Annotated in this window: 49 protein-coding genes, 1 tRNA gene and 1 pseudogene (1 of these 51 cut by a window edge); 32 read left to right on the top strand and 19 right to left on the bottom strand. The window is 61.9% G+C overall.

Translation table 11 applies throughout. The annotated features are described in order from the left end of the window. Positions 1–143 precede the first annotated feature (143 nt). Entirely contained in the window at positions 144–1,718 is a 1,575-nt protein-coding gene (locus tag VGG51_13520) for an NHL repeat-containing protein (protein HEY1884049.1), read from the top strand. Here VGG51_13520 and VGG51_13515 read toward each other — a convergent pair. Beyond that, positions 1,715–2,026 (bottom strand): hypothetical protein, encoded by a 312-nt coding sequence (locus VGG51_13515; protein ID HEY1884048.1) that lies wholly within the window; start codon positions 2,024–2,026, stop codon positions 1,715–1,717. The two genes, VGG51_13520 and VGG51_13515, sit on opposite strands and share 4 nt — an antisense overlap. Before the next feature lie 596 nt (positions 2,027–2,622). Between VGG51_13515 and VGG51_13510 the strand changes: the two genes are divergently transcribed. The 5 genes from VGG51_13510 to VGG51_13490 all read left to right on the top strand — a co-directional run bounded on the left by VGG51_13510 (position 2,623) and on the right by VGG51_13490 (position 6,327). Beyond that, positions 2,623–2,940 carry a hypothetical protein gene (locus VGG51_13510; GenBank protein ID HEY1884047.1) on the top strand — a complete coding sequence of 106 codons (318 nt, stop codon included), beginning with the start codon at positions 2,623–2,625 and terminating at the stop codon, positions 2,938–2,940. Positions 2,941–2,997: 57 nt separating this feature from the next. Next, a complete protein-coding gene (locus VGG51_13505; GenBank protein HEY1884046.1) occupies positions 2,998–3,618 on the top strand; it encodes a tetratricopeptide repeat protein in 621 nt (206 codons plus the stop codon). Between the two features lie 84 nt (positions 3,619–3,702). Further along, positions 3,703–3,900 (top strand): hypothetical protein, encoded by a 198-nt coding sequence (locus VGG51_13500; protein ID HEY1884045.1) that lies wholly within the window; start codon positions 3,703–3,705, stop codon positions 3,898–3,900. A 220-nt stretch (positions 3,901–4,120) separates the two neighbouring features. Then, positions 4,121–5,362, top strand: coding sequence for an alkaline phosphatase family protein (locus VGG51_13495; GenBank protein HEY1884044.1), 1,242 nt, complete (start codon positions 4,121–4,123; stop codon positions 5,360–5,362). Further along, the gene (locus VGG51_13490; GenBank protein ID HEY1884043.1) at positions 5,359–6,327 is read left to right on the top strand and encodes an NHL repeat-containing protein; all 969 of its coding nucleotides are present in this window, start codon (positions 5,359–5,361) and stop codon (positions 6,325–6,327) included. The genes VGG51_13495 and VGG51_13490 overlap by 4 nt, the downstream gene beginning before the upstream one ends. Positions 6,328–6,346: 19 nt before the next feature. On the opposite strand, the gene VGG51_13485 is transcribed toward VGG51_13490, so the two are convergent. Next, positions 6,347–7,441: a hypothetical protein gene (locus VGG51_13485; GenBank protein ID HEY1884042.1), complete on the bottom strand. Its 1,095-nt coding sequence runs from the start codon at positions 7,439–7,441 to the stop codon at positions 6,347–6,349. Positions 7,442–7,526: 85 nt separating this feature from the next. Between VGG51_13485 and VGG51_13480 the strand changes: the two genes are divergently transcribed. From VGG51_13480 to VGG51_13460, 5 genes are all read left to right on the top strand, one after another. Then, a complete protein-coding gene (locus VGG51_13480) occupies positions 7,527–8,600 on the top strand; it encodes a LysR substrate-binding domain-containing protein (GenBank protein ID HEY1884041.1) in 1,074 nt (357 codons plus the stop codon). Between the two features lie 336 nt (positions 8,601–8,936). Beyond that, positions 8,937–9,311 carry a DUF305 domain-containing protein gene (locus tag VGG51_13475; protein ID HEY1884040.1) on the top strand — a complete coding sequence of 125 codons (375 nt, stop codon included), beginning with the start codon at positions 8,937–8,939 and terminating at the stop codon, positions 9,309–9,311. 18 nt (positions 9,312–9,329) lie between these two features. Then, the gene (locus VGG51_13470) at positions 9,330–10,526 is read left to right on the top strand and encodes a YncE family protein (protein ID HEY1884039.1); all 1,197 of its coding nucleotides are present in this window, start codon (positions 9,330–9,332) and stop codon (positions 10,524–10,526) included. 27 nt (positions 10,527–10,553) lie between these two features. Continuing rightward, a complete protein-coding gene (locus VGG51_13465; GenBank protein HEY1884038.1) occupies positions 10,554–10,796 on the top strand; it encodes a hypothetical protein in 243 nt (80 codons plus the stop codon). 846 nt (positions 10,797–11,642) lie between these two features. After that, positions 11,643–12,149 carry a hypothetical protein gene (locus VGG51_13460; protein HEY1884037.1) on the top strand — a complete coding sequence of 169 codons (507 nt, stop codon included), beginning with the start codon at positions 11,643–11,645 and terminating at the stop codon, positions 12,147–12,149. Positions 12,150–12,321: 172 nt separating this feature from the next. On the opposite strand, the gene VGG51_13455 is transcribed toward VGG51_13460, so the two are convergent. Next, positions 12,322–13,167: a hypothetical protein gene (locus tag VGG51_13455; protein ID HEY1884036.1), complete on the bottom strand. Its 846-nt coding sequence runs from the start codon at positions 13,165–13,167 to the stop codon at positions 12,322–12,324. Between the two features lie 499 nt (positions 13,168–13,666). On the opposite strand from VGG51_13455, the gene VGG51_13450 reads away from it, so the two are divergent. Beyond that, a complete protein-coding gene (locus VGG51_13450) occupies positions 13,667–15,010 on the top strand; it encodes a hypothetical protein (GenBank protein ID HEY1884035.1) in 1,344 nt (447 codons plus the stop codon). 186 nt (positions 15,011–15,196) lie between these two features. Continuing rightward, positions 15,197–15,580 carry a hypothetical protein gene (locus VGG51_13445; protein ID HEY1884034.1) on the top strand — a complete coding sequence of 128 codons (384 nt, stop codon included), beginning with the start codon at positions 15,197–15,199 and terminating at the stop codon, positions 15,578–15,580. Positions 15,581–17,329: 1,749 nt separating this feature from the next. On the opposite strand, the gene VGG51_13440 is transcribed toward VGG51_13445, so the two are convergent. Continuing rightward, on the bottom strand, positions 17,330–17,623 hold the full coding sequence (locus VGG51_13440) for a transposase (GenBank protein ID HEY1884033.1): 294 nt from the start codon (positions 17,621–17,623) through the stop codon (positions 17,330–17,332). A gap of 244 nt (positions 17,624–17,867) precedes the next feature. Here VGG51_13440 and VGG51_13435 point away from each other — a divergent pair, with 244 nt between their 5' ends. The 3 genes from VGG51_13435 to VGG51_13425 all read left to right on the top strand — a co-directional run bounded on the left by VGG51_13435 (position 17,868) and on the right by VGG51_13425 (position 19,497). After that, positions 17,868–18,164, top strand: a complete 297-nt coding sequence (locus VGG51_13435; protein ID HEY1884032.1) for a helix-turn-helix domain-containing protein — start codon at positions 17,868–17,870, stop codon at positions 18,162–18,164. Between the two features lie 9 nt (positions 18,165–18,173). Further along, entirely contained in the window at positions 18,174–19,346 is a 1,173-nt protein-coding gene (locus VGG51_13430; protein HEY1884031.1) for a site-specific integrase, read from the top strand. 63 nt (positions 19,347–19,409) lie between these two features. Beyond that, a tRNA-Ser gene (locus VGG51_13425) sits at positions 19,410–19,497 on the top strand. 107 nt (positions 19,498–19,604) lie between these two features. On the opposite strand, the gene VGG51_13420 is transcribed toward VGG51_13425, so the two are convergent. The 9 genes and pseudogenes from VGG51_13420 to VGG51_13380 all read right to left on the bottom strand — a co-directional run bounded on the left by VGG51_13420 (position 19,605) and on the right by VGG51_13380 (position 28,235). Continuing rightward, complete coding sequence (locus tag VGG51_13420) at positions 19,605–20,516, bottom strand: SMP-30/gluconolactonase/LRE family protein (GenBank protein ID HEY1884030.1); 912 nt, start codon at positions 20,514–20,516, stop codon at positions 19,605–19,607. 185 nt (positions 20,517–20,701) lie between these two features. Further along, the gene (locus tag VGG51_13415; protein HEY1884029.1) at positions 20,702–21,028 is read right to left on the bottom strand and encodes a hypothetical protein; all 327 of its coding nucleotides are present in this window, start codon (positions 21,026–21,028) and stop codon (positions 20,702–20,704) included. A gap of 4 nt (positions 21,029–21,032) precedes the next feature. Then, entirely contained in the window at positions 21,033–21,530 is a 498-nt protein-coding gene (locus VGG51_13410; protein HEY1884028.1) for a hypothetical protein, read from the bottom strand. Positions 21,531–21,543: 13 nt separating this feature from the next. Further along, positions 21,544–22,767 (bottom strand): serine hydrolase domain-containing protein, encoded by a 1,224-nt coding sequence (locus VGG51_13405; protein ID HEY1884027.1) that lies wholly within the window; start codon positions 22,765–22,767, stop codon positions 21,544–21,546. Positions 22,768–22,951: 184 nt separating this feature from the next. Then, complete coding sequence (locus VGG51_13400) at positions 22,952–24,004, bottom strand: HoxN/HupN/NixA family nickel/cobalt transporter (protein HEY1884026.1); 1,053 nt, start codon at positions 24,002–24,004, stop codon at positions 22,952–22,954. A 2-nt stretch (positions 24,005–24,006) separates the two neighbouring features. Then, a complete protein-coding gene (locus VGG51_13395) occupies positions 24,007–25,278 on the bottom strand; it encodes a tetratricopeptide repeat protein (GenBank protein ID HEY1884025.1) in 1,272 nt (423 codons plus the stop codon). 53 nt (positions 25,279–25,331) lie between these two features. Then, positions 25,332–25,919: a DUF4331 family protein gene (locus VGG51_13390; GenBank protein HEY1884024.1), complete on the bottom strand. Its 588-nt coding sequence runs from the start codon at positions 25,917–25,919 to the stop codon at positions 25,332–25,334. Positions 25,920–25,977: 58 nt separating this feature from the next. Next, positions 25,978–26,718: pseudogene (locus VGG51_13385) on the bottom strand (DUF4331 family protein). A 23-nt stretch (positions 26,719–26,741) separates the two neighbouring features. Next, positions 26,742–28,235, bottom strand: coding sequence for a hypothetical protein (locus VGG51_13380; protein HEY1884023.1), 1,494 nt, complete (start codon positions 28,233–28,235; stop codon positions 26,742–26,744). Between the two features lie 186 nt (positions 28,236–28,421). Between VGG51_13380 and VGG51_13375 the strand changes: the two genes are divergently transcribed. The 4 genes from VGG51_13375 (at position 28,422) to VGG51_13360 (ending at position 31,097) form a co-directional block, all read left to right on the top strand. Beyond that, positions 28,422–28,820, top strand: coding sequence for a DUF1203 domain-containing protein (locus VGG51_13375; GenBank protein HEY1884022.1), 399 nt, complete (start codon positions 28,422–28,424; stop codon positions 28,818–28,820). Positions 28,821–28,888: 68 nt separating this feature from the next. Beyond that, positions 28,889–29,326 carry a hypothetical protein gene (locus VGG51_13370; protein HEY1884021.1) on the top strand — a complete coding sequence of 146 codons (438 nt, stop codon included), beginning with the start codon at positions 28,889–28,891 and terminating at the stop codon, positions 29,324–29,326. 11 nt (positions 29,327–29,337) lie between these two features. Next, on the top strand, positions 29,338–30,309 hold the full coding sequence (locus VGG51_13365; protein ID HEY1884020.1) for a threonine/serine dehydratase: 972 nt from the start codon (positions 29,338–29,340) through the stop codon (positions 30,307–30,309). Between the two features lie 38 nt (positions 30,310–30,347). Further along, a complete protein-coding gene (locus VGG51_13360) occupies positions 30,348–31,097 on the top strand; it encodes a hypothetical protein (GenBank protein ID HEY1884019.1) in 750 nt (249 codons plus the stop codon). Here the strand turns inward: VGG51_13360 and dacB are convergent. From dacB to VGG51_13345, 3 genes are read right to left on the bottom strand one after another with little or no spacing between them, the layout of a single operon-like run. After that, complete coding sequence (dacB, locus tag VGG51_13355) at positions 31,094–32,668, bottom strand: D-alanyl-D-alanine carboxypeptidase/D-alanyl-D-alanine-endopeptidase (protein ID HEY1884018.1); 1,575 nt, start codon at positions 32,666–32,668, stop codon at positions 31,094–31,096. The two genes, VGG51_13360 and dacB, sit on opposite strands and share 4 nt — an antisense overlap. After that, positions 32,655–32,951, bottom strand: a complete 297-nt coding sequence (locus VGG51_13350; protein HEY1884017.1) for a DUF962 domain-containing protein — start codon at positions 32,949–32,951, stop codon at positions 32,655–32,657. The genes dacB and VGG51_13350 overlap by 14 nt, the downstream gene beginning before the upstream one ends. Positions 32,952–32,959: 8 nt before the next feature. Next, the gene (locus VGG51_13345; GenBank protein ID HEY1884016.1) at positions 32,960–34,825 is read right to left on the bottom strand and encodes a multicopper oxidase domain-containing protein; all 1,866 of its coding nucleotides are present in this window, start codon (positions 34,823–34,825) and stop codon (positions 32,960–32,962) included. A gap of 830 nt (positions 34,826–35,655) precedes the next feature. On the opposite strand from VGG51_13345, the gene VGG51_13340 reads away from it, so the two are divergent. Both VGG51_13340 and VGG51_13335 read left to right on the top strand, forming a co-directional pair. Continuing rightward, on the top strand, positions 35,656–36,159 hold the full coding sequence (locus VGG51_13340) for a hypothetical protein (GenBank protein ID HEY1884015.1): 504 nt from the start codon (positions 35,656–35,658) through the stop codon (positions 36,157–36,159). Beyond that, a complete protein-coding gene (locus tag VGG51_13335; protein ID HEY1884014.1) occupies positions 36,156–37,373 on the top strand; it encodes an FAD-dependent oxidoreductase in 1,218 nt (405 codons plus the stop codon). The genes VGG51_13340 and VGG51_13335 overlap by 4 nt, the downstream gene beginning before the upstream one ends. Here VGG51_13335 and VGG51_13330 read toward each other — a convergent pair. Next, positions 37,320–37,736 (bottom strand): VOC family protein, encoded by a 417-nt coding sequence (locus VGG51_13330; protein ID HEY1884013.1) that lies wholly within the window; start codon positions 37,734–37,736, stop codon positions 37,320–37,322. The two genes, VGG51_13335 and VGG51_13330, sit on opposite strands and share 54 nt — an antisense overlap. Before the next feature lie 64 nt (positions 37,737–37,800). Between VGG51_13330 and VGG51_13325 the strand changes: the two genes are divergently transcribed. After that, positions 37,801–38,334 (top strand): c-type cytochrome, encoded by a 534-nt coding sequence (locus tag VGG51_13325; protein HEY1884012.1) that lies wholly within the window; start codon positions 37,801–37,803, stop codon positions 38,332–38,334. Here VGG51_13325 and VGG51_13320 read toward each other — a convergent pair. Further along, positions 38,331–38,852, bottom strand: coding sequence for a hypothetical protein (locus VGG51_13320; protein HEY1884011.1), 522 nt, complete (start codon positions 38,850–38,852; stop codon positions 38,331–38,333). The genes VGG51_13325 and VGG51_13320 overlap by 4 nt on opposite strands. 65 nt (positions 38,853–38,917) lie before the next feature. Between VGG51_13320 and VGG51_13315 the strand changes: the two genes are divergently transcribed. Then, positions 38,918–39,856 carry a DUF2249 domain-containing protein gene (locus VGG51_13315; protein HEY1884010.1) on the top strand — a complete coding sequence of 313 codons (939 nt, stop codon included), beginning with the start codon at positions 38,918–38,920 and terminating at the stop codon, positions 39,854–39,856. Here the strand turns inward: VGG51_13315 and serS are convergent. Continuing rightward, positions 39,853–41,151 (bottom strand): serine--tRNA ligase, encoded by a 1,299-nt coding sequence (gene serS / locus VGG51_13310; protein HEY1884009.1) that lies wholly within the window; start codon positions 41,149–41,151, stop codon positions 39,853–39,855. The genes VGG51_13315 and serS overlap by 4 nt on opposite strands. Between serS and glp the strand changes: the two genes are divergently transcribed. The 8 genes in view from glp to ftsH are tightly spaced (at most 17 nt apart) and all read left to right on the top strand, a layout consistent with a single transcriptional unit that may run on beyond the window. Beyond that, positions 41,135–42,403, top strand: coding sequence for a gephyrin-like molybdotransferase Glp (glp, locus tag VGG51_13305; protein HEY1884008.1), 1,269 nt, complete (start codon positions 41,135–41,137; stop codon positions 42,401–42,403). The genes serS and glp overlap by 17 nt on opposite strands. A gap of 4 nt (positions 42,404–42,407) precedes the next feature. Beyond that, positions 42,408–43,511 (top strand): aminotransferase class I/II-fold pyridoxal phosphate-dependent enzyme, encoded by a 1,104-nt coding sequence (locus tag VGG51_13300; GenBank protein HEY1884007.1) that lies wholly within the window; start codon positions 42,408–42,410, stop codon positions 43,509–43,511. After that, a complete protein-coding gene (locus VGG51_13295) occupies positions 43,508–44,233 on the top strand; it encodes a metallophosphoesterase family protein (protein ID HEY1884006.1) in 726 nt (241 codons plus the stop codon). Before VGG51_13300 ends, VGG51_13295 begins: the two co-directional genes overlap by 4 nt. A 17-nt stretch (positions 44,234–44,250) precedes the next feature. Continuing rightward, the gene (locus VGG51_13290) at positions 44,251–44,712 is read left to right on the top strand and encodes a PaaI family thioesterase (protein ID HEY1884005.1); all 462 of its coding nucleotides are present in this window, start codon (positions 44,251–44,253) and stop codon (positions 44,710–44,712) included. After that, positions 44,702–45,139 (top strand): SsrA-binding protein SmpB, encoded by a 438-nt coding sequence (smpB, locus tag VGG51_13285; protein ID HEY1884004.1) that lies wholly within the window; start codon positions 44,702–44,704, stop codon positions 45,137–45,139. The genes VGG51_13290 and smpB overlap by 11 nt, the downstream gene beginning before the upstream one ends. Next, a complete protein-coding gene (gene tilS / locus VGG51_13280; protein HEY1884003.1) occupies positions 45,136–46,026 on the top strand; it encodes a tRNA lysidine(34) synthetase TilS in 891 nt (296 codons plus the stop codon). Before smpB ends, tilS begins: the two co-directional genes overlap by 4 nt. Continuing rightward, positions 46,023–46,592, top strand: a complete 570-nt coding sequence (locus VGG51_13275; protein HEY1884002.1) for a phosphoribosyltransferase family protein — start codon at positions 46,023–46,025, stop codon at positions 46,590–46,592. Before tilS ends, VGG51_13275 begins: the two co-directional genes overlap by 4 nt. 7 nt (positions 46,593–46,599) lie before the next feature. Continuing rightward, positions 46,600–46,869: the 5' portion of an ATP-dependent zinc metalloprotease FtsH gene (gene ftsH / locus VGG51_13270; protein ID HEY1884001.1), read on the top strand. The gene runs 1,656 nt beyond the window's last position; 270 of the gene's 1,926 nt are visible here — the first part of the coding sequence; its start codon is at positions 46,600–46,602; its stop codon lies beyond the right edge, outside the window.

Below are 46,869 nucleotides of genomic sequence, written 5' to 3'. Positions count from 1 at the left end.
GCAACTCGAGCGGGAAATCCCCGCCTACGTCCGACAACGTAACAAGAACCCCAAACCGTTCGTGTGGACCGCTACCGCCGACATGATCCTGGATAAAGTGGTAAAGGTTTGCGAACGAACTTCTAACTCACTACACTAGCGCATTGGCCGTCAACGAGTTCACGACGGTCGCCGACGAGTTCGCTCTCGCGCAGTTCGCCGATTCGTCCGGCGCCGAGGTGGGAGCATCCGGCACCAATCGAGCCGGAATCGACAATGCAGCGCGGATCGCGCTGGCGAATCTGGCGACGACTGCGGGAACGCCGGCCGCTTTTTGGCCCGGGAAACAAACGTGTCGCGCGGGGCCGTCGCAGCCCGGCAACTGCGACGGTCTCGAGCGCTTGAATGCACTGGCGAACGCGCTGGCCGTCTGCACGGCCTCCGGCAGCGCGGCCTCCGATGGCTGCCGTGAGCTCTTCCAACTCACCGGCCGCCGGAGTACGACGCTTGCCGCGATTCATTCGATCGTCCCAAACCCCGCTCGCAGCGTCACGAAACTCTTTGCACTTTCGCGGCGCAACCGCGGCTACGAGCCGGCTATTGCTGCCGCTCCGAGCGCGTGGTTCTTAGCATTAAAGTACGTCGGTAACGGGAAGGAGTTCGATGGCCCCGGGCTTGTCGCGATCGACGCAGCCGGGAATGCCTGGTCAAATAACAACTACGCGTTCAAGAGCGATCACAGCGTTCCGACCTGCGGTGGAAAGCAGTTGCTCGAACTCACTCCAACCGGTAGCGATGCTCCGGGCGCGCCCTTCAGCGGGGGCGGCGTCGACGGCGCCGGCTGGGGCATGGTGGTCGATCCGGCGGCGAACCTCTGGGTCGGAAACTTTGGGTTTTCGGGCAAGGGTTGTAAAAACAAGCCGGCCGCTAACAGCGTGAGCGAGTACGACCCCTCCGGACGCCCGGTTTCGCCAAATCGGACCGGCTTTACGCAGGGCGACATCAGCCGCCCGCAAGCGACGACGTTCGATCAAGCGAGTAATCTTTGGATCGCCAACTACGGCGGAACGAGCGTTACGCAATACCCTGGCGCGGATCCGAGCCGCGCGCGCAGTATCGGGCACGTTGGCCTGAAGAGTCCCTTTGCGATAGCGATCGACGCGCGAGGCGACGCATGGATCACAAGCTCCGGCAACGATTCGGTCGTTGCGCTTCGCCCAGACGGACGGCCCCTGCGGGGTTCGCCGTTTACCTCCGGCGGGATAAAGCGTCCGCTCGGAGACGCGTTGGATAGCCGCGGAAATCTCTGGATCTCCAATAGCACCGGCAACTCCGTAACCGCGCTCGATGCCGAAGGAACGCCGCTCTCGCCCAATGGGTTTACCGGGGGCGGCGTCCGTCACCCGTGGGGCATCGCCGTTGACGGCAACGATAACGTTTGGGTCGCGGACTTCTCCGGCGTTCGGCCCCGGCTCTCCGAACTGTGCGGCGTTCGGCACAAAGGGTGTGCCGCCGGCGCGAGGACGGGCGATCCTCTCTCGCCGCGACAAGGCTTTGCCAGCGGCCTGCTCCAGCGTCAGACTGGCGTTACGATCGACGCTTCGGGCAATGCGTGGGTCTGCAACAATTGGCTGCCGGTTCCGATTCAGACCAACCCAGGGGGCGACGGACTCGTCGTGTTCGTCGGCATCGCGGGGCCGGTCAAAACGCCGATGCTGGGGCTGCCGAAGCTGCCTTAGTTGCCCGTCATCTTGTGCGCTGTTCGCCCGTGTAGACGAGCGAGCTGTTTTGCCGTTGAGAGGGCGAAGGAGCGAAAGGCCGACGGCGCAATCTCGGAGATCGTTCGCCAACGGCCCTGATGCTGCTGCCTTGTCATATCGTTGAGCTCTGACGCGACGTAAATCTCGCCGATGCGCGCAAAGCTAAAGCTAAAGCTGGGATAGCGGACGCTAAAGTACACGAAACCCTCGGTTGCCGCAAATCCGCTCTCGCCGCGCGCGTCGTCGAAAACAAAGGTAACCTTGCCAAAGGCGGGGTGATCGACCACGAATGGTCCTTTGCTAGGCGGCGGCAGCGGCTGGTTCAGCCTCGGGCTCCTCTACCTCCGCGACGCGAACCGGAAACGAAAAGGGGATGGCGAGTTCTCCTAGCTGCAGCCAGCCCTGTTGTTCTCTGAAAAGTGCGCTCATTTCACCTCCAGGTTTATTGCGGCTTCCTCGAGGCGGAGCCGCGGACCCAATCTGCTTTTCTCTAAAGGTGACTAAAGTCATCTTTTCATGAATCCGAAAAGCATCCCGTCTTATCTTCGAGGCTGGACTGTCTTGCGCTCGGTCGCTTATTGTCGCGGCTCCGCGGGACCAGACAGCTGGAAAATGGCCGGGTGGGCGGCAACGTCGACGTCGTGTTCGCGCATTTGCACGATCTTGGATTGAAGCCGATGGCGAGCTGGTCGATCGGGAGTCGCTCGCACAACGTGTCTGGGGCGCCGACGGTGTCACCGATGCGAATCTCACGCAGCACATCTACCTGCTGCGCGAACTCCTTGAGGAAGAACGCGGTTCGGGCAGTTATATCTTGACGATCCCACGTCGCGGATACCGCTTTGGCGCCCCGGGAAGTGTCGTTTCGAGCGAGACGGAGGCATTGCTTCGATCGGCGCCCGCCTCGGGGCGCGTCGAAGCGCAGAGTCCGCAGACACTGCAGCACTACTGCAGCGGAAGTTATTTGCTCGATCGCCGTACGGCGCCGGCACTCCAAGCGGCGGTGTGTTCCTTCGAAGCCGCCCTGCAAATTGAAGACGCTTTTGTGCCCGCGATGGTCGGGCTGGGCCGGGCATGGGCGCTGTTAGCGGAATATTGGCACGTCCCCGCCTCGTCTGCTATGCTGCTGGCGCGCCGAAGCATCGAGCGGGCAATCGAACTCGACCCTCGCTCGCCGCCGGCGCTTGCGGCGCTGTCGTAAATCCAGCTCTTCAGTGACTGGGATTGGCTGAAATCGTGGGCCTCGCTCGATGCCGCCTTGACGTTCGATCCGCGGCTGGCCTACGCGTGCAACAATGCGGCCTGGTACTACCTCTACCGGGGTGAATTCGACAAAGCGGCGCTCCAGGCGCGCGAGGCACTCATGATCGAGCCGGCTTCGCTGCTGCTGCAGCTGCTCGAGGCTCGCGTCGCGCTGCACTCCGGCAAGGTCGCCGAAGCGATCTCGTCTATTTCCAAGATCCTAACGATCGATCCGGATTTCTTCATCGCGCGCCGCTTCCTCGCGCTTGCCTATATTATCGGGGGAGATCCCGATCGCGCAGTCGAGGAGATTTCCACACACGGCGCAGACTCGTCTGAAGACGCCGTCTACCGTTTGCCGATGCTCGTCTGTGCTTACGCGAGGCTAGGCGAAAAGGAGAAGGCCGCTCAAACCTATGCCAAGCTTCAAGCGCTCGGCCAGCGACGCTACATAAGCTCTTGGAACCTTGCATTGGGGGCGGCGAACGGCGGACGCGAGGATGAGGCGCTCTGGCTGCTGCGCGATGCTTATGCACAGCGCGATCCGGCACTCCTGCTGCTGCCGCTCCTACCGCTGTTTTCGTCGATCGAAAGCCGGTCCGACTTCAAAGAGATTCTCTGCGACATCGCTGCGTAGCCTCGGCGCGGCCTGGGTCTCAAGCCCTAATGCGAGGCTGCCCGGTACGTTTTGGTGCGCCGGTTTCCATACAATAGCTCTAAGATGTCGCTTTTTGCTTCACCAGGGAATGGCTATGGCGCCGAGACGCTCATGTTCACGTTAACGGTTGTGGTTCTTGCGCTGCCGGTGGCGCTGTTGTTCGCGGCATCCTTTTTCCAGCAGCATATGCGGCGACGAGCAGGCTCGCGTGCGGGCGCTCCAGAGCCGCTATTGCTGCGCAGCCTCAAGGCGATCAAGTAGACGCGCTTTTCGTCACCGACGCCCGTCGAGCGGGCCGAACCGCTGCCGTGATGCTTCGCGCGCCGAACTGGACCGCGACGGGATTCGCCGTGCATTTTGCCGTAGGGTGGTCTTCAAATTAGATAACGCTATTGGAGCTAGCATGCCGAAGATCGCGAATCCTCGACTCGCAGTGACGGCTTTCCTCGCGCTATCCGCGTTGATATCCTATTCGACCCCAATGAGAGTCACGGCCAATCCGGCGAGTTCCGGCGGGCTATCGAAGATCGATCACATCGTGATCGTCATTCAGGAAAACCGGAGTTTCAACAACTTGTTCGAGGGTTTTCCGAACGCCGCAACCTCGAAAACCGGCGCTTGCGACGGTCAAACGATAACCTTGAGCCAAGTACCGCTGGCAACGGGTTGGGACATCTCGCATGCCTTTCAGGATGCAAAAACGGCCGTCGACTACGGGAAAATGGACGGCTTTTGCCACGAGTCAAGCGCGGGCGGCAAGGATACGCAATACTCGTTCGTTCGCGAGAAAGACGTAGCCCCGTATTGGAAGTTGGCCCAGCAATATGCACTTGGCGATAAAATGTTCGCATCGCAGCTGGACGGGAGTTTCGTTGCGCACCAGTACCTGATCGCCGGACAAGCGGGAGGGGCCTATTACTTACCCAACTACGAGCCGTGGGGCTGCGACGGCAACCCAGACTTCCGCGTCGGTATCATGAATGGCGCCGCGACTTCGCCGCAAGGGGGTCTGCCGGTCGGTGTCGCTTTTCCCTGCTTCACGTACAAATCGATCGCCGACGAGCTGGATGCCGCCGGCCTGTCGTGGCGCTCGTACTCACCCCGGTACTGCCCCAAGGTCCACTGCCTTACTTCATACTCCTGGGACGGTTTCGACGCCATCAAGGATATTCGCGAGGGCCCCGATTGGAAGAAAGACGTCGTTTCGCCCGAGACGCAAATCCTGCGAGACGTAAAGAAAGGAAAGCTGGCCGACGTGACGTGGGTTATTCCGTCGGACAAGCTATCGGATCATGCCGGAAGCGACAGCAAACTCGGACCATCTTGGGTCGCGTCGATCGTCAATACGATTGGTGAGAGCGGGTTCTGGCCGTCTACCGCAATCTTCGTGGTCTGGGACGACTGGGGCGGCTGGTACGACGGCGTGGCCCCCCCGCAACTCGACTGGGACGGCCTCGGGGTTCGGGTGCCGTTGCTCTGCATCTCTCCGTACGCCAAATCGAACTACGTGGACCACACTCAGTACGAGTTCGGCAGCCTCCTGAAAATCATCGAGAGCCGCTTCGATCTGCCCTCCTTGGGTCAGACCGATGCACGCGCCGCCGCGCCGACGAGCTGCTTCGACTTTTCCCGGAAGCCGCGCGCGTTCACGGAGATTCCGGCGCCGTATCCGGCGCAATACCTCATCGCGCACCATGGAACGGGCGAGCCCGACAATCAATGAAGCATTCGATTGTAGCCCTGCTCGCGATCGCGGTATTAATTACCGCTTGCACGCCTCGCGCCGGTGTTTCGCCGCCGTTTCCCGCATCGTCGCAGCGTACCGCGTCGTCGCGGCGCGCAACCTCCTCAAGCACACTCTACGTTTCGGACTCCATTGCGAACAAAGTCGTCGCCTTCCAGCTCTCGGGATCCAACCAACCGCCTATCGCGACGATTACTAACGGCATCGACGTTCCGGCCGGAATGGCCACAGACGCTGCCGGCAACTTGTACGTAGCAAACGCCGGGAACAACACGGTTACGGAGTATCATCCAGGCGGCTCCTCGCCGGTAACGACGTTATCCCAGGGCCTGTCGGGCCCGGTCGACGTGGCGGTGGATTCCAAAGGAACGGTCTACGTCGCCAACTATTACACCTTCGGCGACTCCATCGTGGAATTTCTTGGGGGTGGCAGCAAGCCATCGCTATCGATCCACCAACAGTGTTCGTGCTACCCAACGGCGTTAGCTCTTGACGCTAACGAGAACCTCTATGTTACGTACCAAAACTTCTATTCGAACCCGGCCGTCTATGAATATTCGCCTGGGTCGAAAGACGGAACGGATCTAGACCTTGCATTTGGATCCGGCGGTCACTTTTTTGCGGCGGGGCTGCTCGTCGATAAAGCGGGAAATCTGATCGTCGCCGTCGGATCGATTCCCTCGATTGAAGTCTTCCCGCCCGGTAAAAAATCGCCGTCGCAAAGCTTTGGAGCTACGGGATCGCCGCAGCTCCTGCAGTTTGTGAACGATGAGGGCGACGTCGTCGTAAGCGATACGGCGAATCATGCGATTGAAGAGTACACCTATCCCGGGGGATCGCTTGTCGATACGTTTACGAGCGGGTTGCAGAGCGCGTACGGCGCCGCCGTCGGCGGCTCATCGACCAGTCGAGGAAAAAGGTGCCGTTGCAAGCGGCGCACGTGACCCGATTCGGTCGATCGCGCTAACGCGGTACGGCGAGCGCGGCGAACTGACCCTTCAGGGTGTACGTCCGCATTGGCGTCGAAGCGCCGGCAGCAAAGACGACAATTGTGTTCGTTCCCTTTCTTGGAACGTTTGCGACGTAGAGCCGGCCCAATCCGTCGAACGCGAGCGCCCCTGGATAGACGAACCCGGTGTGAATCGAGCGCCAGAGCGTTGTTTGCCCCTTGCGATAGACCGTAATCGATGCTTTCGTCTTCTTGCTTCCGCCGTTGCCGACGTAAAGGTTGCCGTCGGCGTCGATGGCAAGGGCGCTCACGCTATTAATGCCCGCAATCGTCAGTGACGGAGTGCTCTTTCCGCGTGGATACACCACCACGTTAGAACCGCCGCTGAAGAGCCCGTTGGCGACGACGAGATCGCCGTTTGGAGCGATCGCCAACTGGACCGGGAGGCCGATCCCGTCGTTGATGACGCGCGACGGCACGTGCCGCCCGCGCGGGTAGACGCTCACCCAACCGGGGAACACGTCGAAGTTCCCTACGTAGAGGTGTCCGGATTTGTCGAGTACGGGTGAATGGGCAAAGCCGCTGAGGCCTTTGAGCCGCTGCTTGGGTTTCGTGGCGCCGGCTGCATAGACGGCGCCGCTGCCTTCCAATTGACAACAGCCCGAACGATATTGAGCGACCACGAATAAGCGTCCGGCAGCATCGGCAACGAGCCCGTGCGGAACGCCCACGATGCCGCTTAGAATTCGCTGCGGTTTCACGCTCTTTGGCCCGTACACGCTGACGTCACCCTCGTTTGACGCAAGCGAGTTGCCGACATAGAGATTGCCGGAACCATCGAGAGCTAGCGTTGTGGGGTTTTCGATATCTGCGGTAATCGTCGGGCCGCCTAACATCTGCACCATTCCATTCGGCGACGGGCAGGGAGAGCTCGACGGACACGTCTGCGCGACATAGGCAAACGGTCGTTGTGTTTTGCCCGAAAGCGCGGGCTCGTTCGTCGCGGCGAGATTGGTTGGCGCACCCGCTGGGGCCGGGATGCTGCCGCCGCAGCCGGACACGATCGGAGAAATACCAATCAAGACGGCCGTCAAGAGTATCAATCGCATGGCCACGGCGGTTTCGACCGGGCGAAGGCCCGCGCCCTAGCAAGGACACCGAGCCCCTTCCGGGTCCCGGCCCCCGGCTACCACGATGGAGCTGAGTGGCGGGTACCGAATAGCCTTGCCTTCACCCTTTTGCGTGAGGATCGATCCTACAATCGGAGGTCGCAATTTGGAGAGACATTCCGACGAAGCGCCCCTGTTTAACGTCACGCACCTCATGACGTTATCTGCCCTCGCAAAATATGGAAGTTTCACCCGAGCTGCGGAGGCACTTGGCGTTTCACAGCCTTCGATATCGCAACAAATTCACGAGATCGAGGATGTCGCCGGCTTGCCGATCGTGGATCACAAAGGGCGCTCGATCAGCCTCACGCCGATGGGGCTCAAGCTGGCGGAGATCGGACGCCGTATTGCAGTGGAGCGCTTTCGGGCGGGCCGCGTCGCCCTGCAGCACAAAGCTGGTACCGATGGCCGCCTTACGATCGGCGCCAGCTTGACGACGAGCGTCCATCTCCTTCCTGGTGCCGTAAACCAGTTGCAGCGGGGGCGACCCGACGCGGTGGTCGAGCTGCGCGTCGGCAATACGCACGACGTTGCGCAGATGGTAGCCGACGATCTTGTCGACCTCGGTGTTGTGGAGGGCGACGTCGACCGTCCCGAATTAGTCACCGCGCCGTTTGCCACCGATCGCCTGACCTGCATAGCGCATGCCGCTCACCGCTTGCGCGGCGAGCTCTCGCGGCCCGAGGATGTGAGCGACGAAACGCTGCTCGTGCGAGAGGACGGTTCAGGCACCAGACGTGTCGTTCTTACGGCACTTGCTTCCCAAGACTTCCACTTTAAGCGGACCCTCCTCTTTGGCACGAACGAGACCATAAGAAGTGCGGTCGCGTACGGGATCGGCATCGCATGGCTATCAAGAATTTCGGTCGAGGCCGACCTTGCGGGCGGCGCGATTTGCGAACTGCGCTTCGCAACGCCGGCCATCGAGCGGAAGTTTAGCGTGGTACGCCGCAGGGACACTTCGCCAACGCCGCTGGGCGAAGCGTTCATTACGGCTATTAAAAGCCAGAACATGCCGTTTCATGACTTCGCGTCGGCGAACGCTACGGATGCAACGCTACACGAAGCTGCGTCGGTAGTTGGAAGGACCAAAAAGTGATCGATCGCGACGTTTGGGCTGAACGTGCCGACGTCGACCACATTGGTGGCGTCGTTGAGGGCGAAATGCACCTAGACAAACACCGAACGTCGTGGATACTGATCCCCGATCTCTAGGATCGGTTAAGACTCCGAAGAGCGAGCTGAGCGTTAGCGAGTATAGCCTCACGCCGGAACGAGGTCATCAGCTTCCGGCTTAATCGTTCATAGCTTTCCTTATAGCGAGACCCTGCTTATGGATCCATAAGCCAGACCCAGATGGAGCGGACCATCTGCGGGCTTATAATGGGGGCCGATATGCCGACAACTACTCGTCCTCGTGCAAAGGAGACCGAAAATGAACGACAAGCTGAAAGCCGCGCTGGCGGCGCCGTTACTCTGCGCAGCTGTTCTTAACGTGACGATACCGGTCGCCGCGGCTTCTACGGACTCGCTGTTTCTCGCTCAAGTTGAAAAGTCCATGGCTAGAATGATGGCTGGGATGACTATTAAGCCTTCGGGAAGCGTCGATGACGACTTCGTCGCATCCATGGTGCCGCATCATCAGGGCGCAATAGAAATGGCTGAAGCGGAACTGCGCTACGGGGACAACGATAAACTCCGGCGGATCGCTCAAGAGATCATCGTGACTCAACAACAAGAGATCGCGGCAATGCGCGTCGCGGCCGGAGAACCGTTGCCTCCGTCCGCGCCGGCACCCGATCAGCGCTAGCTATAGGAGGTAAGAAAAATGCGTTTCAATTTGTTTTCCGCAGCCGCGCCGGTCGTCTCGGTTCTGCTCGGTGCAGCGCCCGCACTGGCGGGGCAAGCGCCGTTCCCAAACGCTGGTCCGGATACCCCGGTGAGCCATCGTGACCGCGTCTATTCGGCCGAACAGTTTTCAAATACCATCTCGGTCACGGACCCCGTGGACAATAAGCTCCTCGGCGTGATTCGACTCGGCGATCCGCAGCCGGGGAACTACAGCCCGCTTTACAAGGGGCAGCTGCTCGTGCACGGGATGGGACTCTCGCCCGACCATCGTACGATTGCGGTCGTTTCCATCGGTTCCAACTCCGTCGCATTTATCGACACGGGAACCAATACGGTCAAACACATCACCTACGTGGGCCGCTCGCCGCACGAGCCGTTTTATACTCCCGATGGATCCGAAGTATGGGTAACCGTACGCGGGGAGAATTACGTCTCCGTCCTCGACGCCCAAACCTACAAGGAGAAGCTGCGGATTATCGTTCCGAATGGTCCCGGAATGCCGACCTTCTCACCCGACGGCAAGTATTGCTACGTGTGCTCTTCCTTCAACCCCGAAACCGTAGTCGTTAGCGTTGCCGACCACCGAATCGTTGGCCGCGTTCCTCAAGCGAGCCCGTTTTGTCCAAACATCGCGGCAACTCCCGACGGCAAGCAGGTTTGGTTCACACTCAAGGACACGGGCAAGGTAGAAGTGTTCGATGCGCAGCCGCCGTTTACGGTGCTCAAGACGCTCACGACCGGCCCAATCACGAATCATGTTAATATCGTACGCAACGCGAACGGCCAGTTTGCCTACGTGACGATAGGCGGCCTCAACGAGGTAAAGGTCTTTCGTACGAGCGACTTCACTCAAGTGGCCACCATCCCCGTCGGTAGCTTGCCGCACGGGATCTGGCCGTCCGGCGATGGGACTCGAGTCTACGTTGGACTGGAAAACGGGGATCGAATGACCGCGATCGACACCTTGACGAATAGGGTCATCGCGACAAGCCCTATCGGACAGGCAGCGCAAGCGGTAGTTTATGTGCCGGATGCGGTGCCCAGCGGAACCGGCACGGAAGGCCTCCAGTCCCTTGGGCTTGCCGCGCAAGCGACGCACTTCGCACTGGCCGCACGCGGCAACGGGAGCGCCGTAAACGGGAAGCCGCCGACCAGCGTAGCGCTCTTCGATTAAGGAATCGTCCAGATCCTCGAAGCCGCAGTGACGGGTCTCCAGCCGATGCAGCACTACGTTCTCGCCCTCTCGCGTCAGACCGACGGTGGTGGAACGCTCGAGCCTCTCTCGGCATTCATGACGAACGCAGCCGGTTCCCAGATCGTCAACACGACCGGCCCGATTCGTCAAATCGTGCACGGCGAAGACAAATATCCGCGCCGATATTTTGTGATTGCCCCCGGTACAATGACCAACCTCGGCGCGGCCGTACAGGTTCAAGCGCCATGAACCGATACAGAGAGTCGTCCTTATTACGGGTGCTTCGTCCGGCCTTGGAAGGCAAACCGTCATTCATTTTGCAAACAACGGATGGGGCGTTGTTGCGACGATGCGCAAGCCGGACGCGGGCCTCGACCTAGCGCGAATGCCCGGCGTGTTCGTAGCTCGTCTGGACGTCCAGGAACATAGAAGCATCTCCAGCGCAATCCATGCTGGCATCGAGCACTTCGGGCACGTCGACGCGCTCGTGAACAACGCCGGCGTAGGGCTGTTCGCCGCCCACGAAACCTGCAGAGACGGAACGTTTCGGGCGTTCAAAACCGCCTCATGAGGATTTACGCCGGTGCGGTCGTCGTTGAAGCAATACTGCGGCCAGTTGACGCTCTTGGCGGCGCGCGCCGGCAGCCTCTGCCCGAGCGGTTGAGCGAACGAGAACGATGCGGAGCCGGTTCCCTGGGAGCTCGGCACCGAAGCGACATCGCGGGCCTGACACGCCGTCAGGGCCGCTGCAATTGCAAAAACGGCGAGCGTTCGATGCATAGTGCTGCACTCTAGCAGCGCATTATGAAGAAAGTATTAGGGCGTGACCCCGACCCAACCGTGAAGGAAGCCTAACAGGCCAGCCAAGTCCGCGTCGCAAAGACGCTACTTTCTATCTGCATAAGGAGCAAAGGGATGCACCTACTAGCGATACTTCTAGGCCTGGTGCAGTCACAGGAGACAGCAGCGTCCCCTACGGGTCCTTTGTGGCAAATCGGCGATCCGTCAATCACTGCCAATACTGGGCAATGCGGAGTCGCTACGTACCCGACGGCTGCATCCGCTAATTTTTTGTTGGTCAAGGCTGCCGGTTGCATGCGCAATCAGTTGAATCCCATCGGCAATGGCGGTTCCGGTGTATATTTACTAAACGCAGGTCAAACATATACGTGGAACTTTCAGACCGTTACGCACATGGGAATCGATTCTGGTAAATTCACGCAGCGTTTGGTCTGGCAGATTCATGACTACGCCTGCGGTTTATCGCCGGTTACGGTACTCGGCATTCAAAACTTGGCCGGCGGCGCAAACGGACAAACCTGGTACCTTCAAAGCGGCAACGGAACTGAAACGTTGCCTTACGTCGAAGGCGCAACCGATACGTGGAAGATTACCGCACTGATCTCGTTAACGGGGACCGGAAAGATCCGTGCATGGCATAATGGTGTTCAGTTTGCTAGCGGAAGCGGCAAAACGTTTTCGTGCGGGGCAAAACCGTGGTTCAACTTTGGACCATACATGTGGAACTGGACGAATGGAGCGACATCGACTTTGACACAGGTTGGAATCTTGTTCAAGTACATGCAAATGACGAGTCCATAAGGCCTCGCAGAGCAGCGGCTTCAGACCACTTTACATCTAGGGAGAGATCGCGGTATCCTCGGTCTCGGCGCTTGCCACAGCGCGGCACCACTAGCCAACGTCGGAGCACTGGCATACTCAAATGCCAGTGCTCTTCAATTCTGACGCCGCTGCCCAAAAAAGGGAACGCCGATTATTTCTTTGCTGCCACCACGCCGAGCGGCGTATCGAAAGCGCCGGTAAACGTCGCAATCGGTGAGCCGCCAGCCGGGTACTTGAACACCTCACCGTCGTCGTTACCCGCATCTCCGCAGTACACAAGGCCTGGAACGAGCCACGTCTGGGCGCAGTCGCTGGAACCCGTGAACGGTATCGTGGATTTCAACATCGCCGTTGTTCCGCTGACCTTATACTGATACATCGCATTCGCTACCTGATCGAAGACGGTAAGGTAGGTGCCGTCCCACTGCACTGAGCCGGGGAACTGCACTGCGTTGCTCGTTTTGATCGTCACGAATTTCGTGCTGCCCTTCGGGAGCTCGACGAGCGCAAAGCCTGAGCGGTCGCCGGTAAAGCCGTCGGCGAAGAGATTGCCCTGGCTGTCGTAGCCGTCGAAGAACTCCTCGTCCAGGGGTGTGGAGTAAACCGTACCCGGACCGCCCGCTTTCTTGAAGATGACGACGTCGCCGCCACCGGCACTCGCCGACCCCTCATAGATTCCGACTGCGAGATCGCCGTTGGTATCCATGGCGCAGCTGGTTGGGAAGGAGTCGGGGATAGAGAGCGTCTTGATCAGTTTCTGGGGCACCTTGAATTCCTCGATCTGGTCTTCGCCCGCGACGATCCAGAACGTCTTCTTCCCATAGCCGTAGAGGACGTTCGTACACCCTTGGCCTCCGACGTTATTGATCATACCGATCTCGTGGACGCTCTTCGGATAGTCGAAAATGCTGGCGTAGCTGCCGTAGTCATTGATAATGTATTCGAATGTCTTGGACTTCTTATGCCGGTCAGGAACGAACGTCGCATAGCGAGGCATTGGTCTTGGCGTGATTGCTGCCGTTAGCGGCCTTCCGTTTAGTGAGAGCACGCTACCCGGGGATCCACCATTGAGCGCAGCGGTGGACGGAGCGCCCGCCGAGCCGCCGCTACACGCCGAACATATCGAGAGGGCAACCAAGGCGCTGGTGTACTTGGCGAGACCAGTTGTATTCATTTTAGTCACTCCTTTTCTGAGTAGAAACGGTCGTAAGTTTCAGGTCATATATATTTGCCGCTCGTTTCTTCCACTTTGGCAAGCGGTAGCCTCCGGTGCCGGTGAGCCATGGCGACAATCGGCTGAACTACTCGCGATCGACCGTCTGATACGAAGGTAAAGGAACGCCGGCGATCGCTCAAGACTCTCGCGAGCGTGTACCGTTCGTTCCGCGGATCAAAAGAAAAGCGCTTCGGTACGAGAGCCGGAGTCCTTTTGCCTTAGGCAGCGTTCCTTGACAGCAAGACCGCGCAACATTGTACAATATTTGTGGAAGGGCAAGGTGAGTGTTTCCGTCGCTTTCATCGCACCGAAAAACGCAGATAACCCTCACTCGAATGGCTTGATTTCTATTGATTATGCTGGGAGTTTGTTTTTGATGCGGTCACCGACGGTGCCTATCTTCTTTGCGACGATCGTTTGCTTTACGGCCATCGGGTCATTCCCGTTGATCGCCGGGGCGCGAACCCTCGCTACCTCCGACTGCACGAGCGTCCTTTTTGTTGGCGATAGTCTCACGTACGTAAACAACTTGCCGGCCATATACAGGGCGATTGCCAACAGCAAGGGCGGCTGCGTGACCGTTGCGATGGTCGCCTCGGGTGGCGAATCGTTGAGAGAGCACTGGAAAACTGGCGACGTCGTAAGGCAATTACAGGCGCATCATTGGACCTTCGTAGTGCTTCAAGACCAAACGACCTTCGGCCAAGTATACCTGGTGAACGGCAAGTCTCACGTTCGGGATGCTAGAGAGCTCTTTATTTATGGTCGCAAGCTCGCTGATAGGATACGAGCCGCGCGCTCCGTCCCGGTTCTGTTCCTGCCGTGGACTCCCCGAGATATGAATCCGCGAGACGCGGAGTTTGTGCGGTGGGCCTATCAAAGCTTCGGTCTGAAGCAACAAATTTCGATCGTGCCCGTCGGCTACGCTTGGAGGAGCGCGTCGAAAAATGCCCTATCGCCGGCACTGTATCTCCCCGATGGCAGTCATCCCACCGCCGCTGGGTCCTATTTGGCGGCCGCCGTATTCGTCACGTACTTGAACAAAGTAAATCCGGAGGGTGCCGTCTCCACCGTCCTGGGCAACGCAGTAGACTTCGACTCAGGAGGCGTCAACCGGCAGAGTAACGTGCTGCTTGCCGACATCGAGTCCACATCGGCTCTGCTTCTGCAAAAACTCGCTTGGGACGCGAGGCTGTGGGTTGCCAGTGGCGCCGAGCGCCAACCGCCTCCGGCCGGATTGCCGGTCCTCCTAGCCGGGCGCGTCTTGGACCCTGGAAGCTTGAATGGGGAGTGGGTTGGCCGGAACTCGGTGTATCCGTATCCAGCAACGATGAGGCTCACAATCTGCGAAAAACCTCTTGCGGTTAAGGGCGTTGTGGATTTTGGCGGCAGACCCGACACCATCACATTTGCTGATGCGTCCCCGCATCTCCACCGACGAACGCTAACCTTTATTGACGCACGCGGTCCGAATGGTGGACGTGTGCGATACACAGCGAGATTGCACGGGACGAACCTTGGCGGTATCGGCGAAATCATCGTCGACTCGGCGCCAATTTACGCAATCGGCGAATGGTCTTTGACTCGGCGAAAGCAGGCAGCGCATTGCATAGCGCAGGGGTAACTACCGCCTAACCGCGGTACAGAGCCGCAGCAGCAACGGAACCTCGCGGTACGCCGGCGCAGACTGAGCAGCGGGGCCTTCTAACGCCGATCTCGTTGCAAGCCTTCCAACGTCTCATCTTTTTCGCAGGAAGTTTTAATTGGTACTGACGAGAACTTTCGCCTCAACGGTGCTAGAAATAAAAGCATGATGAAACTTCATAACGCCTTACTGGCATGCGCTCTGGGCGCAGGATGGTTACTCGGCGCGGCGGCGCCGGCATCGGCGGCTCACGTCTCCGGTGGAACCGCGCGAGTGGCCACGACTGCCCGCGTTCTCCCAGGCAACCGTTACTACGGAGGCGGATCCCGCTCCTACGGTTACCGCAATGGCTACGGGTACGCCTATCGCCCCGGCTACGGCTATCCGTACGGCTACGGCGTTAGCGTTGGCGTTGGCTACGGCTACGTTGGCGGAGGCTACGGCTACGCGCCCTATCCGGCCGTATATGGACGCCGCGCATATTGGGCAGGTCGTCCGTATTCGCGCCCTTATCGCCGCGCATATTGGGGACGGCGTTTCGTTCGCTAACGTATCGCGCCCATCGTTTTTGAATAAGGCTCTAGTCGCTCGAGGCTAGAGCCACCACGTCAAGGTGTTCGGCCGGCGTTTACGTCGGCAACCGCGGCAACCGTCCACACATCCTTTACTTGGAGTGTATTTCGGAGTTCAAGGAACCGAAAACCCGAAAGGACCATCGAACGGTGACCTTAGGCTCGTAGGTGATCGCCTAGGCTCAAGAGTCACAAGGCCAAGCTGAACGCTAACGATTCCCTTGAAGGAAGCATACGATAGGAGCCTCGAGTTGTGTTCTACTCTGGCGACGGCAAGCCGCTCAAACCGGACAGCGTATCGAGGTGGTTCGCGGCAGGCGTGAAGCGGGGCGAGATTCCGCAGGTGCGGTTTCACGACCGGCGGCACAGTCACGCGACCCAGCTACTCCGAGCCGGGGTCCGTCCAGAGCCTGTTGTAGTTCTGTTGTTTGTTCCGGGGTCATGTTCTGGGTCTCCATGGCCACATGCGGCCTTAGGCATGGCGATAAAAAGGAACGTAATCTCTCCGACAGAAGGGCGCCCGGAAATGACTTTCCTACCACAGATACCTCCTTTCGAAGTAACACTGCGGCTAAAGCTTATTGCAGACAAGGACGCGCCACTCGACTTCCATCGTGCGCAAGAGGCTCTCTCAATCGAAAAGCCATTTAAAGTCTGGCGCGCCGGTGATCCAGTATCGCCGTCACAGCAGCATCGAGCCGTGAAGCACGACGCAGTCTGCTACACCATCGAGGAAAGCATACAAGATCAGGTGTTACTCCCGCACATAGATGCTCTGCTCAGTTGTTTGGAAAGTCGCGGGCCAGAAGCCTCAGCATTCATGGAGCAGTATTCGTGCGAACTTTCGCTTTCGGTGCGATTATACTGGCGCGGGGAAGATGCGCCCATGGAGTGTCCGTGGTTGCACCTAAGCGCGGAAACGGCTCGGCGCATGTCCGCTCTATCGCTCGACTTGGACCTCGATCTGTACTCGCTCTAGGATATATACGACGGCTTATAGGCGCCGTCGGGGGCCTTCGAACCGGACAAAAAGTTCCAGTCAGGTCTGTATCGGGAACAGGCGACCGGAATGCTCGTTCGGTCTGTATCCGGAGGTGTACTACCCCTCTTCCATTGTGTATCGGGCCATTGGCCCACAGACTTATCGACATTGTGGCCAGTGTGTTTCCATCCTGATCCATCGTCATCGTCAATGGCCATTGCTGCCTGCCTAGTGTACCGTCATTGCACTCTGCATCGTGTCCTCGTTCAAAGGCCAGATCTTCAAAGCACCGGATGACGTCGTGGCTGCCAAACGAAAAGCCAACCTCCAGAGTTAGAAACCCGCGGGTGAAGTCGTCGACGACAGCAGTCGCTCGGACATTTCGACCGTTAGCTAAGCGATCCTGGATAAAATCGATCGACCAACGTTCATCGGGTCGCGAAACGGCCGGAGCAACGTTGCCACGGATATAACGCACCTTGCGCTTCTTGCGCGGACGCACTTGCAGCGCCAGACTCCGGTAGATCCGTCGAAATCGAAACTCGCCGACCTCGATCTCATCGCGCCGAATCATGATCAGCAGCCGGCGCCAACCCCACCGCGGACGCTCCTGTGCCAGCTTCTGCGTTCGCTCAGCGATCGCGCTGTCGTCCTTGGGCTTGCCGCGGTAGCGCAGCGTTCGGCGCGGCTGTCCGACGATCGCGCAGGCTCGCACTTGGGAGAATCCGGACTCTTGCAAGGCCCTCACCGCTTCTTTTCGCCGCGAGGGGTCCAGCCGTTTTTTGCGATCAGCTCCCGGACCGCGTCGACCTCCATCGTCAGTCGTGCGATCACCCGGTCTTTGCGCGCGCTCTCGGCCTCGAGTTGTTTGAGCCGCGCCAGATCGCTGGTCTCCAGGCCGGCGTACTTATCACGCCACAGGCGGATGGTATTGGCATGAATGCCGTGCCGTCGCGCGAGTTCGGTAGCAGCTGTGCCGGCATCGAGCTCCTTGAGTATTCCGACGATTTGCGCCTCGGTGAAGCGACTTTTCTTCACGTGAATTCTCCTTGGGCCGAAGCCCGGAACTCACAGTTTCAACTTGAGCCGTTTTGCCACCTCAGGTCAGAGGGACTCGTGGAAGTCGCACGCTAGCGCACTCGCAGGCCGAGCGGCTCGCCGCTTGACGCAAGTGCGTAGATCGCGGGATAATTGTGTTGCGGCCATGCGGTCGGCTTTCGTTCGCATTATAATGCGGGCGAAATGTCGATTGAAAGGTTCCTAGGATCAGGAGCCTTTATTTATGAGCACCGTAGTCGCATTGACAACTCGCTTGACGGATCGGGTCTATTCAATGAAGTCGAAGCCGCGGTCGCTGACATGGGAAGACGCGCCAGAGATTTTGACGGTCGAAGAGGCCTCGGTTCTGGTCCGCGTCCCGCGCAATGGTGTCTACGCCGTCATTCAAGCCGGGCTGCTTCCAGCCGTTCGCCTGGGTCCGCGACGGATCCGAATTGCCAAGGCGGCGCTCAAAGAGGTTTTTCATGTTTCCGCGGAGCAGACCGACGTGACCGCCGCCTTGAACCACGGAAAGGCGTAAAGGAATCCCGTGGAAGGTCATCTGTACCAGCGAGGCAAGACCAAGGCTTGGTATTTGCTTTATGATGTGCCTGTTGCACCGGACGAAAAGCGCAGGCAGCGCAATATTCGGATTGGCCGGATGCCAAAGGCTGAGGCGGAAGCTCGCAAGCGCGAGTTGCTCCGACGTATCGACGAAGGGCTCGAATCCAAGCCCGTCGCGCTCAATACTGGAGAATACGTGGCCGGCTGGCTCGAGTCCGTGAGCCATTCTCTGGCTGCGAAGACTCACGAACGGTATGCGTCGCTCCTGCGCAAGCACGTAATCCCCGTGATAGGAGGGATTCAACTCGGACGGGTCACTTCCGATCACATCGAAATGATCTATAGCCGGCTTCGTGCCAAGGGCCTCTCGCAACGCACTTGCCTGCATGTGCACCGCGTGCTTCATACGGCTTTTGCCGATGCCGTGCGCAGACGAAAGCTCAAAGAAAATGTGGTCGGTCAACTGAAGGCTCCCCGCGTCGACATGCACGAGTTGACGCCGGTCAGCTCTGATCAGATGCGTACCCTGATCCGCACCGCGCAGCGCACCCGCCTGGCCGTCCCGGTGGCGCTTGCTGCAGTGACGGGTCTGCGACGCGGTGAACTGTTGGCGCTTCGTTGGCGAAATGTGCGTCTAGACACGCGGGGCTCACTGTACATCACCGAAGCGCTGGAACAGACGCGCCGACTTGGTGTGCGGTTCAAGCCGCCGAAGGGAAAGTCGCGACGGCTCATACCGCTCTCGCGTGAAGGGGTCGCCATCCTATCAGCTCACAAAACGTACCAGGAACACGAACGCCAACGCGTCGCCAAACCCTATACGGACAACGATCTGGTGTTCTGCAACGCAGACGGAGCGCCGTGGCCGCCCGATACTTTCAGTAAACAGTTTCGCGCAATCGCGGCGGTGGCCGGACTACGCGGCTTCCGTTTCCACGATATACGGCATGCATTCGCCACGCTTACGCTCGCGGATGGAAGGCCCGTCAAAGAGGTGCAGCTATTGCTGGGACACAGCACAGCTAACACGACGCTGTCCTTCTACGCTCGCCCCGTAGAAGGTCTGGGGCGCGAAGCAGTCAGCAAACTGTCCCGCTCGTTGCTCCGAAACCGGAAAGGGTCGGAGAGTTCGTTACCAAATGTTACCAAATCGCCTTAGACCGCCGTCGTCGATCTAGGCGATCGTGCGGAAATTCCGCATAAACCTGCGCTTGCGGTGCGCGGAGAGGTGGCCGAGTGGTTGAAGGCGGCGGTCTTGAAAACCGCAGAACGTGATGAACGTTTCGAGGGTTCGAATCCCTCCCTCTCCTGATTACTTCGCCTCGCTTGGGGGTTGTGAGGACGTAAAGGCGCTGCCGGCTATGCGGCAGCGCCTTTACGTTTGCAAATCAGGCATCGGGCTGGAGCCCCCCACACACTAGTCCTTGGACTTAGGGTACACCGCAAGGCCGGCCGGGTTCGGAACGCTTATCGATTCGAACGGCGTCGTCTTGCCGCTCTTGTAACCCGCGACGTCACCTGGATAGTGCAGGCTGTTACCCACGAAGAGCGTTCCGGTTTTCTCGAATGCGATCGAGTAGGGGCCCGAAAGTCCATTCGTGATGGTGGCGAACGCCGACGTTTTGCCGAGGTGGAAGCCGAGCACCGTGTTGCTTAGGTTATTGGTTACCCAGAGACTGTTGCTCGAATCGAACGCAAGGCCGGTCGGATCGTCTAAGCCGCTTAGGCCGAGATTACGTGGCGTCGTCGAACCGTGGGGTACTTCCCAAACAACATTTTGAAGTGCATCGGCAACGTAAAGGTTGCCTTTTTTGTCGACCGCGAGGCCCACCGGGAGGTCGAATCCGTTAATCTGTTCGCTCGGCGTCGAGGCGCCTTTGGGATAGACCAGGACGTAGCACGATCCGGCGGTCGCGCCGCTGGTCACGTAAACCGTATCCTTTTTATCGACCGCGATGCCATTGGGAAAAACGAGTTGCGCTCCGCTCAGCGTCACGCTCGGACTCGTCTTACCGAAGGGGTACTCGGTGACCGTGCTGTTCCCGTTATTGGCAACGTAGACCGTTCCGTGGAGATCCACCGCGTCGTTGACCGGCAGATCGATGCCGGTAGTAATGGCACCCTTTTGCGTCGGATTCTTCTTATTCGCCGGGAAGAGACGGATGGTGTCAGCATCGAGGTCCGAAACGAACAGCGTTGCCTTGCGTTTGGACTTATGGAGGTAGCCCGCGCCGCGTTGCGCGTCGGCCGACTCGATCTGCTTCGGAGTCAAGCCGAATCGGACGTCCGCTCGGACCGACTGCACGCGCGCGCCCTGCGCCGCTTGCATGGGTGTCGTCGCAGATTGAGACGCGCAGGCTGCCAAGAAGGGCACGACGAGCGCGCCAGCGGGTAAAACGAACCGAGATCGCATGAGGCATCTCCTGTAGGGCGCGCCAGTCGGCGCATCGGGGGTTATGTAGAGAGCGGTCGAATTGCTCGCTGCGATGAGCCGAACCCTCTACACGTCCAATGCTATGGCCAATCCCAGATGAGGCCTTCAGCGGCCGTGCCGCTGCAACCGGATAGTCCATAAAGAACGAGCGCGCCGGCGCCGATCGCGAAGAGCAGCAAAGCTCCCGCGGCGACATAGAGCTGCGTTCGGCTCAGCGACCGCTTCGGGTAACGGTTTGCCGCCCAGAAGAGCACGAGTACGGCCGCGACGAACCCTGCAAAAATCGCCCACAGCCTCAACGAAAAGACTGCTTTGCTGTGCGGGCAGTATCGCGCCGCTAGGTCCTGGGCGACGGCCATCTCCGCGTGGCCCATGGCGAGGAGGACGATGGTGTATTCGTGTGTCATCGAGCTAAAACAACCGGCGCAACGAGCACCAAGAGTTATCGAAAAACCAAGCGAAGCCGACGGTAGCGGCGAGAAGCAGTAACAGCGCCGCGGCGATGTAGCAGAGAGCGCGAACTGCCGCGGTCCTGCCGAGCACCCGTCCCCACGCGATCGATCCTAGTGCCGCACTGCACGATAGCGCGACCACCGTCCAGAGAACGGCCGAGGTCGAGGCGCTCTGGCCCAAACACGTAAGCGCGGTGAGGCGCGCGGCGGAGATGTCCGGCGCACCGAGTCCCAGCGAGTATGGTGCCGAAGCGGAGCACGCGTAGAAGATCGCGGCGCCGAGCGGTGCGGTGCAGACGGCAAGCAGTAGAAGAACGGCCGCCGCGAAGCTCCTTCCGCGCCGGCGTACGATCAGGGCCACGGCCGCGAGCGCCAAAAGCAGGCACCATAGCCAGATGAAAGCGTGCGCGTGCTGGCGCGCGCAGTACCGCGCTCCGAGACTCCAAATCAGGTCCACAGTGTGGGAAGCGTTAAGGGCCGGCGCTCGGTAACGGCGCGGGCGTGAGCGGCGACTCGGCGTAAATTTGATCGAGCACTTTTAACATGAGCGCATTGGCCGTCGGTTTGTCGTCGAGCGAAACGGTTAGATTCGTCCACACGATCAGCGCTACGCCGTTGGCGGGATCGTAGCCCATGAACGAATTGTAGCCGGGGGTCTCGCCTCCGTGAAAGTAGATGGCATTGGATCCCCAGCGCAGCTGGCTGATGCCGTAGCCGTACTGCTGGCCGCCTGGCTTGCTCGGGTCCTCGGGTCGCAGGCTCTCGAGCCAGCGCTGCTGATACGCCGCGTCGAACACGCGGCCGGAGACCAGTGCCCTGATCCAGATCGCGAGATCGTCGGCGGTTGAGACGACACCTCCGGCCGCGGCGGCAAAGGAGTGGTTCAGATTCGTGTAGTCGTTGGGCACGAGCGTTCCCGCGCGGGCCGCTGCCTGGACCGCAGGCGAATACGGGGGCGTTCCGAGTAAGGCGACTGAGGAGCTCCCGTACAGGTACCCGTGCGAATACGGATCTGGGAGTGCGACCACGTTGCTTGGAGGCAACGCGGTGTGGCGCAGGCCGAGCGGGCCGAACAAGCGCTGCTGCAGTGCTTCGGCCAACCCTTTGCGGTCGACTCGCTCAACGATCAGGCCCAGCAGCGCGTAGTTTGTATTGGAGTATTCGTATTGCGCATCGGGAGCGAAATTGGGCGGCCGCGCAAACGCGATCGCCAGCAGTTCGGCGGGGGTCCAGGTTTTGCTCATATCGTGGTCGATGATCGCGGCGACCTCCGGCGAGCTCGTGTAGTCGTAGAGACCGCTGCGCATATCCAGAAGTTCGGCGATTGTGATGTTGTCGCCGTTCGGCACGCCGGCGACGTACTTCGAAACCGGGTCGCCGAATTTGAGTTTGCCTTCCTGGGCCAGCTGCACGATCACCGCGGCGGTCATCGTCTTGGTGTTCGAGGCAATTCGAAAGTACGTGCCGGCTGAAGGCCGGCTCGTCGTGCCGATCTGTGTGGTGCCGTAAGCGGCCGTGAAGTCGCCTTGCGGCGTGCGCAGAAGCACGAGGGCGCCGGGAAGCATGAGCTCCCTGGCGGTGGCGTCCACCATCGTTTGCAATGCAGCTTGGCTGATCGGCTTGAGCGCCGGCGCCGGGGTGCTTGCGCCGAGCAGCGCGACGCCGAACACTAAACTCATGAGCCGAACAGGCATAAAGCCCCGCCTTCTAGCGGCTACGATTATCGTCCGCAGCCTGGTGTGCAGCGCGCAGGGGCGCTGCGGCGCTGTCTTGCTTCGGACGACCGTAAAAGCCTCTCCAAAGAATGAAGATGACACGGACACGACGATCGGTGCCGATTTGCTCGCGAGCGGCGTTCGCGGCGGTGCTGGGCGGCGACTAGCGCGCCGGGGATGCGGGCTCGAGATCGAGCCGGTCGTACCGCCGCAGCCGGTACACGGCTACGCAGACGAGCCAGCTGGCGGCGAAGACGCCGACGATGACGAATCCGAGGACTCCAAAATTATTGCTTACGGCGGCGAGCGCATTCCACGGAGACCCGCTGAGGCCGAGGCGCTGTGCGAATACGCCGAACGCTTCGATCCCGCCGACGATCAGCGCGACCAGGACGGAGATCAGCGTAACGACCATGTTGTAGTACAGCTTGCGCATCGGCTTGACGTATGCCCAGCCGTATGTGCTGAGCATGAGAACTCCATCGGTGGTGTCGAGCAGCGACATGCCGGCCGTGAACAGCAGCGGAAAGATCAAAATGTCGACGACCGGCAGGCCTTTCCCGGCCTCCACGGCGGCGATGCCCAGCAAGCCGACTTCGGTTGCGGTGTCGAAGCCCAAACCGAAGAGGACGCCGATCGGGTACATCTTCCAGCTGGAATCGACGACTTTGATGAGCCCGCCGAAGAAGCGGCCAATCAAGCCGCGCCGGTCGAGCATATCGTCGACGCCGGCACCGGCATCTTTGCCGGCTTTGCGAAACGCGCGAACGATATCGAGCAGAACGGCGAGGTTGATTCCGGCGACCAAAAACAAGAATGCCGCAGAAATCGAGGTTCCGATAATTTCGCCCGCCTGTTGCAGGCCCGGCAGATGCGCTTTCACGGCCCCGGCACCGATCGCGATGCCTACGCTGAGGGCAACGACGATGCTGGAATGGCCGAGTGAGAAGTACAGACCCACCCCAACCGGACGTTGGCCCTGCTGCATCAGCTTTCGCGTGACGTTGTCGATCGCGGAGATATGATCGGCGTCGACAGCATGGCGTAAGCCGAACGTGTAGGCCAGCATTGCCGTGCCGAGCAGGATCGGATGAGACGAAAATGCCCAGAACGCCAGAGCCCACGCGGTCAGATTGAGGCCGATGAGCGCGGCGTAGACGGCGACGATTTTGTCTCGGGTCGTCGAGTGGCCTGGGCTGAAAAGGCGCGACGCCATGGCTAGGTTCCCGCGGTATCTAAAGAGCGGAGGGCTTGACGGGCGGCGTCGGCGTAGAATGGATGGAAGTGCGCGTCGGTTTGCAGCGCGTCGTGTAATCGGCGGAGTGCTTCGTTGCGGTGTCCCGTATGTAAGGCAATAATCCCAGCGTGATATTGCAGCTCGGGATCCTGCGTGTCGTATCGAACGGCCCGTTGGGCGAAGACCCGCGCCTGTGCCCAGCGGCCCATCGCGCTAAGCACCCAGGCCATGGTGTCGTCGGCGTATATTTCGTTGCCGCGCTTGTCGAGATCCGACCGCGCCGCGGCGAGGGCGTCGTCGAGGTGTTCGTCGTGCTCCGCGTAGTAGATCGCCAGGAGGCGGTCGTTGATGCCTTGTGCGTTGAAGAGGCGCTGCTCGGCTCGGATCAGGGCGTCGGTCCGCTGTGCTGCTGGGGCGTCGCCCAGCGCGCGTTGCGCGTCGGCTTCGTACCCGAGGGCTTGCGGTAACGGATAGAGCTCGGCGCTGCGTTGCGCCGAGGCAAGTGCGCGCGGCCAGTCGCGCTGCGCACGGTAGAGCTTTGCCTGAAGGAGGAGGGCCATCGAATTATCGGGATAGATACGCAGCGCTTCGTCGAAAGCGGCAGCCGCCGCGTTCGGATCACCCGCCTCAAAGGCGAGCTGACCGGCGCGCATGTGGTACCAAGATCGCGCATAGGCTGGAACGCTGATCATCCCGTCGACGATTTGCGCGGCAGCGTTCATCGCGATCCGAGCGCCGCCCAGATTGCCGGTCAGTTCGTAATAGCGCGCTCGAATCGACATCCACGTTGGATTCGGGTCGCGCTGCTGCGGCCGGGCCAGAATGTGTGCGGCCTCGGTGTAGCGGCCGAGCTCCATGAGGATCGAAGCGCTTTGCGCGCGAGCGTCGTCGTCGAAGGGCGCGGCGTCGGCCGCGTCGTGTTCGGTCGCCAGCGCCGCGGTAAAGCGGTGAAACGTCAGCTCGCACGACGCGATCACGCTTAGCGCCGCTACGTTTCCCTGCCGCTGCAGGTGCAGCGAACGCTTCGCGACCGCGAGCGCCCGCGCGACGTCGTTGAGGTCTCCGGCTTCGCGAAATCGTTGGAGGTACTGGCTCCCCAAAACCCGTGCCGTGATCTGATCCTGCGGATCGCCGCGCAGCTGTGCCTCATAAAACGCAATGTATTGGTTGCGGTGAAGGTAGTCGGTCTGAATTGGGGCGGGAGCGGCCTCGGCGGCGCGCGCTCGATGAGCGGCAAACCGTGGCCACCCCACCCCTATGGCGAGGGCGGCGGCAAGAGCGAGAACTGCCCCAGCCCCTCGCATCGTTAGAGCGGTGCCTGAACGTAGGGAAACGTGGCGGTGTTTGATTTATCGTACGCGACGTTGTCGGTCGTCAAGCACGGCGCTTCCTTATGGTCGTCGGGAATAAGCCCGAGCGCCGAGAGGGTATTGCCGAAGATTGCGCCCAGCGAAATGTCGATCACGTCGTCGTCAAGGGCGCGGCCGCCGAACTTGCTCCCGGTGGCGCCGCCGGTCTCGTAACCGAGGTAGGCGGCTTTCGTGGTGTTCTGCGAGAGATCGGCCTTCATCACGTTGGGGTAGAGAACTGCCTGCAACGTGCCGGCCCATGTCTTGCCGCGGAACAACAGCGAAAATGATTTAATTTGCTTCTTGAGCACCGGATCCGCGTATGGTTCCGAGCGGTTCGTCGTGTTGTGGTCTTCGAACGCTTCGAACGCTTCCTTGACGGCTGGGCGCGCGAGCAATTCGATCTGTTTGTACACCGTGCCGGCCGAGGGAGAGGACGGGCCGGCAATGGGCGTCACCGCCGTAGTGGCGGAGCTCGTACAGCCGCCGATCGCGACGCCGGCCAACGCTGCGGCCACAAGGGCCAGCGTAAAACGGGATTTCATTTCGTACACTCCTATTCTGCTTGACCGTTGGGGTGGCGGTGGTCGCCCACAGGCCGATTACGCTCGGCGATCCGCCCGCCGGCGCAAGCATCGCTTTGGGCATTTCGATCACGATCGACAGCACGTCGAATGGTGCGAGGTAATCGTGCGGCTTGGCGATGACGCAGCCGTTGGAGTGGGCCGTTCCGTAGCTCACGCCGTCGAGAACGATGGGCTGCGAACCCGTGGCAAAGCGGAAAGACGTCGCGCTCGGCGGCGGGGGATTGGGATGGTTCTTGTAATCGCGGTCGGGAACGATCTTGAAGAACTGAGCGAGATCGAAGTAGAACGGATCGCGCCGCGGCCCGGCGAAGACGCGGATCTTCCCGAGCGACTCCGGCTTATCGAACGAGAACGTTCCTGTTTTGCGCACCGTCGTGTTGGCCGTGCCGACTTCGTTGGGCTTTGCCGGCCCGTACAACGTGATCTTCTGCGACGTTCCGGTCGTGTTTGCGGTGAACTGAATGACGGTATTCTCCGTGAAGGAACCGGACGCGACGCCGCTCGTCGCGATTTTGAACTGGTACAGGACGTTGGGGTCGAGCGCTATCCCGCTGGTCATTCCGGCGGGGATGAGGGGACGGACGTCCATAGCCAGGGCTACCCTCGACGCATCGTGCGGGTCGGGGAACGTGTAGACGTCGGTGATATCCGCAAGCGGGTTTGAGACGACGGTGGGTGAGTCTTGATGGTCGGATCCTCGTGCCGCTTTGAACGAGTAGAGCGAGACGGTGAACGCGAGTAAAAAGACTGCCAGCATCGTACCGCCTGTGCGAAGCAGTTTCATGTGGTCTCCTTTATGGCGAGTATGCGGTGCGCGGACCGCGACGAGAACAGGACGAAGTTGACGGCGGCGTAAAGAGCGGCGCCGAGAAATACGGCTAGAGCGATGCCCGAAACGGGCGCCCGGAGGCCCTGTTGCACCAGGGCTTGCCCTACCATGACCGAGCCGATGGTCGAGATGACGATTGAGGTGAGTAACGGTGCGGCACGGGCGATTCGTTCGAATCCCGATCGCCGCTGCAGCCACGCGGCGCCGTGGACGACGGCGACGCCGAGGCCGGTGAGGATGGCCGCGAGGCCGAGACTGAAAATGACGATGAGCAACAAGCCATAGCCGACGCGGTGCAGCCGCAGCGCCGTCAGCAGCACGACGATCGCGGCGGGGCACGGTGCGATTCCGCCGCTCATCGCGGCGACGACGGCGCTGGGGAAATGCAGCGGGCGGGTGCCGGGAATTGCATGCTCGTGCGCGTGGGCGTGCTCCCGTTGGCGGGCGGCACGCGTGACGGCGATCGACAGACCGCGCGCGCCGATTGCCGACACGGCGACGCCGGAGACCAGAGTAATCCACGTAAAAAGGCTCTCGGTCGCGAAACCGGCTAAGAAAAAGAGCAGGAGCCCTAAGAGCAGCACGGCGATCGTGTGCGCAAAGGTTAACGCGCCGGCAAGAATGGCGGCTTGTTTGAAGGTTGCGCGCGCTCCGACCAGCGTAAAGGCGAGCAAGGCTTTACCGTGCCCGGGCTCGAGGCCATGCAGCGCCCCCAGGCCAAATGCGGCAAGGATAGTTAGAAGAATCCATGCGGGCGTTTGTCCGTCCCGCGCAAAAAGATCTGAGAGCATGGACGTGCGCACCATCGAAGGCGTGCCAAAGCCGCTCGAGTCGTCGCCGCTTACGTGCACTCGAGCGACCCGGACCCCGCCGAGCACCTCGAACGCGGCAGCGTCGTTTTGACGCGGGGAGCCGATCAACGCGCTGGGATACGAGCGCAGTTCGTTGGTCGGATCGACGAGGCCGGGCAGAATAATATCTTTCCAGCCGATGCGCCGATCCCCATAGACCGAGTCGCGCACCGAAACCGCCGCGCGCACGGGAAGGCGAGTTGTGTAATCGCCGGTCCAGTAGAGAATCGGCAAGCCTCCGGCGCCGGGACGCGCGCGCGCCGCCGTTCGATCGAGGTGCAGGCGCAGCGCAACGCCGTTGGCACGTATCGAAAGGCCCTTGGCGACCAGCGAAGCCTCCGCGTTTTGCCAGTTGCGCATCGCCTGCGGGCTCCAGGGTCCCGCGGCGTGCATGATCTGGAACGTCGGGATCTCGGCGATGTCTAAGACGTAATGCACGCGCAGCCGCCCGGACTCGGGCTGCAGCCGTGCAAGGTGGTTGATCGTAAAGTTGCCGAGGGGATGCGCTTGGGCGCGGCCCATGCCGGCGATGGTGGCCAGCACGAGACCGGCGCCCAGTGCGCACAAGCGAAGCGCGATGCTATTTCGATTCACGATTGGTGCTCTAACGGTGCCGACGAGGATCTGGATTTAGCTCGGAGCAAAAAGTTTTAGAGCAAGATTCGGATGGTCCGGCCGGGCGGAACGGATTATGATCGAGGGGTGAATCCAAAAGTATCGATCGGATCGTTAACCTATTTGGCGGTTCCGCAAGAGGTTGCTGCTGAAGCTCGCGAAACGATGCGCGATCGTTTCGGGCACGACGTCAAAGTCGTACGCGATACGGGGCCGTGCCGCGTCTGCCTGCGCATCTCGTCCGAGCCCGAAGAGCTCCTGTTGCTCTCGTATCAGCCTTTGCCCGATACCAGCCCGTACGCGGAGATCGGGCCGATCTTCGTCCACGCTCGGCGCTGCGAGCCGTACACGAGCGCCGATGCGTTCCCAGCCGATTTCGCGCGGCGGCGGCTCGTTCTGCGTGCCTACGGCCACGACGGACGGATCGTCGACGCTGCCGTGGCCGAAGCCGGCGCGGCGGCCGAACAAGCCGCGGCGTTTCTTTGCGATGAAGAGGCAGCCGAAGTTCACGTTCGGCACGAGTCGTACACCTGCTACGCTTTCAAGATCGTGCGCGGCTCCTAAACGGAGGGCGCTCGCCCAGCGCAGAACCTGCTTGCCTCTGACCCGTTGGAGCTTAGGAGGTAGAGGAGATGAAAGCCCCACTTAGCCGTTCTTTGGCAAGCTATTGCGTGGCCGCCGCGTTTCTCGCCGGCTGCGGAGGATTGCAGACGACCAGCGTAACGCCGGCGCCCGCCGCGCGGGGCGGCGCGAGCCTCGCGCCCGCACCGGCCGCGCACTCGTGGATGCGGCCCAGCGCCGAGACGAAACAACCTGCTCTACGTCTCGGCGACCTCGACACTTCGACGATCTACCAGTTCAGCATAACCGCAAGCAGCGCGACGCTCACGACCACGACGTCGCTCTCCGGCGCCGGCTCCGGCGATTTCTGGATCCAAAAGAATCGCGTGATCGCTTCGGCCGGCGCGAATCTCGGGTTTTGGAAGTTTCCCGCCGGCGGTTCGCCGCAAAAGACGTTCCCGGGCAGCTTCTACGGCTCCGTCGACGTCGTGATGAGCAGGGTGAGATAGGGCGATTGCGCGTGGAAGGAACCCTGCCGCCGATCCGGCCGGTCACGCCGCAAGAGATCGAAGCGGCTCGCATCCGAATCGCCGGTACGATCTTTCGCACACCGCTGGTCAAGCTGCAGCTGACCGGCGAATTCCCCGATATTTATTTGAAACTGGAGAATCTGCAGCCAATCAACTCCTTTAAGCTGCGTGGAGCTGCCAACGCCGTCGCGATGTTGGCGCCGGAACGCCGTTCCCAAGGCGTCTGGACGATCAGCGCCGGTAACGCCGGCCAAGGCGTTGCCTACGCGGCGCGCGCGGCTGCCGTACCGTGCACCGTCGTAACGATCGAAACTGCTCCCGAGACGAAAGTCGCGCGTATGCGCGCGCTCGGCGCGCGGATCGTCAAGGCGTCGTTCGACGCGTGCTGGGAGGCGATGGAGCAGCGCGCGTTTCCAGGTGTCGATGGAACCTTCGTTCATCCTTTCGACGACGACGACTTCGTCGCGGGCAACGCGACGATGGGCTTGGAGATCGTCGAAGATCTCCCGAACGTCGAGACCGTCATCACCGCGATTGGTGGGGGCGGCCTCGTTACCGGCGTCGCTTCCGGCGTTCGAGCACGCAAGCGCAACGTGCGCGTCTACGGTGCCGAGCCGGAGACCGCGGCGCCGGGCGCGCTCTCGTTTGCGCGCGGCCAAGCCTCCGTTTTTCCGCAGTGGCAGGCAACGTTCGTCGACGGCTCCGGCGGGAAGAGCGTCTTTCCGCGGATGTGGGAGCGAATGCGGCCCGTCGTCGACGGTTCGATCGTCGTTACGCTCGACGAAACGAGAAGCGCCATGCGTTTGCTCGCCGAAAAAGCGCGCGTCATCGCCGAGGGCGCCGGCGCGCTCTCAGTGGCCGCCGCGCTGCGCAGCAAGGACCTGAAGGGACCGATCGTCGCCGTGGTATCCGGCGGGAACATCGATCTTGCGAAGTTCTTCGAGCTGATCGCCGCGGAATAAGCGTCACGATCGCGATGCCCCGCGCGTTCCGGCGGTTGATGCGAAACGCTGGAGCGGCAATCTTTGCGTTGGCGATCGGCGCCATCGGCGTGGAAACGATCGTCTTCGCGAACACGTCGCTTCCGCCCGTTCACGGCCACCGGGTCATCGGCATCATCCCGTGGCTGCCGGCGGTACCCTGGCTCGCCATCCTTTTTGGCGCCGTGCTGGCCCTAGGCGCCGCGGGCATGCTGGCGCGGCAAACGCGCCGCAACGCGGCGCTCTTCACCGGCGCGCTCTTGCTGCTGGCCGATCTCGTTCTCGACGTTCCCAGAGGCCTCTTAGCGCCCGCGAATATCAGCGTGCGCACGGGGGTCTTCGAACTGCTCGCGCTGGCAAGTCTGGCGTGGCTGCTCGCCGGCGAAGCACCCAAGAGCCCGATCGTGCAGTTCGCCCGGTACGCGTTGGCGATTTCGCTGATCGTTTTTGGCATCGATCACTTTCTTGCGCTCGCGTTCATTGCGACGCTGATCGCAACGTGGATTCCCTGGCACCAGTTTTGGGTGGCCGCCTTCGGCGTTGCCTTCGTCGCTGCGGGAGTCGCGATCGCATTGCGCATCCTCGAGCGCTGGGCGGGTTTTGGTGTAGCCTTGATGTTTGCGATCTGGGTCGTTACGCTGCACGCCCCGCGGGTCGCAGGGCTCTACGGCATTGCGGGAGCGACGCAGAGCCCGGCTGAGTGGCAGAGTCTTTTTATCGCGGTCGCTCTCTGCGGCGGATCGCTGGCGTTTGCCTCGGCAGATTCCTAGAGTTTTTCGTAGACGTCGGTCGCCATTTCACCGAGCGTTTGGCCCGCATAATGAGCGCCGTCCTTACTCTGGTCGACGCTCGGCTTGCCGGCCATCCGGTTGATATAAAACGCGAACGCGATATGGCGCCCGTGACTGGTCGTCATGTATCCGGCGAGCCCTTTGGTGTAGAGGCCGTCGTCGTTGAGCAGATCTTGCGATCCCCACGTGCCGGTCTTCGCGTGCACCTTCCCCGCGGCCGGCGATCCATTCTGAATGTTGAAGAGCGTACCGTCGACGCCCAAGATCGGCAGGCTGCGCCAAAACGGTTTATACCACGACTGGCGGTAGGCCCACGCCAAGTAACTCACCATAAACTGCGGCGTAAAGAACGCCGAGCTTCCCAGGCCGTCTTGCTGCGCGGCGCCGCGTAGGTCGAGGCCGGCTCCGGTGAGCAGCGCGCGTTCCTGCGCGAATCCCGTCTTCAAAAGATCCGTCTTGGCGTGGGCAACGTAGATCGCCCACATATACGGCAGGAGCGCGGCGTGCAGGTTGTCGCTCACCTTGAGCGTGATGTAGATGTCTTCCGAAAGCGGCGGCGACACATGGCTGGCAACGAGATTTGGGGATGTATATGAAACAGCTGCGGCAGCACGGTCGAACTCGGGCCCGCCCGAGGGCGGATTTACGGTTACGCCGGCGGCCGGCAGCGCGACGGTAAAGGCATCCTGGGCGAAGCGTCCCGGCGTCGGCACGCGATAGACAAAGAGGATCGGCCGGCCCGGCGGCATCGTTCCCGTGACCGTTACGCTGTGCGATCCGTCGGCATTGGTCTTGTCGGTCGAAAGGTCGATCGTCGGTTCGGTCTTCGGCGCGCTCGTCTTCGCATTATTGACGAAACGGACGTAGGGCGTTTGGGGCGAGACGCTCATCGAGACGGCGTCACCGGCATTCGTACCCGGGCTCAGCGTAACGTCGACCAGGTTATCGTTGACGACGATCGGCGAAACCACCGCCGCCGTTCCACCCTCCGGCCCGGCATCGGCAAAGAGCGAGGAGTCGACGACGACGCGGCCGTCGACTTGCTTGATCCCGGACTTTGCTACCTGCGCGGCGAGATCCCGCAGAACCGCAAGCGGATCGCCCGGAACCGCGCGCGTGTCGTAGCTTCCGTCGTAAGAGTGATCTTCGTTCTCGAACGCGAGCGTTCCGTCGGGTCGAATTCGCTGGGAAAGATTGGGATCGCCGCTTGCGACCAGGACGAGGTCGCCGTGCAGCACGCCGCTCGAATCGACGGTGCCGATGCGATAGACGGGCGTGGTCCAACGGAAGTTCGGGCCGAGCAGGGCGAGGCTGGTCCCCGTCGTCAGCAGCTTCGTCGTCGACGCGGCCTCCATCAGCACGGCGGCGTTACGGACGTACAGCTGGCGCTTTGCATCGAGGTCGTAGACGTCCGCTGCAACGATCGCGTGGGTAAAGCGTTGACGCGCTGCAATAGCGTCGAGCGCGGATGTTGCGCTTTGCGGCGCGGCGAGCGCGGCGTTAGGCACGAGCAGTGCCGCCGCGAGGACGAGCGCGTTACGCTTCTTCATCGATTTGATCGGTGAGGAACTGGTAGACCATCACGAAGTCGCCGCAAAAGGAGAGAAACGGGTGCTCGAGCGTTTTGGGCTGGTTCTTCTCGAAGACCCAGTGCGAGACGAACGCCGGGAGATAGCCCAGCGCCAAGCCGCCAAGGATGAGCGACGGGCGGCGCAGCGCGATTCCCGTCAGCCCGAGCGACAGGCCCCCAAGTAAGCCCGCGGTATGCACGAGCTTCGTCCGCGGGTCGCGGTGCGCCGCGAGATACTCCGGGTAGAACTCCTCGAACGTCATTCCGCCGCCTATCCTCCATTCATATCGAGAAAGAGTTCGGTTGCCAGTGCGATCAAAAAGCCGGCGCACATCGTCGCGGTTACGGTCGCTGTCAGGCCGGTCCGCCGCAGCACGTTCCACAGCTCGCCGATGACGAAGACCAACGCTCCGATCGCAATCGCGAGGAATAACACCGAGAGCGTCGGTGAGTAGAAGCTGTACCCGACAATCGTGCCGATGAATGTTGGGCCGCCGGCAATCAATCCTGCCAGGCCGATCTGGGCCCACGACGGGACCACGCGGCCGACCAGGGGCGCCGCGACTCCGAAGCCTTCCGTCGCGTTGTGCAGCCCGAAGCCCACGATCAGCGCCAGCGCGACCGCCGTCGCTCCTGAGGCGGCCGAGGCTCCGATCGCAAGGCCTTCACCAAAATTGTGCGCGCCGATGCCGATCGCGATGATCGCCGCCAGTAGGACCGGATTGTCGGCGTGCTGCGCGGCCTTGCGCGTAAAATGCGTCGCCGCGCTTCCCAGTCCGACCAGACCGATTGCCAGACCGAGCACGAAGACCGTCACGAGCGCGACTGGGAATGCCGCAGCGCCGGCGTGCCAGGTTCCAAGTGCTTGCGAGATCGGAGCGATCGCGTTTTGCGCGATCTCAACGACGAGATAGAGAAGGATCCCGATCGCGAGCGCATTGAGCAGGGCGACCGTCTGCGGCGAGAAGCTGCGCGCGCGGGCGATCGGCAGGCCCAGAAAGATCGTAAAACCGGCGATCGCGCCCAGCAGTACCGTCGTCCAAAAGCTCAGCGCATGCGTCGTCGCGCCTGCAATCGGCGTCATGGCCCGGTACATCGAGGCCAGCGTGTTCGGCGTGCCGATGTAGTGGATCGCCGTGATCAACCCGGCCGGCATGCCCATCGAATCTTCGATGTGATCCATGACGTGACAGTGCACGAGCCACGTACCCGGCTTCGCATTGGCGTGAATTACAACATCGACGCGCTGCCCCGGGGAGATCAGAACGGTGTCTTGGATATCCCGGTAATCGAGCGGCGCGGCATCGCGGGCGATGATCCGCTGGTAGTGCCCGTGAGTGTGCATCGTGTGGAACTCTTCGCCCGAGATGTTGATCCAGCGGACGCGAAAATATTCGCCGGAACGCACGTCGAGCTGACGCGTTGCAGGGTACTCTTTGCCGTTGAGCGTGAAGTGGTTTTCGGCAACGCTGCGGATCTGCCAGGAGGAGATGACTTCGACGAAATCGTGCGCGAGGTTGCGCTCCACGGGAAGCGGATGCGCGGGCTGCACGACGATCGCGCCGTAGAGCCCCGAATCGAGCATCGCTTCGTTGTCGTGAGTGTGATAGATGAACGTACCGGGCTGGTCGGCGACGAAGCGATAGACGAAGTGGCCGCCCGTCGGAACGAGCGACTGCGAAATGCCGGCGACGCCGTCCATATCGACAGGTATGTCGTGAATGCCGTGAAGGTGGATCGAATCGGACGTCGCGCCGTCGTTCGTGTAGTCGATGACGACCGTGTCGCCCTGGTGCACTTGCAGCACCGGCCCCGGAACGACGCCGTTGTAAGTATTGGCCATAACCGTGAGGCCGGGCTTAAGCGACCACGGTGCCTGGCGCTCGACGAGATGAAAGACCTTGATGCGGCCATGCGTTACGGGGACGGCTTGATAGCTGCCGTCGGGTCTGGGGAACGAGTGGGATTCCCCAGGAGCCGGCGTCGCAACCGGAATGGGGGCGCTGAGCGGCTGCAAACCGAGCGAGGTCGAGTTCGGAGAGGCGACGTCGTCGGCGTCGGCTCGCGCCACGCCCGGAACGGCAGCGAGCGCGACGATCGCCGCGCCGATCAGCAGGGCGGGCCGGAAAAAAGGCATTTTTAGGTGTGCCTAAGATTGTAGATAGGCGCGCCTTTCTCCTAGTAGGCGGTTAGGCAGTGGCATTTGCCCATAAAAGAAAAGAGCGGCCGGTCGCCGCTCTTGAACGCGTAGAAGGCAGGCGCGGTTCTCAGCTGCAGGACTTGCTTTGCTCGGCCGTCATAGTGAATGTCCCACCTCCAAATAGCTGGCCGTTCATCCCGCTGTAGGTAAATTTACCGGAGCCCTGCTTCGCATTGACCGACCCTTCGAAGGTCAAAAAAAACGCTGGTGATGGCAGCCAAAGGGCAGATGCGTATAGCTGCTTACCGGAGGTAAGGTACGTTCCAGTAAAACTTACACTGCCGGTGCTCGACCAGCTCCCATTGGGTTTGAACCGAAAGCAGAGAGACGACCCGGGAAGGCTACTCCCCACGACGGTTGTTAGTTTAGCCAGGTAGTATCTCTTAAGCGATGATCGCTCTGCGGAGCCCGTTGCGGATTGAGCCCCCGCACTCGGTGCACCCGCGACTGACTGCGATCCGCCGCATCCTGACAGCAGCACGGTCATGCAGACGACGAGTGGAATCTTCATACGCCTTCCCCTTTCCCTGTCCAGGCAAGGGTTCGATGGGGGTAAAGCGTTCCCCAGGGCTGCGGGACGCCAGTCGTGAGTACCGTCCCTAAATACAGTTGCGGGCGCGGCGCCCCGGGAGCCCCCGAAGGGGCGTTCAGCCCTGCCCGATCGGCAGGGTTTGATCTTCAAGCGTAGCTTTCTCAATTCCGGAAGGCTCCGGCAATGGGCCGGGTGCGGCATATGCGAACAGATGCTAGCGCTAGAGGAGGTTTTTGTGCCCGACGTACGACTTGAACGGAGTCTCCGCGTCCCAGCCGAGTTGGCGCTTCAAGTGCTGGGCGACGTGCTAATATCGATTGCGAGACAGGAAGGGCCTTGGCGAGGCTTCGCGCTTCACGTGGGGCTCGGCGACTTGCACCTGCCCGACGTCGGCTACGTGGCCGTGCCGATCGACTTGACGGCCACCAAAAACGAGAAGCAACAAGCGGTCGACATCACCTTTCGCGCCGCCAGGTCGCCAGCCACGTTCCCCACATTCAAGGGTGCAATGGGAGTGACGCCCGGCGAACTCGGCGAGTGTACGCTCTATCTAACCGGAGCCTACGACCTGCCGATGCGGATCTTCGGCAATCTGCTCGACGTGGCGCTCGCCCCGGGCGTCGCCGCGCGTTCGCTCGAGAATTTCATCGACGAGATCGCAGCGGCATGCCAGGCCCGCGTCGATCAGCGAGAATCGGAGTTTGCGCGCTACCGTTACTACAGTACATTGTTGCGGTGACGCCTACGAAGTACGACTGCTGCATCGTCGGGGGTGGTCCGGCCGGAATGATGGCCGGACTCCTTCTTGCGCGCGCCGGCGTGCGCACGATCTTACTCGAAAAACACGCGGACTTTCTGCGCGACTTTCGCGGCGATACGATCCATCCGTCCACGCTCGACGTCATGGCCGAACTCGGTTTGCTCGAAGCCTTTCTGCAGCGGCCGCACCAGGAGGTGACGAGCCTCTCGGGCAGCGTCGGCGACCGGCTGGTAACCGTCGCCGACTTCACGCATCTTCCGACGCGCTGCAAGTTCGTCGCCTTCATGCCGCAATGGGAGTTCCTGAGTTTTCTCGCCGAGGAGGCCAAGCGTTACGAGAATTTTACGCTGGGGATGGAGATGCGCGGCGAGGAGCTCTTGTGGGATCAGGGCCGCGTCGTGGGCGTGCGCGCGCAAACGCCCGATGGGCCCGTTGAGGTGCGCGCGGATCTGACGGTTGCGGCAGACGGCCGAGAATCGGTCGTCCGTAGGGAAGCGGGGCTCGAGATCATCGAACTCGGCGCGCCGATGGACGTGCTCTGGCTGCGCTTGACCAAACATCCGCACGATCCGCACGACACGTTCGGGTACGTCCGCGGCGGCCGGATCATGGCGCTCATCGATCGGGGCGAGTACTGGCAGTGTGCTTACGTCATCCCGAAAGGGACGCTGACCGAGCTGCGCGAGTGCGGGCTTACGGAGTTCCGGCGCCAGATCACCGAACTGGTACCGTTTCTCGCCGATCGCACGCACGAGCTGACCTCGTGGGATGACGTGAAGCTGTTGACCGTGCGCGTCAACCGTCTGCGGCGGTGGTATCGCTCTGGGCTGCTCTGCATCGGCGATGCGGCGCACGCGATGTCTCCGATCGGCGGCGTCGGCATCAACCTCGCGATTCAGGACGCGGTCGCGACTGCCAACATGCTCGCGCCCAAGCTGCGCTCCGGCACCCTGTCCATCGACGACCTTCGGGCCGTACAGCGCCGCCGGGAGAGGGCCGCGCGTCTCACACAGGCGCTTCAGCTCTTCATCCAGCGGCGCATCATCGGGAAGGTTCTTGCCGATGGCCGGGCACCGTTTCTAAAGGGCCTCCCCGCGGTCGTTCGCTGGCTGCCGTTCTTGCCGCGAATTCCCGGGCGTTTAGTGGGGTTGGGCTTCCGGCCCGAACACGTCCTGAACCTCACGGTACGGTAAGAGCCAAACCAGCGACTCGTCGTGCAGGTCGACGACCTGAACTCGGTTTCCGAACGGATCCATGAAGTCACAGCGAAACGGCGGGATGAGTTTGATCCCGTACTTGCCAGTCAGCTTTTCCCGTACTTCCGCCAGCTGAGTTTCGTCGCGGACGATCAGTCCAAAGTGCCGCGTACGGTTCGCCTGGGCTTTGCCGCTCTCGAACATCGCCAGAAACTGATGCTCGCCGGCCTTGAAGAACGCGTCGCCCTCGCCCTCGTCGAGCTTCTCTAAATTGAACACGTCCTGATAGAACGCGACCGCTTTCCCGACGTCGTCCACTTCGATCGCGACGTGATTGATGCCATATACCTTGACGCTCATGCTTCCATCTATGCCCCGCGCGCAAGAATGGTTGCAGAACGCCGAGCGTCGAACGCCACGCGCCATGGCACGTGGATTGATTCTCGGGGTCGTCGTTACGTTGGTCGTGCTGGCGCTCGCCGTCTATCTCGCGGTCGAGGGCGGCCTCGTCCCGGCCAACGCCGACGCGAAGCCGCCGCACTTCGAGCGGTGGATGGCGAGGACGTCGCTCGACGCAGCGCTGGCACGCGAAGCGCCCAAAACTCCCAACCCATTGCCGTTCAACGACGAGAATCTGATCGCGGGAATCAAGCTCTATGCCGCCAACTGCGCCGTTTGCCATGGCGCCGCCGATGCAAAGCCCTCGAACATCGCGCGCGGCCTCTATCAAAAGCCTCCGCAGCTGGCCAAGGACGGCGTCGAAGACGATCCCGACGGAGTCACGTACTGGAAGGTCGCGCACGGCATTCGCCTTACCGGAATGCCGTCATTCGGTCAGAACCTCGGCGACGATCAGATCTGGCAGCTGACGCTCTTCCTCAAACACATGGACGGCCTCCCGGCAGCGCCGCGGCGCGTTTGGAAGGCCGTGAAGAGCAACGCCGAAGCTTCGAGTTAAGGCGGCGGCGTCGAGCCGCTATCCGTTGCCGGCGTAGCGGCGAAAATGTACTGATCGTTGGAGTTCGCGTCGTTCGGTTGTGGAAACGCAGCGCTATTCCCCATCGCGGCGCCGGAGAGAACCGCGGCCGTCTGCGGATAGACCTGGCCTTTGAAGGAACCATCGCCATTCATCGTCGCGACGACGTGAAGCTTACCTTGAGGGCCCGCTCCTAATCCAAGATCGACAGACGACGGCCCGATATCGAACCAAATGTAATCGCCATCGCGCCCACCGACGACTTCGATGAAGAGCTTATTGAACGTCGTGTGATAGTAGCCGCGCAGGTGCCCGCCCGGGAAAACCTGTAGATCGAGGCGCCCCGTAATGGGGTACTCCGAGCCATAAGCTTGCGTTATGGCGGTGGTAAAGTGCAGTTCCGTCGGCTGATCCTGAGCCGGCGCTCGGCCGGGGGTCGCAACCAGGGCCACGCCTACGAGTGCGATGCAGCTCACGAAGCGTTCCAAAGACCGTACCATTCTGACTCCTCTCGATTGACCTTCTCAGGGAGTAGAGCGCTCAGCTTGCCGAGAACGTGACTATCGTGGCACAACCTGCTGAAATTGACCTACGTAGTCTTCCCACGTGGGAGCGTCCGGATCACGTCCGCAAAGCACTCGATCGTCTCCCCTCGGGAGCCTCGCTTACCCTGATCATGGAGAACGAGCCGCGGGCGCTCTCGGCACGCATAACACAGGACCGGCCCGATCGTTTCGTCGTCGAATCCCGCCGTATCGGAAGCCGGGTCTGGCACCTTCGCCTTACCCACCGTCCAGGCGAGACGACCGACCGGAACTCGGCATTTCAGCACCTGAGCCGCTGTCCGGCCTTCGCGCCCCTCGATGCGAGCGTGCGGGAGGAGATGGCGGTCGCTACGGTCTGGCAGACCGGGCGCCGCGGACAGTCCCTCGTCGCCGAGAACGTCGATTGGGCTTTCATCGGAATGGTCACCGAAGGAATCGTTGCTCGGGCCAACGGGGGCGGACGCGACCGCGAGCGCATCCTCTACGAAATCTTTCCCTACGAGCTGTTCGGCGTCGCGGAGTACTTCGACCGCGGGCTCAAAATGGCACGGATCGCCGTCTTTTCCAAGACCGCGCACGTGCTGAAAGTGCCATGGGAAGTCATCGGGCGAATGGCCGCCCGCTATCCCGAGCTGACCAACGCGCTGGGTATCGTGATGGCACAGCGGGTCCGGCTGCTCGCCGATGCGCTGAGCGTGCAGGGATCGCTGCCGATTCTCGGGCGCATTGCGCGCGTTCTGCTTCCCTATGCGATGCCCGATCGCGGGCTCGTTCCGGCGGCACCGTCGTTGTCGACGATCACGCAGTCTCAGATTGCTGCAGCCGGGGGCACTGTTAAGGAAGTCGCGGCGCGGGCGATCGCAGAACTGGAATCGCGCAAGGCATTACGGCGGGAGCACGGTCACATCCGTTATCTCGACCGCGAAGTGCTTCTCGGCTTGATTCAAGACGTTTCTTAAGCCGGGATTCGGTCAAAGCCCGTAAACGGCCGCAACGCTTCGGGCATCGTTACCGAACCGTCAGCTTCTTGATAGTTCTCGAGAAGCGCGGCAATGGTTCGGCCGATCGCCAGGCCCGAGCCGTTGAGCGTGTGCACGAACTCCGGCTTCGCGCCCGCTTCCCGGCGGAAGCGAATCGACGCACGGCGTGCTTGAAAATCCGTACAGTTCGAACACGAGCTTATCTCGCGGTACTGGTTGCTGCTCGGCACCCAGATCTCGATGTCGTGCGTTTTCGCCGCGTTGTACCCCGTGTCGCCGGCGCACAGCTCGACGACCCGGTGCGGCAATCCGAGCTCGGTAAGCAGCGATTCGGCGTCGGCCGTTAGCCGATCGAGCGCGGCAAACGAAGCCTCCGGAAGCGCCAGCCACACCAGCTCGACCTTTTCGAACTGGTGCTGGCGGATGAGCCCGCGCGTATCCTTGCCGGCGGCCCCCGCTTCTTTGCGAAAGCAGGGAGTATAGGCGACGTATTTTAGCGGCAGCTCGGCGAACTCGAGAATCTCGCCGCTGCGCAAGGCGGTCAGCGGCACCTCCGACGTGGGGATCATGAAGAGCTGCGTGCTGGAATCCTCAAACATCGCGTCGGCGAACTTGCTCAACTGCCCGGTCGACCACATCGTCGCCCGCGAGACCAGCAGCGGCGGTGCGATCTCCAAATACCCGCGCGCGTTCGCGCGATCGAGGAAAAACGCGGCGAGCCCGCGCGACAGGCGCGCACCCGCGCCGCTCAAGACCGCGAAGCGGCTTCCGGAGAGCTTCGCGGCGCGTGCAAAGTCGATGATGCCGAGGTTCTCGCCGATTTCCCAGTGGGGCTTTGGCTCGAACTCGAAGACGCGCGGCGTCCCCCAGCGCCGAAGCTCGACGTTGCACGTTTCGTCGCTTCCCGGTGGTACCGAATCGTCGAGCAGGTTGGGAATCAACTCAAGCGTCGCGCGCAACGGCGAAGGGTCGTCGATCGAAAGCGCGCGCGCTCTCTCTTCGGCGCCGGCGATCTCCTGCGAAAGTGCGTCGATTTGCGGCCGCAGTTCGCGCGCCGCCGCGCCCTTGTCTTGCGCCTTTCCGATCGACGCCGACAGGCGGTTCTTCTCGGCTTTCGCCCGTTCCGCAGCGGTCAACGCAGAGCGGTACTCCTCGTCGTAGCGCAGAACGTCGTCAACGACCGACGGGTCCTGCCCGCGACGAGCGAGAGCTCGTCGCACGCGGTCGGGATCGCGGCGTATCAAAGCGATATCGAGCATGGAGAAGCGCGCCATTACGCAGCCCGTAAATCCAGTCCTACCGGAGGTCGGATTTATCGCCGAGAGATTGTTAGCGCCGCAGCAGGCGATGGTGGCGTTCTTTTCGCGCGTCTGCCTGACGCCGCCCGGCACGGAGACGGTAAAGCTCGAGGACGCGTCCGGACGGGTACTCGCCGCCGCGGTCGTCGCCGACGACGATTATCCTAACGCTCCGCGTTCCCTGATGGACGGCTTCGCAATAGCGGCGCGTTGCGCGCCGGGCCGTCTGAAAATCGTCGGCGATATTGCGATGGGAGTCGCGCCGCACACGGCGCTGACCGGCGATTGCGCGATGCGCATTCCGACCGGAGGGGTGCTGCCGGCCGGAGCCGACGCCGTCGTACCGATCGAGGACGTACGCGTCGAGGACGAGCGCGTTTGCATCGATGAAGCCGTCCAGATGGGCGCGAACGTGGCGCAAAAAGGCGCCGATATGCGCAAAGGTGAGGCGCTGCTCGAAGGCCGACGGCGAATTTCCGCCGCGGAGATCGGCGTGCTGGCAACGGTGGGAGCCACGGAAGTAACGGTCTACCGCCGTCCGCGGATCGCCGTGCTCTCGAGCGGGGACGAGCTCGTCGCGCCGTCGCAGCAGCCGCGGCCCGGCCAGATCCGCGATTCGAATCGCTACGCGGTCGCGACCTCGCTGCGTGCGATGGGTGCGCAGCCGCGCCATTATCCGACGATGCGCGACGAAGCCGATGAGTTCGAGCGGACCCTGGCGTCGGCGCTGCCAGAATGCGACGGCGTCGTCCTCACCGGCGGATCCTCGGTCGGCGAACGCGACCGGCTGCCCGATGCGGTGGCGAGGATAGCCGATCCGGGCGTGATCGTCCACGGCTTACGGGTGAAGCCCGGAAAGCCGACGCTGTTTGGCGCGCACGGCGGCAAACCGATCGTCGGACTGCCGGGAAATCCGGCCTCGGCACTCTTCATTCTTGAGGCGGTCGCCGCGCCGATCGTCGCCGCGCTGACCGGGGCTCCCGTTGAAGCGTCGACCGTTGCGGCGCGCCTCGCCGCGCCGGTCGCCAGCCGGGCCGGCTGGACGTGGTATATTCCGGTCGCCCTCAAGCATGATGCAGGGCTTCCTCTCGCGCATCCTCTGGCGATGCGTTCGTTCTCGGTTAGCCTTGCCGCCCGCGCCGACGGATTCATCATCATGAGCGAGCGCGACGACGCCTGGCCGGCCGGTGCGCCGGTCACCGTTTTTCGCTTTTTGGGAGGCTGCTAAACTCTTGATCCGGCCGACGCCCGCCGTCGAAGCGATTCCGGTGACGACGCCGTTTATCGGGCCAGAGCAGCTGATGCGGGAGACCGGTCAGGGCGAGCTCGTTCGTTTGGGCGCAAACGAGAGCGCGTTCGGCCCGTCGCCGAAAGCGGTGGCCGCGATGGCGGCCGAGCTGCCGCGGCTTTCGTGGTATGGTGACCCTGAGTCGCTCGACCTGCGCGACCTGCTAGCCGCCAAGCACGGCTGCTCGCCGGCGCAGATCGTCGTTGGTTCGGGCATCGACGACTTGATGGGTTTGGCGGTTCGCGCATTCGTAGCAGCCGGCGAGCCGGCACTGACGACGCACGGCACGTATCCAACTTTCCTGTATCACGTCATCGGGTATGGCGGAGCGCCCTTGTACGCGAGCTATCGCGAAGACGGATCGCCGGACATCGAAGCACTGATACACATCGCAAACGCGCAGCAGCCAAAGATCGTCTATCTCGCCAATCCGGATAACCCGAGTGGGCGGTTCGTCGCGCGCGCCCAGATCGAGCGTTTCTACGAGTCGCTGAGCGACGACTCGCTCTTGCTGCTCGACGAAGCCTACGCGGACTTCGTCGACGACGGCGAGCTGCTGCCGCCCGCATTTTCCGACCGGCTCATTCGCTTGCGGACGTTCTCGAAGGCCTACGGAATGGCCGGCGCGCGCATCGGCTACGCGCTGACCACGCAGCGGAACGTGCAGACGTTTCAAAAGGTTCGCTTGCAGTACGGTATCAACCGCAACGCTCAGATCGGCGCGCTGGCCTCCTTGCACGACGACGCGTTTCGCGGTCACGTCGTCGCCGAAACGGCGCGCTCCAGGGAGGACTACTACGAATTGGCCCGCGAGCTCGGCGCCCGCTACATCGAGTCGCGCACGAACTTCGTCTGCATCGATATGGGCTCAGCGCAGCGCGCGACCGCGGTGATGAACGATCTGCTCGCGCGCGGAGTCTGGATTCGCAAGCCCGGAGCGCCGCCGCTCGATCGCTACATTCGCGTGAGTGCCGGAACGCCGCCGATGCGCGCCGCTTTCGCCGCCTCGCTGCGGGCGGTACTCGCCGAGACGAGCGTGGGCCGGTGAGGTACGCAATCGTCTCCGACGTGCACGCAAACCTCGAATCGCTCGAACGCGCGCTGGCGGCGATCGCGCCCGACGATACCCTGGTATCCCTTGGGGATGTCGTCGGGTACGGGCCGAACCCCAACGAGGTCGTGGCCAAGCTTCGCGATCGCTGCGGTCACGCCGTTTTGGGCAATCACGATTTGGCGGCAATCGAAAACTTCGGCGTGGAAAGCTTCAACGCGGCAGCGCGCGCCGCGATCGCGTGGACGCAAGGTGTCCTCGACGAACCGAGCCGCGCCTGGCTGAACTCGCTGCCGTACGAGCTCCGCTTCCCTGACTTTCTGCTCGTCCACGGCGCGCCCGAACGGTATTTCGACTACATCCTCGACAAGGATACGGCAGCGGCTGCCTTCGATCGCACCGACGCGCGGATCGTCTTCGTGGGGCACACGCACATCGCCGAGTACTGGGTTTGCGAGCCCGACGGGGTCATCGGACACAAGCACATGCAGCACGGCGGCGAGCTGAAGCTGGAGGACGGAAAGCGGTACATCGTGGATGTCGGCAGCGTCGGTCAACCCCGCGACCTCAATCCCGAGGGATCGTTCGTGGTCTACGATCCGGAGAACAAGCGCGTCGAGTGGACTCGCTACCCCTATCCGATCGAAGAAGTGCAGCGGAAGATGCGCGCTGCCAAACTCCCGCCTTACCTTGCCGACCGGCTGACGGTCGGGCGTTAAGGGTCTCCAGACGGCTTGTGAGCGACGTACCCTTCGACGATGGGAACTGCTTTGCGTGCGGTCCTGAGAACCCCATCGGGATGCACCTGCACTTCGATCGCGCCGCCGATGGCGACGGCGTCTATGCGGAGGCGTATTTGAGTTCGAACTACCAGGGCTGGCGCGGAATCGCGCACGGCGGAATCGTGATGGCATTGCTCGACGAAGCGATGGCGCACGCGGCCGGCTTTGCCGGGCATCGCGGAGTCACGGCATCGGTCAACGTACGGTTTCGCCGGCCGGTGCCGCTGGAGGCGCCGATCGTAATCCGCGGGCGCGTTACGTGGCAGCGCCGCAGCGTAGTCGGCGTCGAGGGCGATATCTACGACGCGGCGCAAAACCTGCTCGCGCACGCGCAAGGCAGCTTCGTCTCGCGCGGCCGGCTCGAAGCCGTCGACGATCGCCGAAACCCCTTCACGAGCAGCGCCGATGGTCGTTGAGAATCGCCGCGCGCGGTACGAGTACCACATCATGGAATCCCTTGAAGCGGGCGTCGTGCTCAACGGAAGCGAGGTGAAGTCCATCCGGGGCGGCGGTGCAAGCCTTACCGAGGCCTACGCGCGCTTTCGGGACGGCGAGGCCTGGTTGATGGGCATGCACATTCCCCCGTACAAGCAGGGGAGTTTTTCGAACTCCGAACCGAACCGGCCGCGCAAGCTGCTGCTGCATAAGGAAGAGATCGCGCGGCTCCAGAGCCGGGTCGGCGAAAAAGGCCTAACGGTGGTCCCGCTGCGGCTCTACTTCACGCGCGGCATCGCGAAGGTAATGCTCGGCGTCGCGCGCGGTAAGAAGCTGTGGGACAAGCGGGCCGACGCCGCCAAGCGCGACGTCGAACGTGAGATTGCCGCGCACGTGCGGCGCGCGTGAGAGGCGCCAAGCCGCAGCGCGAAGTCGAAGCGTCGATCGAACGCAGCGGCGTCTTTGCGAAGGGCGAGCACGTGCTGGTCGCATGCAGCGGCGGCGCCGATTCGATCGCGCTCGCGGTAGCCCTGCACGCCGCGGCAGCGCGCTTGCAGCTCGAGCTTTGCCTCGCCCACGTCAATCACGCGCTTCGCTCTTCGGCCTGGCAGGACGAGTGCGTCGTCCTCGACCTCGCCGCACGGCTCGGCGTCGCGGTCGACATCCTCGTTCTGCCGGAAGTCGCCGGCGATGAAGAATCGCTGCGCGTCGCGCGCTACGCGGCGCTGGCAGAGTCTGCGCGGCGCAACGGCTGTTCCGTCGTCGCAACCGCTCACCACGCGCAGGATCAGAGCGAGACCGTTCTATTGGCGCTGCTGCGCGGAACCGGTCCCGCGGGTTTGAGCGGGATTGCACCGCGACGAGCGCTCGAGCCGGGGGTCGACCTCGCACGGCCGCTCTTGCGCGTCGCACCGGATAAGCTGCGCGCTTACTGCCACGCAAAGGCGCTGCCGTATGCCGTGGATCCCACGAACGCCGATTCATCGAAGCGGCGTAACGCCGTGCGCGAGGCGCTCGAGACGCTGCGTCCGCTCTTTCCGGGTCTGGATCGCGCGGTAGCGCGTGCCGCCGAAACGATCGCCGCGGAACAGGCCGGAAACCCGCGCGCACGGCTCCGGCGTTCGGTCCGCGAGCGTTTTGCCGACGACAGCGACCTGCGCAACGTGGACTTCGCGCACGTCGAAGCCGCGGTCCGCGCGCTCGAAGGCGGCCGGACCGGCACCTACCTTATGAAGCCTGGGATTAGCCTGAGAATCGAACGCGGGGCGATGAAGGGTATTATTACCGAACGATGACCGTGGCACGCCTCGAGCACTCCGTGGGTTCGCCGATCTACCGCGCCGATCAGATCGCCGGGGCGGTCGCTCGCCTGGCGGCCGAAATCGCCGCCGATCACCGTGGGCAACCGCTGGTCCTCGTCGGTGTGTTAAAAGGGGCGCTGTGCCTTACGACCGACCTCGCGAGAGAGCTGGCCCGCAGAACGGACGGTCCGAGTACGGTGCTCGTGGACTACGTCTGCGTCGAGCGTTACGGATTCCGGGGCGCGCGGGGCGGGCAGCCGCGGCTGGCGATGGATGTAACCCTTCCGCTGGCCGGGGCCAACGTCGTGGTCGTGGACGGAATTGTCGACCAGGGTCAAACCTTGGGGTTCGTCCGCGCGTTACTAGAGAGCCGGCATCCGGCGGCCCTACGCACCTGCGTGCTCTTCGAAAAGCAGGTGCCGAGGGAGGCGGAGGTCCTAATCGACTACCTGGGCCATCCCGTGCCGAACCTTTTTGCAATAGGTTACGGTTTGGACTACCAGGAACTCTATCGCAATCTTCCCTGCCTAGCCGAGCTTCGAGAGGGTCAAACGGTCTGACGACAACGTGAACAAGCATCTCCGATCCATCATCCTCATCATCCTAGCGGTCATCGCGGTCTTTATCCTCGTCGAACGCTTTGTTGCGCCCAGCGAGGGGGAGACCCGGCTCGACTACGGCGCGTTCTACCAGAAGCTCGAGGCAGGCCAGGTACAGTCGTTCCACGCTACGGGACTCAACGCCATCGGCGATCTCTCGAACGGGACGAAGTACTCGGTCGCCGTTCCCAACCTGGATCATACCTTCGTCGATGAGGTCTACCGCAAGGTAAAAAGC

Source organism: Candidatus Cybelea sp., from assembly GCA_036489315.1.
In the GTDB taxonomy this organism is placed as follows: Bacteria; Vulcanimicrobiota; Vulcanimicrobiia; order Vulcanimicrobiales; family Vulcanimicrobiaceae; genus Cybelea.
Note: the sequence above shows the minus strand (reverse complement) of the source record. Positions and strands in the feature narration are given on the sequence as shown.

What these genes read in the sequence shown, in the direction of transcription:
- VGG51_13500 (HEY1884045.1), top strand. Translation starts at nt 3,703, where the DNA reads ATGTCGCTTTTTGCTTCACCAGGGAATGGCTATGGCGCCGAGACGCTC.
- VGG51_13495 (HEY1884044.1), top strand. Translation starts at nt 4,121, where the DNA reads ATGAGAGTCACGGCCAATCCGGCGAGTTCCGGCGGGCTATCGAAGATC.
- VGG51_13490 (HEY1884043.1), top strand. Translation starts at nt 5,359, where the DNA reads ATGAAGCATTCGATTGTAGCCCTGCTCGCGATCGCGGTATTAATTACC.
- VGG51_13485 (HEY1884042.1), bottom strand. Translation starts at nt 7,441, where the DNA reads ATGCGATTGATACTCTTGACGGCCGTCTTGATTGGTATTTCTCCGATC.
- VGG51_13480 (HEY1884041.1), top strand. Translation starts at nt 7,527, where the DNA reads ATGGAGCTGAGTGGCGGGTACCGAATAGCCTTGCCTTCACCCTTTTGC.
- VGG51_13475 (HEY1884040.1), top strand. Translation starts at nt 8,937, where the DNA reads ATGAACGACAAGCTGAAAGCCGCGCTGGCGGCGCCGTTACTCTGCGCA.
- VGG51_13470 (HEY1884039.1), top strand. Translation starts at nt 9,330, where the DNA reads ATGCGTTTCAATTTGTTTTCCGCAGCCGCGCCGGTCGTCTCGGTTCTG.
- VGG51_13460 (HEY1884037.1), top strand. Translation starts at nt 11,643, where the DNA reads ATGCGCAATCAGTTGAATCCCATCGGCAATGGCGGTTCCGGTGTATAT.
- VGG51_13455 (HEY1884036.1), bottom strand. Translation starts at nt 13,167, where the DNA reads ATGCCTCGCTATGCGACGTTCGTTCCTGACCGGCATAAGAAGTCCAAG.
- VGG51_13445 (HEY1884034.1), top strand. Translation starts at nt 15,197, where the DNA reads ATGATGAAACTTCATAACGCCTTACTGGCATGCGCTCTGGGCGCAGGA.
- VGG51_13435 (HEY1884032.1), top strand. Translation starts at nt 17,868, where the DNA reads ATGAGCACCGTAGTCGCATTGACAACTCGCTTGACGGATCGGGTCTAT.
- VGG51_13420 (HEY1884030.1), bottom strand. Translation starts at nt 20,516, where the DNA reads ATGCAAGCGGCGCAGGGCGCGCGCGTGCAGTCGGTCCGAGCGGACGTC.
- VGG51_13415 (HEY1884029.1), bottom strand. Translation starts at nt 21,028, where the DNA reads ATGACACACGAATACACCATCGTCCTCCTCGCCATGGGCCACGCGGAG.
- VGG51_13405 (HEY1884027.1), bottom strand. Translation starts at nt 22,767, where the DNA reads ATGCCTGTTCGGCTCATGAGTTTAGTGTTCGGCGTCGCGCTGCTCGGC.
- VGG51_13400 (HEY1884026.1), bottom strand. Translation starts at nt 24,004, where the DNA reads ATGGCGTCGCGCCTTTTCAGCCCAGGCCACTCGACGACCCGAGACAAA.
- VGG51_13390 (HEY1884024.1), bottom strand. Translation starts at nt 25,919, where the DNA reads ATGAAATCCCGTTTTACGCTGGCCCTTGTGGCCGCAGCGTTGGCCGGC.
- VGG51_13375 (HEY1884022.1), top strand. Translation starts at nt 28,422, where the DNA reads ATGCGCGATCGTTTCGGGCACGACGTCAAAGTCGTACGCGATACGGGG.
- VGG51_13370 (HEY1884021.1), top strand. Translation starts at nt 28,889, where the DNA reads ATGAAAGCCCCACTTAGCCGTTCTTTGGCAAGCTATTGCGTGGCCGCC.
- VGG51_13360 (HEY1884019.1), top strand. Translation starts at nt 30,348, where the DNA reads ATGCGAAACGCTGGAGCGGCAATCTTTGCGTTGGCGATCGGCGCCATC.
- dacB (HEY1884018.1), bottom strand. Translation starts at nt 32,668, where the DNA reads ATGAAGAAGCGTAACGCGCTCGTCCTCGCGGCGGCACTGCTCGTGCCT.
- VGG51_13350 (HEY1884017.1), bottom strand. Translation starts at nt 32,951, where the DNA reads ATGACGTTCGAGGAGTTCTACCCGGAGTATCTCGCGGCGCACCGCGAC.
- VGG51_13345 (HEY1884016.1), bottom strand. Translation starts at nt 34,825, where the DNA reads ATGCCTTTTTTCCGGCCCGCCCTGCTGATCGGCGCGGCGATCGTCGCG.
- VGG51_13330 (HEY1884013.1), bottom strand. Translation starts at nt 37,736, where the DNA reads ATGAGCGTCAAGGTATATGGCATCAATCACGTCGCGATCGAAGTGGAC.
- VGG51_13325 (HEY1884012.1), top strand. Translation starts at nt 37,801, where the DNA reads ATGGCACGTGGATTGATTCTCGGGGTCGTCGTTACGTTGGTCGTGCTG.
- VGG51_13320 (HEY1884011.1), bottom strand. Translation starts at nt 38,852, where the DNA reads ATGGTACGGTCTTTGGAACGCTTCGTGAGCTGCATCGCACTCGTAGGC.
- glp (HEY1884008.1), top strand. Translation starts at nt 41,135, where the DNA reads ATGGAGAAGCGCGCCATTACGCAGCCCGTAAATCCAGTCCTACCGGAG.
- serS (HEY1884009.1), bottom strand. Translation starts at nt 41,151, where the DNA reads ATGGCGCGCTTCTCCATGCTCGATATCGCTTTGATACGCCGCGATCCC.
- smpB (HEY1884004.1), top strand. Translation starts at nt 44,702, where the DNA reads ATGGTCGTTGAGAATCGCCGCGCGCGGTACGAGTACCACATCATGGAA.
- VGG51_13275 (HEY1884002.1), top strand. Translation starts at nt 46,023, where the DNA reads ATGACCGTGGCACGCCTCGAGCACTCCGTGGGTTCGCCGATCTACCGC.